Annotated in this window: 52 protein-coding genes and 1 pseudogene (2 of these 53 only partly in view); 25 read left to right on the forward strand and 28 right to left on the reverse strand. The window is 61.8% G+C overall.

All coding sequences use genetic code 11. The features are described 5' to 3' along the window. Together galK and ACQUSW_RS11435 are read left to right on the forward strand one after the other, a co-directional pair. A protein-coding gene (gene galK, locus ACQUSW_RS11430; RefSeq protein WP_428932428.1) for a galactokinase crosses the window boundary here: on the forward strand, positions 1-751 show its 3' portion. 443 nt of this gene lie to the left of the window's left edge; only the last 751 of its 1,194 coding nucleotides appear in the window; the start codon falls outside the window, past its left edge; it ends in the stop codon at positions 749-751. Between the two features lie 65 nt (positions 752-816). Further along, positions 817-1,344 carry a GNAT family N-acetyltransferase gene (locus ACQUSW_RS11435; protein ID WP_428932429.1) on the forward strand — a complete coding sequence of 176 codons (528 nt, stop codon included), beginning with the start codon at positions 817-819 and terminating at the stop codon, positions 1,342-1,344. On the opposite strand, the gene ACQUSW_RS11440 is transcribed toward ACQUSW_RS11435, so the two are convergent. Continuing rightward, positions 1,341-2,858, reverse strand: a complete 1,518-nt coding sequence (locus ACQUSW_RS11440) for a carboxylesterase/lipase family protein (protein ID WP_428932430.1) — start codon at positions 2,856-2,858, stop codon at positions 1,341-1,343. The genes ACQUSW_RS11435 and ACQUSW_RS11440 overlap by 4 nt on opposite strands. A 26-nt stretch (positions 2,859-2,884) precedes the next feature. Beyond that, positions 2,885-4,192, reverse strand: coding sequence for an MFS transporter (locus ACQUSW_RS11445; protein ID WP_428932431.1), 1,308 nt, complete (start codon positions 4,190-4,192; stop codon positions 2,885-2,887). A 167-nt stretch (positions 4,193-4,359) separates the two neighbouring features. Between ACQUSW_RS11445 and ACQUSW_RS11450 the strand changes: the two genes are divergently transcribed. Then, entirely contained in the window at positions 4,360-4,950 is a 591-nt protein-coding gene (locus tag ACQUSW_RS11450; protein WP_428932432.1) for a TetR/AcrR family transcriptional regulator, read from the forward strand. 308 nt (positions 4,951-5,258) lie between these two features. Here the strand turns inward: ACQUSW_RS11450 and ACQUSW_RS11455 are convergent, their stop codons facing one another. The 4 genes from ACQUSW_RS11455 to ACQUSW_RS11470 are packed head-to-tail and all read right to left on the reverse strand — an operon-like array spanning position 5,259 to position 8,999. Then, a complete protein-coding gene (locus tag ACQUSW_RS11455; RefSeq protein ID WP_428932433.1) occupies positions 5,259-6,236 on the reverse strand; it encodes a DNA-methyltransferase in 978 nt (325 codons plus the stop codon). Continuing rightward, positions 6,233-7,282 carry a lipoate-protein ligase LplAB gene (gene lplAB / locus ACQUSW_RS11460; RefSeq protein WP_428932434.1) on the reverse strand — a complete coding sequence of 350 codons (1,050 nt, stop codon included), beginning with the start codon at positions 7,280-7,282 and terminating at the stop codon, positions 6,233-6,235. Before lplAB ends, ACQUSW_RS11455 begins: the two co-directional genes overlap by 4 nt. A gap of 51 nt (positions 7,283-7,333) precedes the next feature. Further along, positions 7,334-8,224: an alpha/beta fold hydrolase gene (locus ACQUSW_RS11465; RefSeq protein ID WP_428932435.1), complete on the reverse strand. Its 891-nt coding sequence runs from the start codon at positions 8,222-8,224 to the stop codon at positions 7,334-7,336. Between the two features lie 37 nt (positions 8,225-8,261). Then, positions 8,262-8,999: a copper homeostasis protein CutC gene (locus tag ACQUSW_RS11470; RefSeq protein ID WP_428932436.1), complete on the reverse strand. Its 738-nt coding sequence runs from the start codon at positions 8,997-8,999 to the stop codon at positions 8,262-8,264. A 94-nt stretch (positions 9,000-9,093) separates the two neighbouring features. On the opposite strand from ACQUSW_RS11470, the gene ACQUSW_RS11475 reads away from it, so the two are divergent. The 7 genes from ACQUSW_RS11475 to ACQUSW_RS11505 all read left to right on the forward strand — a co-directional run bounded on the left by ACQUSW_RS11475 (position 9,094) and on the right by ACQUSW_RS11505 (position 17,033). Next, positions 9,094-9,537: a MarR family winged helix-turn-helix transcriptional regulator gene (locus ACQUSW_RS11475; protein ID WP_428932437.1), complete on the forward strand. Its 444-nt coding sequence runs from the start codon at positions 9,094-9,096 to the stop codon at positions 9,535-9,537. Positions 9,538-9,542: 5 nt separating this feature from the next. Further along, positions 9,543-10,898, forward strand: coding sequence for an MFS transporter (locus ACQUSW_RS11480; protein WP_428932496.1), 1,356 nt, complete (start codon positions 9,543-9,545; stop codon positions 10,896-10,898). A 14-nt stretch (positions 10,899-10,912) separates the two neighbouring features. Then, positions 10,913-12,829 carry a BCCT family transporter gene (locus tag ACQUSW_RS11485; protein WP_428932438.1) on the forward strand — a complete coding sequence of 639 codons (1,917 nt, stop codon included), beginning with the start codon at positions 10,913-10,915 and terminating at the stop codon, positions 12,827-12,829. An 11-nt stretch (positions 12,830-12,840) separates the two neighbouring features. Then, positions 12,841-13,539 carry a FadR/GntR family transcriptional regulator gene (locus ACQUSW_RS11490; protein WP_428932439.1) on the forward strand — a complete coding sequence of 233 codons (699 nt, stop codon included), beginning with the start codon at positions 12,841-12,843 and terminating at the stop codon, positions 13,537-13,539. Positions 13,540-13,628: 89 nt separating this feature from the next. Then, on the forward strand, positions 13,629-14,516 hold the full coding sequence (locus tag ACQUSW_RS11495) for an NAD(P)-dependent oxidoreductase (RefSeq protein ID WP_428932440.1): 888 nt from the start codon (positions 13,629-13,631) through the stop codon (positions 14,514-14,516). Continuing rightward, on the forward strand, positions 14,513-15,769 hold the full coding sequence (locus ACQUSW_RS11500) for a four-carbon acid sugar kinase family protein (protein ID WP_428932441.1): 1,257 nt from the start codon (positions 14,513-14,515) through the stop codon (positions 15,767-15,769). Before ACQUSW_RS11495 ends, ACQUSW_RS11500 begins: the two co-directional genes overlap by 4 nt. Before the next feature lie 73 nt (positions 15,770-15,842). Further along, positions 15,843-17,033 carry a multidrug effflux MFS transporter gene (locus tag ACQUSW_RS11505; protein WP_428932442.1) on the forward strand — a complete coding sequence of 397 codons (1,191 nt, stop codon included), beginning with the start codon at positions 15,843-15,845 and terminating at the stop codon, positions 17,031-17,033. Here ACQUSW_RS11505 and rocD read toward each other — a convergent pair. The 3 genes from rocD to ACQUSW_RS11520 all read right to left on the reverse strand — a co-directional run bounded on the left by rocD (position 17,030) and on the right by ACQUSW_RS11520 (position 23,034). Further along, positions 17,030-18,241, reverse strand: a complete 1,212-nt coding sequence (gene rocD, locus ACQUSW_RS11510; RefSeq protein WP_428932497.1) for an ornithine--oxo-acid transaminase — start codon at positions 18,239-18,241, stop codon at positions 17,030-17,032. The two genes, ACQUSW_RS11505 and rocD, sit on opposite strands and share 4 nt — an antisense overlap. Next, complete coding sequence (gene ddaH, locus ACQUSW_RS11515) at positions 18,241-19,128, reverse strand: dimethylargininase (RefSeq protein ID WP_428932443.1); 888 nt, start codon at positions 19,126-19,128, stop codon at positions 18,241-18,243. Before ddaH ends, rocD begins: the two co-directional genes overlap by 1 nt. Before the next feature lie 210 nt (positions 19,129-19,338). Further along, on the reverse strand, positions 19,339-23,034 hold the full coding sequence (locus tag ACQUSW_RS11520) for a proline dehydrogenase family protein (protein ID WP_428932444.1): 3,696 nt from the start codon (positions 23,032-23,034) through the stop codon (positions 19,339-19,341). 191 nt (positions 23,035-23,225) lie between these two features. Between ACQUSW_RS11520 and ACQUSW_RS11525 the strand changes: the two genes are divergently transcribed. Next, positions 23,226-24,155 carry a LysR substrate-binding domain-containing protein gene (locus tag ACQUSW_RS11525; RefSeq protein WP_428932445.1) on the forward strand — a complete coding sequence of 310 codons (930 nt, stop codon included), beginning with the start codon at positions 23,226-23,228 and terminating at the stop codon, positions 24,153-24,155. Here the strand turns inward: ACQUSW_RS11525 and ACQUSW_RS11530 are convergent. After that, positions 24,150-24,716 (reverse strand): hypothetical protein, encoded by a 567-nt coding sequence (locus tag ACQUSW_RS11530; protein WP_428932446.1) that lies wholly within the window; start codon positions 24,714-24,716, stop codon positions 24,150-24,152. The genes ACQUSW_RS11525 and ACQUSW_RS11530 overlap by 6 nt on opposite strands. 206 nt (positions 24,717-24,922) lie before the next feature. On the opposite strand from ACQUSW_RS11530, the gene ACQUSW_RS11535 reads away from it, so the two are divergent. Beyond that, positions 24,923-27,547 carry a LamG-like jellyroll fold domain-containing protein gene (locus tag ACQUSW_RS11535; protein ID WP_428932447.1) on the forward strand — a complete coding sequence of 875 codons (2,625 nt, stop codon included), beginning with the start codon at positions 24,923-24,925 and terminating at the stop codon, positions 27,545-27,547. A 112-nt stretch (positions 27,548-27,659) separates the two neighbouring features. Here the strand turns inward: ACQUSW_RS11535 and ACQUSW_RS11540 are convergent, their stop codons facing one another. Together ACQUSW_RS11540 and ACQUSW_RS11545 are read right to left on the reverse strand one after the other, a co-directional pair. After that, positions 27,660-27,812, reverse strand: a complete 153-nt coding sequence (locus tag ACQUSW_RS11540; protein ID WP_428932448.1) for a hypothetical protein — start codon at positions 27,810-27,812, stop codon at positions 27,660-27,662. After that, a complete protein-coding gene (locus tag ACQUSW_RS11545) occupies positions 27,799-28,494 on the reverse strand; it encodes an alpha/beta fold hydrolase (RefSeq protein WP_428932449.1) in 696 nt (231 codons plus the stop codon). Before ACQUSW_RS11545 ends, ACQUSW_RS11540 begins: the two co-directional genes overlap by 14 nt. Positions 28,495-28,567: 73 nt before the next feature. On the opposite strand from ACQUSW_RS11545, the gene ACQUSW_RS11550 reads away from it, so the two are divergent. Both ACQUSW_RS11550 and ACQUSW_RS11555 read left to right on the forward strand, forming a co-directional pair. Continuing rightward, a complete protein-coding gene (locus ACQUSW_RS11550) occupies positions 28,568-29,266 on the forward strand; it encodes a helix-turn-helix transcriptional regulator (protein ID WP_428932450.1) in 699 nt (232 codons plus the stop codon). Positions 29,267-29,426: 160 nt separating this feature from the next. Beyond that, positions 29,427-29,771, forward strand: a pseudogene (locus ACQUSW_RS11555) (transposase); the annotation flags it as partial. Here ACQUSW_RS11555 and ACQUSW_RS11560 read toward each other — a convergent pair. Both ACQUSW_RS11560 and ACQUSW_RS11565 read right to left on the reverse strand, forming a co-directional pair. Next, on the reverse strand, positions 29,719-30,336 hold the full coding sequence (locus ACQUSW_RS11560; protein WP_428932451.1) for an acetyltransferase: 618 nt from the start codon (positions 30,334-30,336) through the stop codon (positions 29,719-29,721). The pseudogene ACQUSW_RS11555 and the gene ACQUSW_RS11560 overlap by 53 nt on opposite strands. A gap of 108 nt (positions 30,337-30,444) precedes the next feature. Further along, on the reverse strand, positions 30,445-31,005 hold the full coding sequence (locus ACQUSW_RS11565) for an acyl-CoA thioesterase (RefSeq protein ID WP_428932498.1): 561 nt from the start codon (positions 31,003-31,005) through the stop codon (positions 30,445-30,447). A 132-nt stretch (positions 31,006-31,137) separates the two neighbouring features. Here ACQUSW_RS11565 and ACQUSW_RS11570 point away from each other — a divergent pair, with 132 nt between their 5' ends. Then, the gene (locus ACQUSW_RS11570) at positions 31,138-31,644 is read left to right on the forward strand and encodes a GNAT family N-acetyltransferase (protein ID WP_428932452.1); all 507 of its coding nucleotides are present in this window, start codon (positions 31,138-31,140) and stop codon (positions 31,642-31,644) included. A gap of 292 nt (positions 31,645-31,936) precedes the next feature. On the opposite strand, the gene ACQUSW_RS11575 is transcribed toward ACQUSW_RS11570, so the two are convergent. The 3 genes from ACQUSW_RS11575 to ACQUSW_RS11585 are packed head-to-tail and all read right to left on the reverse strand — an operon-like array spanning position 31,937 to position 35,411. Beyond that, the gene (locus ACQUSW_RS11575) at positions 31,937-33,646 is read right to left on the reverse strand and encodes a cytochrome b/b6 domain-containing protein (protein ID WP_428932453.1); all 1,710 of its coding nucleotides are present in this window, start codon (positions 33,644-33,646) and stop codon (positions 31,937-31,939) included. A 5-nt stretch (positions 33,647-33,651) separates the two neighbouring features. Next, positions 33,652-34,626, reverse strand: coding sequence for an electron transfer flavoprotein subunit alpha/FixB family protein (locus ACQUSW_RS11580; RefSeq protein ID WP_428932454.1), 975 nt, complete (start codon positions 34,624-34,626; stop codon positions 33,652-33,654). A gap of 8 nt (positions 34,627-34,634) precedes the next feature. Further along, on the reverse strand, positions 34,635-35,411 hold the full coding sequence (locus ACQUSW_RS11585; RefSeq protein WP_428932455.1) for an electron transfer flavoprotein subunit beta/FixA family protein: 777 nt from the start codon (positions 35,409-35,411) through the stop codon (positions 34,635-34,637). Between the two features lie 143 nt (positions 35,412-35,554). Between ACQUSW_RS11585 and ACQUSW_RS11590 the strand changes: the two genes are divergently transcribed. Further along, entirely contained in the window at positions 35,555-36,091 is a 537-nt protein-coding gene (locus ACQUSW_RS11590; protein WP_428932456.1) for a MarR family winged helix-turn-helix transcriptional regulator, read from the forward strand. A gap of 62 nt (positions 36,092-36,153) precedes the next feature. Beyond that, a complete protein-coding gene (locus ACQUSW_RS11595) occupies positions 36,154-36,459 on the forward strand; it encodes a nucleotidyltransferase family protein (RefSeq protein WP_428932457.1) in 306 nt (101 codons plus the stop codon). 45 nt (positions 36,460-36,504) lie between these two features. Here ACQUSW_RS11595 and ACQUSW_RS11600 read toward each other — a convergent pair whose 3' ends face one another. From ACQUSW_RS11600 to ACQUSW_RS11640, 9 genes are all read right to left on the reverse strand, one after another. After that, on the reverse strand, positions 36,505-36,999 hold the full coding sequence (locus ACQUSW_RS11600) for a putative immunity protein (protein WP_428932458.1): 495 nt from the start codon (positions 36,997-36,999) through the stop codon (positions 36,505-36,507). After that, positions 36,996-37,772 (reverse strand): enoyl-CoA hydratase-related protein, encoded by a 777-nt coding sequence (locus ACQUSW_RS11605; RefSeq protein WP_428932459.1) that lies wholly within the window; start codon positions 37,770-37,772, stop codon positions 36,996-36,998. The genes ACQUSW_RS11600 and ACQUSW_RS11605 overlap by 4 nt, the downstream gene beginning before the upstream one ends. An 81-nt stretch (positions 37,773-37,853) precedes the next feature. Further along, positions 37,854-38,735 (reverse strand): 3-hydroxyisobutyrate dehydrogenase, encoded by an 882-nt coding sequence (mmsB, locus tag ACQUSW_RS11610; RefSeq protein ID WP_428932460.1) that lies wholly within the window; start codon positions 38,733-38,735, stop codon positions 37,854-37,856. Continuing rightward, the gene (locus ACQUSW_RS11615; RefSeq protein ID WP_428932461.1) at positions 38,732-39,916 is read right to left on the reverse strand and encodes an acyl-CoA dehydrogenase family protein; all 1,185 of its coding nucleotides are present in this window, start codon (positions 39,914-39,916) and stop codon (positions 38,732-38,734) included. Before ACQUSW_RS11615 ends, mmsB begins: the two co-directional genes overlap by 4 nt. Before the next feature lie 31 nt (positions 39,917-39,947). Continuing rightward, positions 39,948-41,474 (reverse strand): CoA-acylating methylmalonate-semialdehyde dehydrogenase, encoded by a 1,527-nt coding sequence (locus ACQUSW_RS11620; protein WP_428932462.1) that lies wholly within the window; start codon positions 41,472-41,474, stop codon positions 39,948-39,950. A 130-nt stretch (positions 41,475-41,604) separates the two neighbouring features. Further along, complete coding sequence (locus ACQUSW_RS11625) at positions 41,605-42,777, reverse strand: ROK family transcriptional regulator (RefSeq protein WP_428932463.1); 1,173 nt, start codon at positions 42,775-42,777, stop codon at positions 41,605-41,607. Between the two features lie 44 nt (positions 42,778-42,821). Beyond that, a complete protein-coding gene (locus ACQUSW_RS11630; protein WP_428932464.1) occupies positions 42,822-43,085 on the reverse strand; it encodes a hypothetical protein in 264 nt (87 codons plus the stop codon). A gap of 5 nt (positions 43,086-43,090) precedes the next feature. Further along, positions 43,091-43,819 (reverse strand): VOC family protein, encoded by a 729-nt coding sequence (locus ACQUSW_RS11635; protein ID WP_428932465.1) that lies wholly within the window; start codon positions 43,817-43,819, stop codon positions 43,091-43,093. Continuing rightward, a complete protein-coding gene (locus ACQUSW_RS11640; RefSeq protein ID WP_428932466.1) occupies positions 43,816-43,971 on the reverse strand; it encodes a ribbon-helix-helix domain-containing protein in 156 nt (51 codons plus the stop codon). Before ACQUSW_RS11640 ends, ACQUSW_RS11635 begins: the two co-directional genes overlap by 4 nt. Positions 43,972-44,406: 435 nt before the next feature. On the opposite strand from ACQUSW_RS11640, the gene ACQUSW_RS11645 reads away from it, so the two are divergent. The 3 genes from ACQUSW_RS11645 to ACQUSW_RS11655 are packed head-to-tail and all read left to right on the forward strand — an operon-like array spanning position 44,407 to position 46,375. Continuing rightward, positions 44,407-44,766, forward strand: a complete 360-nt coding sequence (locus ACQUSW_RS11645; protein WP_428932467.1) for a GntR family transcriptional regulator — start codon at positions 44,407-44,409, stop codon at positions 44,764-44,766. Continuing rightward, positions 44,763-45,644 (forward strand): ABC transporter ATP-binding protein, encoded by an 882-nt coding sequence (locus tag ACQUSW_RS11650; RefSeq protein ID WP_428932468.1) that lies wholly within the window; start codon positions 44,763-44,765, stop codon positions 45,642-45,644. The genes ACQUSW_RS11645 and ACQUSW_RS11650 overlap by 4 nt, the downstream gene beginning before the upstream one ends. Positions 45,645-45,655: 11 nt before the next feature. Further along, positions 45,656-46,375, forward strand: coding sequence for a hypothetical protein (locus ACQUSW_RS11655; protein ID WP_428932469.1), 720 nt, complete (start codon positions 45,656-45,658; stop codon positions 46,373-46,375). 299 nt (positions 46,376-46,674) lie between these two features. Here the strand turns inward: ACQUSW_RS11655 and ACQUSW_RS11660 are convergent, their stop codons facing one another. Next, complete coding sequence (locus ACQUSW_RS11660) at positions 46,675-47,163, reverse strand: GNAT family N-acetyltransferase (RefSeq protein ID WP_428932470.1); 489 nt, start codon at positions 47,161-47,163, stop codon at positions 46,675-46,677. A gap of 84 nt (positions 47,164-47,247) precedes the next feature. Here ACQUSW_RS11660 and ACQUSW_RS11665 point away from each other — a divergent pair, with 84 nt between their 5' ends. The 3 genes from ACQUSW_RS11665 (at position 47,248) to xylB (ending at position 53,637) form a co-directional block, all read left to right on the forward strand. Then, positions 47,248-50,910, forward strand: a complete 3,663-nt coding sequence (locus ACQUSW_RS11665; protein WP_428932471.1) for a TM0106 family RecB-like putative nuclease — start codon at positions 47,248-47,250, stop codon at positions 50,908-50,910. A 67-nt stretch (positions 50,911-50,977) separates the two neighbouring features. Then, on the forward strand, positions 50,978-52,168 hold the full coding sequence (gene xylA / locus ACQUSW_RS11670) for a xylose isomerase (protein ID WP_428932472.1): 1,191 nt from the start codon (positions 50,978-50,980) through the stop codon (positions 52,166-52,168). Then, positions 52,168-53,637 (forward strand): xylulokinase, encoded by a 1,470-nt coding sequence (xylB, locus tag ACQUSW_RS11675; protein WP_428932473.1) that lies wholly within the window; start codon positions 52,168-52,170, stop codon positions 53,635-53,637. The genes xylA and xylB overlap by 1 nt, the downstream gene beginning before the upstream one ends. Here the strand turns inward: xylB and ACQUSW_RS11680 are convergent. Then, entirely contained in the window at positions 53,591-54,775 is a 1,185-nt protein-coding gene (locus ACQUSW_RS11680; protein ID WP_428932474.1) for a glycosyltransferase, read from the reverse strand. The two genes, xylB and ACQUSW_RS11680, sit on opposite strands and share 47 nt — an antisense overlap. 109 nt (positions 54,776-54,884) lie before the next feature. Between ACQUSW_RS11680 and ACQUSW_RS11685 the strand changes: the two genes are divergently transcribed. Continuing rightward, entirely contained in the window at positions 54,885-55,148 is a 264-nt protein-coding gene (locus ACQUSW_RS11685) for a glutaredoxin family protein (protein WP_428932475.1), read from the forward strand. 86 nt (positions 55,149-55,234) lie between these two features. Further along, a protein-coding gene (locus ACQUSW_RS11690) for an aldehyde dehydrogenase family protein (RefSeq protein WP_428932476.1) crosses the window boundary here: on the forward strand, positions 55,235-56,730 show its 5' portion. Its footprint extends 226 nt past the window's final position; 1,496 of the gene's 1,722 nt are visible here — the first part of the coding sequence; the start codon lies at positions 55,235-55,237; the stop codon falls past the right edge of the window.

Genomic DNA, 56,730 nt, shown 5'->3' on the forward strand with positions numbered 1-56,730 from the left:
CGCGACGGCCGTCGCCCTTAACGATCTTTGGGCGCTGGGCTACAGCGACCGCGATCTTGCCCAGGCCGGTCGCCGCGCCGAAAATCAGGCGGTAGGGGCACCCACGGGAATCATGGACCAAATGGCGTCTATGCTCGGCAAAAACGATGCCGCCCTGTTTCTGGATTGCCGCTCGCTCGACACCGAGATCGTGCCGCTAGGGTTTGCCGAGGCGGGTCTGGAACTGCTCGTGATCGATACGCGTGTGAAGCACTCTCACGCCACCGGCGGGTATGGCAAGCGGCGCGCTTCGTGCGAAGCAGGCGCAACCGCCCTGGGGGTTGCCGCACTGCGTGATGTGAGTGTGACCGATCTCGAGAGAGCCGCCGAACTGCTCGACGACGAAACCTTTCGCCGTGTGCGCCACATCGTGACCGAGAACGACCGTGTGCTCGCGACCGTTACGGCACTCCGCGCGAGCGGTCCGCGCTCTATCGGTGACCTCTTGACTGCCTCACACGCTTCTATGCGCGACGACTTCGAAATCTCGTGCCCCGAACTCGACCTCGCTGTCGACACGGCGCTGGGTGCCGGCGCCTACGGCGCACGCATGACCGGTGGAGGTTTCGGTGGCGCAGCCATCGCCCTTGTCGAACATGCGCACATCGACCACGTGTCGAAAACGGTCATCGACGCTTTTGCTCGGGCAGGGTTCACCGAGCCGCACCTGTTCACGGTCTCTCCTTCGGCGGGGGCTGGCCGCGATCACTAACCTGCCACGCAGCCGCGGCTCACTGGCCTACTGACACACGCGACCTCGACGGCTACAGTGTCGTTATGGAGGGCCTATTCATTCGCGAGGCGACAGTCGCCGACGCACACGACATCGCTGTCGCGCACGTGCGCTCCTGGCAGCAGGCGTATCGAGGGCTTGTCCCGCAGCACGTGCTTGACGATCTCGATATCGCTGCGCGCGAGGCGCAGTGGCAGAAAATGATCACCGACCAGCATCGCGAGCGCACACTGGTCGCCGAGGTTGATCGCCGAGTGCTGGCCTGGTGCACGTTTGGTCCGGCGCGCGATAACAACCCGGTGGCTTCCGGTGAGGTGTGGGGTTTGTATGCGCATCCGGATGCTTGGTCACACGGTCTCGGGCATGCGCTATTGGCCGAGGCTGAGGCCTCGTTACGGATGGGCGGTCACCGACGCGCATATCTGTGGATGCTCGATGGCAACTCGCGCGGCATCGACTTTTATGAGCGCCATGGCTGGCTTGCTGATGGCGGCACAAAGGTCGATGAACGCCCGCGTTTCACCTTGCACGAGCACCGGCGTGTGAAAAGCCTCGTCACCGAAAAGGTTTAGAGCAGCGCACGCACCGCCGCAAAAGCATCCGGCTCGGTGCGACTGGGTACATCAAATACCCGCGACACACCTGGCTCTCCACCATGCTGAGGCCAACCGGGGTCACCCGTAGCGATAAAAGATGTGGCCGCCGTGTGCACCTCGTCGGCAAGTTCTTGTGGCGGGTGAGGCCCGGCCAGCGGTTCGATTGCCGGGCCATCGAGGCAGTCGAAAAAGAACGGCACGTCAAGACAGTGTTCAGCAAAACCAAACGCGCCCGATGTCCACGAGAACCGATACGTCCATGTTGGAGCACTGCCTCGCGCTGCAGCCACCTGCACGACCGCGCGCCGGAACATGCGGTCGGTCACCACACGCCCAGCCAGTCGCGCCTTGCCCAACGCAACAATGTCGGCATTCGCGGCCACATAGGCCTTGCGCGTCTGCTTGGTTACTCCCAGCTTCTTCAGCAGCAGCTGCTGCGGCACGAGGGCAAGCTTTGCTTCTTGACCAGCAAACACCATCGTAAATTCGTCGTCTGTCGCGCCGAGCACCACCGGCTTATCAGCACCAATCCCCTGTCGCAGCGACTCATAGGTGGGGCGGCGGATGAGGTCGCCGTCAACCATGGGCCCCAGCGGGAGACCTTCATTGACGACGGTCATGAACTCGTCGCCCTTCATCTCGGTTGCTTTTTTCTGAAGTGCCAGCAGTCGTTCTTCGCTCAACGATGAAAAACCCGCCAGCGTGGGTTGCACGCCGCCCTCGGCCGCAATCGTGCGGGCAAGTCTCTCTGCACGCTCCGAAGAAACATCGCCGAGAGCACCCGAAATGGCGTAAACCCCGTGAAAAAGGTGCTGCGCTGCCTCCATACCTAAAAGGGTCAGCACGGCACCCCCGCCGGCCGATTGACCGGCAATCGTGACGCGCCCCGGATCGCCACCGAATGCCGCGATATTGTCGCGCACCCATTCCAGAGCCAACAGCCAGTCGCGCACCCCCCTGTTGCTGGGGGCGCCATCGATCCAGCCGAAACCGTCAAAACCCAGGCGATACGACACCGTCACGGTTACGACACCGTCACGGTTAAAGTTGCGGCCGTCGTACCAGGGACTCGCGGGCGAACCCGCAAAATACCCACCGCCGTGAATCCACACGAGAACCGGTAACCCCTGGTCGGTGGGCGAGTGCGGCGAGGGGGTGAACACATTGACGTTGAGCGTGCTCTGGCCGGGAACGCTCGGTTCGGGAATAAGGGTAACGCCCGGGTCACCCCGTTGCGCAGTCGCGGCAAACTCTGCCGCATCCCGAACGTCATCCCAGGGTTCGGCGGGCACCGGCGCCATAAACCGTCGATCCCCTACGGGTGCTTGCGCAAAAGGAATACCTAAGAAAGCGGCCGACTGCCCGTAGGTTCCTTCGCCTATCGTCTGTCGCCAGCGCCCCCGCACGCGTCCGGTACGGATAGTGACTTCCGGATGCTGCCGAACCTCCCCATGTCCAGCAGCATCCGAAATCGTTGTATTGTTCGACACGTTATCTACCTCTTTATGGTCCGCCATCACCGCACACCACGAATAGGAGCGATAGCGATGGCCGCGATGATGACGAGCACGATGGCAAAAACAAAAAGCATGGAGTAGCCACCCAGCGACGTAATGATGATGGCAGCCACCGGTGCGCTCAGCGCCTGCGGAATATTGGTTGCCACGTTGAGGATGCCGAGGTCTTTCCCGGCATCTGTGCCCTCGCTGGGCAATACCTCGGTCATGAGGGCCGCGTCGACCGACATGTAGAAACCGAAACCAACGCCCAAGACAACCGCCATCACGATCATGCCCATGAGTGTCGGCAAGAACAGGGGCACGGCAAGCCCTGCGGCCATGATGACGCTGGCGGCATAAATGAAAATCTTGCGCTTGCCAACGCGATCGCTCCACCATCCCGAAATGACGATCGACGCGAGCGTAGGAACAAGTGCCGCCAGGGTCATACTCACCACGGCGCCCTGGGCAGCCGAGAGCGATAGGCCGATGTAGTCGGTCAGCAAATACAGCTGGTAGGCAACCACTACGAAGTACCCGAGAATGAGCAGAAACCGTGCGGCAAAGGCCCAGGCAAAGTCGGGGTATTTGGTGGGGTTAATCCAGAACCCGCGAAAGAATCCGGCCCACGAAAATGGTGCAACGGATGCTTCTTTCGACGACCAGTCGCGGTTAACCACAACGAACAGCACGGTAGCCACCAGCACAGCAATACCGAACACGGAATAGGCCACACCCAGCCGTGCAGCCAGAGCCCCAGCCAGCATGACACCGAGAGTCATGCCCAACTGGGTTCCGAGGCCAATCATGGCGCTGGCGCCACCACGGCGTGATCGTGGAAAGCGATCGGCGGTGATGGTTGTCAAAGGCGCTTGCATGAAGTTGAGCGACACCTGGATGATGACCCAAAAAACCGTTATCCAGACGATGTCGGTGAGTGAACCGATACCGAGTAAGAAGATTGCTCCTACGGCCGACCCGATGACCATCCAGGGAGCTCGGCGCCCCCAGCGGGAACGGGTTCGGTCGCTCAGAGCCCCGGCTAATGGTTGCGCAAACAGAGTAAATACAAACGACGTCGTCGTGACGATGGCAAGGTTGGCGACCTTGTTCTCTTCGTCCAGCAGTGCCACCTGCGTGGGCAGCAAAATGGCGACGAGGCCGCCATAGGTGGCAAACAGTGTCAGCGCGGCGATGAGCAGGCTCGGCATGAGCCGTTTTGTTGCCGGAGGGCTCGCCGCGGGCTCACCCGGCCCGGGCTGGGTAGTGGCAATTGTTCCCGTAGGAACCGCGACCTGTGGTTCCGGGGTAGGAGAAACTGACATCGTGCTCCTCATTGAGCGTCGGATAAGTGTGAGTCCAGTCTGAAATACCAAACAGTGTTCGGTATATTTGTGCTCTGATCATGACAGGGAATCATCCCGGACACAAGCCCTAGAACTAAAAAAGCGAACACTCTTCGGTTTTTGGGTGTTCGCGCTAATCTAAGGGAATGGCTCAGCGGAGAACCTACGCGAAGGGTGCGGCGAAACGGCAAGAAATACTCCAGGCCGCCCTACGCCTCATCGCCGAAAACGGCTATCGTCATGCGTCTGTGCGCGACATCGCCGAAGCCGCCGGGCTCAGCCCCGCGGGTCTTATGCACCACTTCGGCACAAAAGAAGAACTCTTCGTCGCCATCCTCGAAGCTCGCGATGCACTCGACAGCGAAGTGTTTACCGCCACACCTGCATCAGACGATGACTATCTGACACGATTCTTAGCCGTCATGCAGCACAACGCCGAAGTACCCGGTCTCGTACAGCTCTACACCCAGCTACTGGGCGAAGTGGCTGATCCCCAACATCCGGCTCACCAATACTTTGCGGAACGCACCCGCACCGTGCACGCCATGGCGATACAAGCCGTCACGGCCGCACAAGAAACAGGAACCATACGCAACGACGTCAGCGCCGAATGGATCGTACGCTCAGCCCACTCACTGGCCGACGGCCTGCAGGCAGCATGGCTTCTTGACCCAACGATCGACATGGGCGCGCACCTGCGCCAGTTCTTTATGCTGCTGCTCACGCCGCAGCCTTAGCCGGTGGTGAATCCCTAACACGCCCGAGTTTCGGTCGTTCTGCACCGCCCGGCCCTCCCTGGCCTTCGCTAGCTTCCCGTGCCCTCCTGCCTTCCTGACCTTCCTGGCCATTCCTGGCCTTCCCGAGATCAGGAAAATTGCCGAAAACTACACGATTCGCGCCCAATTATGCGGCATCCGGCAATTTTCCTCTTCTCGGCCAACCCACATCCCGCCGCCCGGCAATTTTCCTGTTCTCGGCCAATACAGCAACACAGCAACACAGCAATACAGCAACCCGAAAAACCCCGCGACCACCAAGCGCCCGACTACGGCGCCACTGTGGCGTCAATGACGCGGGCGTGCGGCATCCGGCGTTGCATGATGGCGATTGCTTCGGGGTTGTTGTCGACGAGTACGGCGTTGCGTCCAAGTGCTGAGGCGACGGCGCCAGTGGTGCCGCTGCCGGCGAAGAGGTCAAGAACGGTGTCGCCCGGTCGACTGGAGGCTTGTACGATGCGGCGCAAGATTCCTTCGGGTTTCTGGGTGGGGTAGCCGGTTTTTTCGCGGCCCGAGGTGGGTACGATCGTGTGCCACCACACGTCGGTGGGGCGTTTGCCGCGTGCGGCTTTTTCGGGAGTGACCAGGCCGGGTGCCATATAGGGCTCGCGGTCGACGTCGTCGGCGTTAAATATGTGGCCGCCGGGGGTCTTGACGTATACCAGAATCGTGTCGTGTTTGGTGGGCCACCGCCTGCGCGACTTTGCTCCATAGTCATAGGCCCAGATCAGTTCGTTCAGGAAACAGTCGCGGCCAAATACGGCGTCCATCATGACTTTTGCGTAGTGTGCTTCGCGGTAGTCGAGGTGCAGGTACAGGGTTCCGTCGTCGCGTAGCAGTCGCCACGCTTCTTCGAGGCGGGGCATCAAAAACTCGCCGTAGTCGTCGAATCTGTCGTCGTAGGTGCGCAGCATTCCGCGCACGCGTTCGTAGGCGTGGCCGTGAAAACCGTAACGCACTTCGCGTTCATAGTCTCCGGATGCTACCGCCCCACCCGCCCCCGTTTGTTCGGCGTGGTCTCGTGCGAGCGTTTCCTCGGCGGGCGTGTTGTCTGCGATGCGCAGGCTGCGCATCACTTGCCGTTCTTGTGCCCGACCCGTGTTGAACGGCGGATCAAGGTAGACGAGCGCGAATGTTGATGAGGGGAGTGTGGAGGCAACCTGCTGGTTTTCACCGTGATGGATGGTGACTGTTCCGGTGGGTGCCGTCGCGGAATGGGGTGTTGTCACGGAGTCCGGTGTGGTCATGGCACTCGATGCAGCCACGCGTCGGTAGCGAACTTCGACTGCACGAGCGCTTCGGCCTCGGCATATTCATCGTCGGTAATGTGGGCGTCTTGTGCGCCCGTGAGGCCGCGGAACGTAGCCTTGAATCGCTCGATAATCTCGCTTCGAGACAAGCCGGTTTGCGTGCGAAGCGGATCAACACGCTTTGCCGCCGAGGTCGTACCCTTGTCGCTCAGCTTCTCGCGGCCAATGCGCAACACCTCGGTCATCATCTGCCCATCGATGTCGTACGACAGGGTGGCGTGATGGAGCACTCCCCCGTTCGCCAATCGTTTTTGCGCAGCGCCACCGATCTTGCCTGCCGGGCTGGCGATGTCATTCAGCGGTTGATAAGTGGCGTCCACCCCGACCGATCGCAACGCTTGGAGTACCCAGTCGTCGAGGAACGCATACGAGTCGGCAAAGGTCATGCCCTGCACGAGGGAGGCCGGTACATACAGCGAATAGGTGATGATCTGGTCGGCGGCCATCAGCATGGCACCCCCTCCTGAGATGCGCCGCACAACATCGAAGCCGTGCCGCAGCGCGCCCTCTGGGTCTACCTCATTGCGATAGGACTGGAACGAGCCAATCACCACCGCCGACTCGTGCCACTCCCAGATGCGCAGCGTCGGGCGACGCAGACCCTGGCCGACACGCGAGGTCAAAACTTCATCGAGTGCCAGGTTCATGCGCGGCGATACCGCATCATCGTGCACGATCTCCCATTCGAAGTCGTGCCACCCTGGTGCTGTAACGAGGGCGCGACGCACAGCCGTACCGACGGCTTCGGGTGTTATTCCGAGCAGTTGTGCGTCGCTCGGCAGTGCTTCGCGCACGGCGGCGGCGATGCCGGATGCATCGGTTTCTGCGGCGATGCCTTCTACTGCACTGTTGATCGCTTCGAGAGCGCTGTCGGGTTCAAGAAAGAAATCTCCGGCTAAACGAAAGTCAACTATTTTGCCTTCTTGCACATCGAAGTCAACAACGACGAGCTTGCCTCCGGGCACCTTGTATTCACCGTGCATGGCTCCCAGCCTACGACGGCAGGACGTAGCTATTGTCGCCGGAGTCGGTGACTACTTCCGCTCCTGCGCGGGAACATGCTTGTCGAGCCATGCCATAAGGTCGGCTCGCACCGCGTCTTGCTGCAGTTCGTTGAATATTTCGTGGCGCGCGTCGGGGTAGACGAGGGTGGTGACGTCGGTGTAGCCGGCCCGCTTGCGGTAGGCATCGGCGAGGCGATGCACGCTGCGTGGGCCACCGACCGGGTCGTCACGGCCCACCATCAGCAGAATCGGAACATCGCGGCCGCCGTGCATAGCAATGAGGTCACGTCGCGGGCGCCCATACAGGCGCAGGGCGTTGAGTGGCCCGAAGAGTTTCAGCAGCGGCACCTCGGTGGTCAGCGGGTCGTTACGAAACTCTTCCCACACGGTCTCGTCGCGCGACAACCATTCCAGTCCTGTGGCGTCGGGGCCTTTCCACCGCGCGTTAAGCGGCATGGCGTTGAGGGTGGTGGGTGTGCGCAGCGCTGAGCCCGACAACACCAGTGCGTCATAGGCATCCGGATGCTGGTTGATCAACATTTGCGCGAGGAATGATCCCCACGAATGGCCCACGAGCACCAGCGGCATGTCGGGATGTTCACGCTGGATGATTTCGGTCACGGCCCAGACGGCAGCCACGGTTGCCCGCATTCCTCCGCGCCCCAGTTTGCCCAGGTGTTCAGAGTTGCCGTGCTGACGTAGTCCGGTTCTTCCGTGGCCGCGATGGTCGTCGGCGTACACGTGAAATCCAGCCGCTGTGAGGTCGTTGATCACCGCGCCATATCGCCCGGCGTGCTCGCCCACTCCGTGCAGCAACTGGACGACACCGCGCTGTGGGGCATCCGGATCAGCAGACCACACGTCGTACACGATTGTTACGCCGTAGTCATCAACGAACTCGGCAGTGCGGGGTTCAAGCATGGTCTGAGTCTACGAAAGGCAGTCCGTGAACGATAGGTCAGATCCCCGCTGCTGCGAGTGCATCGACGATGGCGCGGGCTGCGGCGAGGCCTGTCACTTCGTGTCCGCCAACACCGTCGGCTGCCGAACCCATGCGTACGTTGCCGGTGCCGGTGACGGTGCGTTTTGCCGAGAAGTGTACGGCGTCGACTCCGGATGCTGCGATTTCGGCCACGTTGTCGGCGGTAATTCCGCCGCCGGCCATGATTTGGATACCGTCGGCGGCGGCGACCATGGCGCGTAGTGTGTCGAGTCCGTCGATGGCGTAGGAGGCCCCGCCGGAAGTGAGGGCGCGGACGAATCCGAGTTCACGGATGGTGGCGAGGGCTGCGATTTTGTCGCGGGTGAGGTCGATGGCGCGGTGCACGGTGACGGGCGCGTCGCCTGCTGCATCTTTCCAGCGCGTGAGGGCGTCGGTGTCGAGTGTGCCGGTGGCAGTGATGGCTCCGATGACGACTCCGTGGGCGCCTGCTGCGAGCGCGAGTTGGATGTCGCGGGTGACGGTGTCGATTTCTTCGGGGTTGTAGGTGAATCCGCCGCCGCGGGGTCGTACGAGTACGTGCACTTCGGGGCCGTTATTGTTGGCGATGGCGACGGCTTCTTCGATGGTGGCCTGTGAGGGGGTGAGTCCGCCGAGGGCGAGTGCCTGGGTGAGTTCGATGCGGGCTGCGCCGATTTCGCGGGCTACGCGTGCTCCTGCGGCGTCTTGTACGGCGAGTTCGAGCGCGAGTGCCATGGGTGTCCTTTCGTTGGCGGGCAGTGCTGTGCCCGCGCCCATTCTTGCGGATGTTCGGCCCACATACAGATTGTTTCGTTAGACTAACTAAACAATGCCGAGACCTTCTCATGACCCCCACATGGTTGCTGCCACGCATTTGCGGTTGGCAACGTTTCGTTTAGCGCGTCGGCTGCGGCGTGAGCGCGCTGTCGACTCGATGAGTGATGCGCAGTTTGCTGTGCTGGCGATTTTGCGTGAAGAGGGGCGTCTTACGCTGGGCGCTCTGGCTGAGCGTGAGATGGTGACGGCTCCGTCGATGAACCGCACGGTGAACTGTCTTGAAGAAGACGGCCTTGTTACTCGGGTTCCTGACGATGAGGATCGCCGCCGCGTCTACGTTGACATTACGACCGACGGTGAGCGGATTGTGGGCGATACGATTCGCAAGCGAGACGCGGCTCTGGCCGATGCTCTCGCCGAACTTAATTTTGACCACGATGAGCTCGAGGTGCTGCGCCGTGCGAGTGAACTGATGCGGCAGGTGGCGGTTCGATGAGCACCATGTTTCGTTCGCTGCGGCTGTTTAACTACCGCACCTGGTTTTTGGGCGCGCTGATTTCGAATATTGGTGGCTGGATGCAGGCCACCGCTCAAGACTGGGTGGTGTTGACGGAGCTCACCAGCAACGACGCGACGGCCATGGGGTTGACGATGTCGTTGCAGTTTGGGCCTCCCCTGGTTTTGGTGGGGTTGACCGGTTGGGTTGCTGACCGTTTTCCGCGACGGCGGATTCTTTTTCTGACGCAGGGCACGTTGATGGTGCTGTCGGTGATTATTGGTGTGCTGCTGCTGACCGGTGTTATGACCCTGCCGCTCATGCTGATGTTTGCCGCGATGTTTGGTATTACCAACGCTTTTGATGCTCCTGCGCGCCAGGCGTTTGTGTCTGACATGGTGTCGGTCGAAGATGCTTCTAATGCGGTGGCACTGAACTCGGCGTCGTTTAATATGGCTCGGCTGATTGGCCCGGCGGTGGGCGGTATTCTCATCGTTATTTTGGGTTCTGGCTGGGTGTTTATCGCTAATGCGGCAACCTTCTTGGCCATGCTGGTTGCTCTGCTGTTGATGCGTGAAAAAGAGCTGCTACCGCAGGTGCGTTCGTCGTCGGGCGGGGGCGGCATTATTGGTGGTTTCCGCTATGTGTGGAGCCGCAGTGACCTCAAAGTCACGTTCATCATGGTTTTTCTTATCGGCGCTTTCGGGATGAACTTTCCGATCTTTGCGTCGACGATGGCGTTGGAATTTGGCAAGAGTGCCGACGGCTATGGTCTGCTCAGTTCGGTGTTGGCGATTGGTTCGCTGGCGGGGGCACTGATGGCTGCTCGTCGTGCCCGCGCCCGGGTGCGGGTGTTGATTTTGGCGGCGGGTGGCTTTGGTGTTGCGTCGCTGGTTTCTGCGGCCATGCCGACCTATATTTCTTATGCTGCCGTGCTCGTATTTGTCGGTTTTTCTACGGTTTCGATGCTGACAACCGCCAATGGTTACGTACAGACAACGACCGACCCGGCTCTGCGTGGTCGCGTGCTGGCGCTCTACATGGCGGTCATTATGGGGTCGACTCCGATTGGTGCGCCGATCGCGGGGTGGGTAGCCGACACCTTTAGCCCGAGGTCGGCGATTGTTTTGGGGGGCGCTGCCGGGTTGACGGCCTGTTTTATTGGTGCCGCCTGGGTTATTGCATCCGGCCGTGTGAAGCGTCACGAGACGCAACGGTTTCGGCTCACGCTCGACGAAACCCGGCCTGTGTCGGTTATTGAACAGGTTGAACCGATCGAATTTAGTGACCAGGCGGCCACCACGACACCCATTCGTGTGGCGCGTTCCGACGATTCAACCCCACGGCGGCGCAAAATCTGACTAGCGTTGGGCGCATGAGCATAAACGAGAACGCCGACGGCAACGAAGCCGAGACGATCGCTCCGGATGCCGCCGGCCCTGCGTCGTCCATCAATTCTTCCCTGCGCTCCGCATCCCTGCCGCGTTCGGGCGTGCAACGCTGGGTGTTCTGGCCTGCCGCGGCTGTCATCATTGTTTTTGTTACTTTCGCGCTGGCTGCCCCCGATGTTGCTGAAGAGCTTTTTGAATCGGTGCAGAAAACGATCGTTAACTCGTTCAGCTGGTATTACGTGCTGATCGCGGCGTGCTTTGTAGCGTTCTGTCTGTTTATGGGTTTCAGTCGTTTCGGCGACATCCGGCTGGGTCGCGACGACGATGAGCCCGAATTCTCGTTACTGTCGTGGTTTTCGCTGCTGTTTGCCGCGGGTATGGGTATTGGGCTCGTGTTTTATGGGGTTTCTGAGCCGCTCTCGCACTTTGCCGAGCCGCGCCCCGGGGTGACCGGAACCCCCGAACAGTTGGCGCAGGCGGCGCTGGGGCAAACCTATTTGCACTGGGGTGTGCACGCCTGGTCGATCTATGTGGTGATTGGTTTGGCGTTGGCGTATGCGATTCACCGGCGTCAGCGGCCCATCTCGATTCGGTGGACGCTCGAACCGTTGCTGGGCCGCAGGGCTGCGGGCGGTTGGGGTCACACCATTGATGTTGTTGCGCTGGTGGGCACGCTCTTTGGTGTTGCTACGTCGCTGGGGCTCGGAGTTTTGCAGATTAGTGCGGGGCTACACAGCGCCGGTTTTGCCGACCCGAACGAGTTCACGCAGGTCGTGCTTATTCTCGTCATTTCGGTGTTCGTACTCGGCTCAGTGCTCTCGGGCGTGACCAAGGGCATGAAATGGCTATCGAACATCAACCTTGTGCTTGCGGCTCTGCTGCTGCTGTTTTTGCTCATCGTGGGGCCCACCAGTTTCTTGCTGCGCGAGTTTGTGCAGTCGCTGGGCTATTACATTCAAAACTTTGTGGGCATGTCGTTTAACGTCAGTGCTTTCCAGGGGCAAGCCGGTGAGCAGTGGCAGGGGGCATGGACCTCGTTCTACTGGGGCTGGTGGATCTCGTGGGCACCTTTTGTGGGCATTTTTATCGCCCGGGTGTCGAAGGGCCGCACAGTACGCGAGTTTGTTATTGGCGTGATTCTTGTGCCCACCCTGATCGGGGTGCTGTGGTTTTCGATCATGGGTGGTTCGGCTCTCGCACTCGAGCTCGCGAACCCGGGCACTCTCACGGCAGCCGATGGCAGCGTCGACGTGGAGGGGGCGCTGTTTAGTCTGCTGCAGCATGTTCCTGCGTCGGCGGTTGTGAGCGTTGGTGCGCTACTGCTCATCGCTATTTTCTTTGTCACCTCGGCCGACTCGGGTGCGCTGGTGATGGGTATGCTCGCCACGGGCGGTCAGCAAGAACCGAAGCGGTGGATTCGCACGTTCTTCGTGGTTGCCACGGCGCTCCTCGCTATTTCTTTGCTGCTGTCGGGCGGCCTGGTGGCGTTGCAAACCGCGGCGATTACGATCGCACTGCCGTTTAGTGTGGTGCTGCTGTTGATCTGTTGGTCGACGGTGGTGGCGTTTAGTCGTGAACGACGCGCCTATGCGCGTGCCGAACGCGCCCAGCTCATCGACCGTATTGGTGAGTATTACGGTCTCGAGGTGGAGTCGCGCGACGAACTCGGTGTCTTTGGTGCGCAACCGCGCTGGCTGCGTAATCTGCAGCGGCGTTTCCGGCTACCGGTTGCCCCGACAGAACCCATACGGATTTCGCCGAGTGCGCTCGCCGAAGAACTCAGCGCCGACCGGACTCCGTCGACACTCGATGTTGACGAACTGGTCGACAGCGACGACCTCTCGGGCCTTGATGATCCCGACGCCGAGGGTGAACCGACGCGTCCGTTTATTCACGAGTAGAGAGCGTCACGGTGAACGATTCTCTCGAGCGCATGGTCGGGCAGCTTTTAGAGTTGGCGGTGCCGGATGCAGCATCCGGAGCCCGCAGGCTTCCGCCCGAACGTGAACTCTGCGAACGGTTGGGGGTGAGCCGGGGTGCGCTGCGCGAACAGCTTGCGGTGCTCGAAACCCTCGGGTTTTTGCACCGCACGCAGGGCCGCGGCACGTTTATTGGCACACCGGATGACGCATTTGTGCGCAGCTACTTTGCCATAGCGCAACAGCTCGGCCACCTGGAACAGCAGCAGTTTGCGCAGGCCCGCGAAGTACTCGAAGAGTCGGCGGCAGCAGCGGCGGCGCTCACGGCAACCCCGGCCGCCGTTGCTGCGCTGCGTGCCGATGCGCAGCGTATGATTGACGCCGCACAACGTGATGACCACGAGGCGGCGCTCGACGCCGACGTGTCGTTTCACCGCCGCCTGCAACACATGGTGCACAACCCCGTGCTGCACCTCTTGCACGAGGGCCTCAGTCATGTGTTACACGACACTATTCGCAGCCGCCGACTCGCCGCGGTCGAGGTAGAACAACCCCGCTCCGATGGCATCCGCGCCGCCGACCAGGTGCATCACGACATTGTCGACGCCATCGCACGCCAGAACCCGGATGCCGCCCGGCAAGCCATGCGCCAGCATTTTGCCCTGTGGCTCGCCCTACCAGTTGTGCAGTAGCGCGACAGCATTGGCCTTGCGGGGAGCGGGATTTACGATCACAATGAATTGGTCTAACCAATTCATTGTTACTGCTTTTCGGAGGCCGCGTGCCCGCTGCACTACCCACCATTGCTTTTGTCGGCGCTGGCGCGATCGGGCTGCCGATGGCGCAGCGGCTTATCGCCGCCGACTTTCCAACCACGGGCGTTGACCCCTTTCCGGCCGCGCAAGAGCGTGCTCGCACCGCCGGGGTCGCCATGGTCGGTGCTCTGAGTGACGTTGAGGCACCCGACATTGTGATCGTGATGGTGGCAACGCCCGATCAACTCGAAACGCTCATTGACGACGCCGCGGCAACCCTTTCAGGCCGTCCAGCAACGTGGGTGATTATGAGCACGGTCGGCCCCGAAGCCGTTACGGCCGCAGCCACGCGCCTCGCTGAAACAGGTGCGCGTGTTGTCGACGCCCCCGTGACCGGCGGTGTTGCCCGCGCCCGCACCGGCGAACTCACCATCTTCACATCGGGCGACCCGGAAGCCGTCGCGTTGGTGACACCGGCACTCAGCGCCATGGGCGTGGTGCGCACAGTGGGCGATGCACCGGGGCGCGGCCAGGCCGTGAAGGTTGTTAATCAGCACCTGTGCTCGGTGCACATTGTTGCGGCAGCAGAGGCCCTCGCACTCACCGAAAAGCTCGGGCTTGATCCGGCGGAGATTCTGCCGCTGCTCGAGTCGGGCGCAGCAGGCTCATGGATGCTCTCGGACCGCGGGCCTCGCATGCTCGAAGGCACTGAGGTTGAGGTCGCCAGCCAGATCAGCATCTTCGTCAAAGACGCCGGGCTCGTTGCCACGGCAGCGCGCGACGCAGACGCAGCCACTCCCCTGCTCGATATTGCGCAGGAACGTTTTACGGCGGCAGCAGCGGCAGGGCTTGCCCGCCGCGACGACTCGCGCGTGATCGAAACCTACACACACCCGCAGGAGCAATCACAGTGAAGTGCCTCATTCTCGACGACGACCCCACCGGCACACAGTCCGCCTCCGACGTCACGGTGCTGCTGCGCTGGGATGCCGACATTATTGCCGAGACGCTGCGCAACCACGACGCCGCCTATGTGCTGACCAATACACGCGCGGTCGACGAAGCGGAAGCCGTGCGGCTGCTCACCAGCATCCGGAATGACCGCGATCAAGCCGCAGAAGAACTGGGCGAGCCGATTCAGATTGTGCTGCGCGGAGACTCCACGCTGCGCGGACACGTATTTGCCGAAACCGAAGTGTTTGCCACCTCCAACGATGTGGTGGTGTTTCTGCCTGCTTTTCCGCAGGGCGGACGCACCACCATCGACGGCATGCACTATGTGCACCTCGACGGCAAGAACATTCCTGCTCACGACAGCGAATACGCCGACGACCCGGTGTTTCCTTTCGACTCGGGGTATCTACCCGAATACGTGGCTGCACGCAGCTCGCGCCCCACACAGACGGTGCCTCTCGCGCAGGTGCGCAGCGGTGCACTGCGTAATGTGCTGGGCTCGGTGGCTCCCGGAACGGTTGTGCTACCCGACGCCGAGACCGACGACGACATTCGACTCGCTGCCGACGCCATCCGGCAGGCGTGGGAGGCGGGGGCAAGCGTTGTGGTGCGGTCGGCCTCACCCCTGGCGGCAGCCATCGCGGGCGTAGAAAGCAGCGGGCTGCTGCCACACCCGGTTACCGAGGCATCGGCGGCAACCCTGCTCGTATGTGGATCACACACCGAGGGTGCCACACGGCAGCTCAACCAGGCTGCCCTGCAGTGGGGTGAAGCTGTCACCGTTAACACCGAGGCAGCACTGGCCGACACCCGTGTCGAGGCGCAGCGGCTCACCGAACTGTTGACCACGCAGCTGACCGATAGCGGCTACGCCGCCGTCGCCTCGGACCGACATCGCAGAGCCGAACACAACACCCTCGAACACGGCGAGCGCGTTATGGACACCCTCACCCGCGTTGTTGCTGAGGTTCGCAATTCTGTTGCCACGGTGGTGTCGAAGGGCGGTATCACCTCGGCCGATGTTGCGCGTATCGGACTGGGCGCTGATCGCGCCCATGTGCGAGGCCAGGTACTCACGGGGGTTTCGGTGTGGGATCTTGCGACGCCTGAGGGCACTGCGATCACCTACGTTGTCGTGCCGGGCAATGTGGGCGATCCTGCCACAATCGTCGATGCCTTGACGGCCGTGCAGGCCCCGGTTCCGCAGCACTAGTGCGCCGGTGTCTCACCGATAACGCACACGTGTGGCATTGTTGGATACAGAATCCACTTCTAAGGATGCCGCTATGACATCACTCGGTCAGCGCCGAGGGCTGCTGCTAGCCCTGGGAGCGCTCTCGGCTTTCGGGCCGATTTCGATGGACCTGTATCTGCCGTCGCTGCCCGAACTACAGGCCGATTTGGCCACGAGCGATGCCCTCGCACAGTTCACCATGAGCGCGTGCATGATCGGCCTCGCATTCGGACAGCTCGTGTGGGGGCCGGTCAGCGACCGGTTTGGCCGACGCTGGCCGCTCATTATTGCCGTCAGCGCCTTTACCGTCACCGCCGTGCTGTGTGCTGCTGCACCCACCATCGAGACCCTCATCGTCATCCGGCTGATTCAAGGACTATGCGGTTCGGCGGGTCTGGTGATTGCTCGCGCTGTTGTGCACGATCTTTATTCGGGCCCGGCAGCAACCCGTGGCTACTCAACTTTGGCAGCCATTGCGGGCGCGGCTCCCATTCTTGCGCCCCTGGGCGGCGGGTTTCTGGCGCTGTTCACCGACTGGCGAGGAGTGTTTCTCGGCCTTGCTGCCGTTGGCGCAGCGCAGCTCATCATCGCGATCATCTTCGTGCCCGAAACCCATCGGCGCGAACACCGGGTGACCGGCAGCATCGGCAACGACTTTCGCGGCCTGGCCGAAGCTCTTCGTAACGGTCCATTCATGCTGGCAGCCATCACCATGATGTTCGCATTCACCGCCCTGCTCACCTATGTGCAAATGGCTTCTTTTGTGTTCCAGAGCGAATACGCCGTATCGCCACAAATGTTTGCCGTGATCTTTGCTATTAACCCCTGCGGCATCGTCGCCTGCGCACAAATCAACCGGCGCCTGGCAGGCAGCATCCGACCCCAGCGTGTCATGATGGTGGCACTCACTGTCGCAACCGTGGCAACAGCAGCCATGGTCGCCGCAGCCATGGCAGGCCTCGCGCTCGTGTGGATACTGATCCCGCTCTTTATCGCGATCGCGCTGCACGGCTTTAACGGCCCCATTCTTACGGCTCTCTCGCTCGCCCACATCACACACGGCGCGGGTTCAGCTTCGGCCATCATCGGCATGCTGCCTTTTCTTGCCGGAGCCGTGGTACCCCCTCTTGTTTCGGGCTCGGGGGTGAGCGCCCTCGTCATGGGTGCCACTATGCTCGTCGCCCTCGTACTCGCGCTGGCCCTGGCGAGCGCGAGTACTCTGCGTGAGAGGGCAGACGCCTAACCTCTCGCCGCGTCGAGTACGAGGCGGAGTTGTTCGACGGCCCAGTCGAGTTCGGTGGGGCGTACGACAAGCGGTGGTGCCATGCGAATGGTCTGGCCGTGGGTGTCTTTAACGAGCACGCCGCGCTCGAGCAGGCGCACGGCAATATCGCGGCCGGTACCGATCGCGGGGTCGATGTCGATTCCTACCCAGAGGCCCACGGCCCGCACCTCGGTAATACCGTGGCCGATGAGGGCTTGCAGTTGTTGTTCGAGGTGTTCGCCCAGCAGTTGGGCGCGTTCTTGGTAGCGGCCGGTGTGCAGCATCTGCACAACACGGTGTCCGATGGCTGCGGCTAAGGGGTTGCCGCCGAATGTTGAGCCGTGTTCACCGGGGCGAATAACGCCCAGCACGTCGCGGTTGCCAACGACGGCCGATACGGGCACGATCCCACCACCGAGTGCTTTGCCCAGCAGATACAGGTCGGGTACTACGTCTTCGCGGTCGCACGCGAAGGTGCTGCCGCAGCGGCCCAGGCCCGACTGAATTTCGTCGGCGATGAACAGCACGTTATGTTCATCGCATAGCTGCCGGATGCCGCGCAAATACCCTTCCGGCGGCACGATAACGCCCGCCTCGCCCTGCACGGGTTCGATGAGCACGGCGACGGTATCGGGGGTGATGGCAGCACGGACAGCGTCGACATCACCGTAGGCGACGGCGTCGAATCCGGGCGCGAAGGGCCCGAAGTCTTGGCGTGCTACCGGGTCGTCGCTAAATCCGACGATGGTGGTCGTGCGACCATGAAAATTACCCTTGGCCACAATAATGCGGGCGCGGTCGGCAGCCACACCTTTCACCCGATACCCCCAGGCACGCGCCGTTTTGATTCCCGTTTCTACGGCTTCGGCACCGGTGTTCATGGGCAGTACGAGTTCTTTTTTGCACAGCTGTGCCAGCGTGTTCGCAAACGGTTCGAGCTGGTCACTACGAAAAGCCCGACTGGTGAGGGTTATGCGCTGTAACTGTGCTTCGGCAGCTGCCACAAGATCCGGATGCCTGTGGCCAAAGTTCACTGCCGAATACGCGGCCAGCATGTCTAAATACCGTTTGCCGTCGCTATCGGTCACCCATGCGCCTTCGCCGTGAGCGATGGTCACGGGCAGCGGTAGATAATTCTCGGCAACGTGGGGTTCAGTAGCATCCGGTTGCTCTGTCGTGGTTGTCATCATGCACCGCGCAGTTCAAGGGTGCAGCATTTGATCCCGCCCCCGCCCAGCAAGAGTTCTGACAGGTCGACGCCGATCGGGTTATAGCCGCGTTCGCGAAGCTGCTGTGCAAAACCTGTTGCGCGCGGCGAAATGATCACGTTGTAGCCGTCGCTGGCAGCGTTCATGCCAAAGACTTCGCCGTCGGCTTCTGAAGCCAGAATGGCATCCGGAAAACGCTCGTGCAGAATGCGGCGGCTGGGTTCGTCGAAAGCGTGCGGCAGGTAAGCGATGGTTGCGTGTTCGGGTCCGCCCTGGGCAACACCTTCAACGGGGTCGAGCACGGCGATGGCCGTGTCGAGGTGATAAAAACGCGGGTCAACAAGATTGAGCGACACCACTTCACGACCAAACACTTCGCCAACCTCGCGGTGGCTGTCGCCCGTGGAACGAAATCCGGTTCCGGCAAGAATCACGTCGCCGACGAGCAGAAAGTCACCTTCGCCCTCGTTGACCTCGCGCGGCTCGACCGTGTCGAAACCGTGGCTGCGAAACCAGTCGGCAAAGGCGGGTGCTTCGCCACCGCGCTGTTCAAAACGGAACCTGGGCACATAGGCGCGCCCGCCAATAACAAAACCACCGTTGGCGGTGTACACCATGTCAGGAAAACCGGGCAGCGGTTCAATCAGCTCGACCTCATGACCCAGCTTTTGATACAGGTCGTACAGCTCTTGCCACTGCGCAACGGCCTTCGCTGTGTTGGTGGGGTTGGCAGGTTCCATCCACGGGTTAATGGTGTAGCTGACCGTAAAGTGCTCGGGCTTACACATGAGGTAGCGGCGGCGGTGGGCGGTTCGAACAGGTGCTTCAGTGGTGACGGGAACAGTGCTGGTTGCTGGCGTCGTCATTCGTGCTCCTTGTGAAAGGTGGCGGCGGACGCTGTCCAGGGGCCCGGCGGAACTTCAACTCGCGGCTCAGAACGAGGGGCGAGGAAGATGCGACACGGGCACGCCACTGCCATTGTCTCACCCGGGCGCGTTAAGAACCACAGCTTGTTATCAGAGTCGCAAAAAGAATGCGCCCCCTCCCAAGAGCACGAAGGAGGGGGCGCGCCGACGTTAGATGACGTCGGCTGACCACGGGTCGGGGTTACCGAACCGGTGGGCTGTGATGGTGATCGACTGTTCATGCACGAACGGGAGCAGTTCGATGCGCCCTGCCGATGTCACCTCGTTGTCGTAGACGGCCAGATCAGGGTCGCCTGCGACGGCCTGCGCCAGAGCTTTGTGCGCTTGCGCGACCTGCTCGGCTGGTCCGATAAGACGCACACGCGATGCACCCGCGATAGCTGCGGCACGGGCATCGAGAGCAGCGTCGGCTGCGGTGTGTGCACGCTGGGCAATGCGCTGCGTCCACTGCTGGTCGGTTTCGACATAGACAGGAATGTCGAGTTCGCCCAGCATGTGCCGGATGCCTGCCGGCAACCCTTCTGCTGCTGACAGAGCAAAAGGTGATCCTGCCCGCACCCCGGCAATGACCATCCGCAGCACCTGCGGTAGTTCGGCACCGGTGGTGGCGCGCAGCTGCACCGGTACGGGACGGTAGCGGAACAGGTTGCGCTCGACACCCAGCTGCGAAACATCACGCACGCGCCCAAACTCACGATCCCAGACGAGAGCGTCAGTGAGTGCTGAGCGGCGCAGCCACTCAAAGCCATCGAAGTCGAGCGAGGGCTGTGCTGCCTCGATCACCGAGGTGATACGGGTGTCCAGACCCCGCAGGTGCAGTGTGCTCGACTGGGCGCCACCGGCGGTTGCCCGCCACGAGCCGAGCCCGATCAGATAGTTAGGCCCACCGGCTTTTGTGCCGGGACCCACCGATGAACGCTTCCACCCACCGAAGGGCTGGCGCTGCACGATGGCACCGGTAATACCGCGGTTGACATACAGGTTGCCGGCCTGCACCGTGTCGAGCCACTGTGCCAGGTCGTCGGGGTTTTGCGTGTAAAGGCCTGCGGTGAGGCCATAGTCGACGGCGTTTTGCATCTCGATCGCTTTTGCCAGGGTGGGGGCATGCATAATGCCCAGCACCGGGCCGAAGAACTCTTCGCGGTGAAAACGCGAACCCGGCTTCACGCCCGTACGGATTCCGGGGCTCCACAGTCGCCCTTCGTCGTCGCCCAGCGGCTCGGGCTTGAGCAACCACTTCTCGCCTTCTGCAAGCTCGGTCAGCGCCCACTTGAGTTTGCCCTGCGGTGGTTCAATAACAGGCCCCACCTCAACACTCGGGTCTGTGGGCCAGCCCACCTTCAACGAGCGCGCAGCATCGACAACCTGCCGCTGGAAGCGTTCAGAGCGGGCAACGGGGCCCACAACAATCGCCAGCGACGCTGCCGAACACTTCTGCCCTGCATGGCCAAAAGCGCTGCGGACCAGATCAGCCGCGGCCAGGTCGAGGTCAGCCGAGGGCATAATAACCATCGCGTTTTTACCGCTGGTTTCGGCCAAAATCGGCAGGTCGTGACGCCAGCTGCGGAAGAGCGCCGCGGTGTCCCATGCGCCGGTAAGAATGACCCGGTCGACATCGGGATGTGCAATCAGCTGCTTGCCGAGCTCTCCCTCTTCAATATCAACAAAGGCCAGCACCTCACGGGGAACACCGGCATCCCACAGAGCCTCGGCAATAACCGCGGCACAGCGCCGCGCCTGCGGTGCGGGTTTAAACACCACGCCCGATCCGGCGGCGAGCGCTGCCAGCACGCCACCGGCGGGAATCGCGAGCGCGAAGTTCCACGGAGGTGCGATAACAGTCAGCTGGGCTGGCACAAAGGCGGCACCGGCAATGCTGTCGAGTTCGCGGGCTTTTGCTCCGTAGTAATTCGCGAAGTCGATGGCCTCGCTCACCTCAATGTCGGCTTCGGAGAGCACCTTGCCGGTTTCTGATCCGGCCACTTCGATGAGTTCTGCCCGGCGCGCTTCAAGCATGGCGGCTGCGCGCATAAGAACCTCGGCGCGCTCTGCCGCGGGTCGAGCACCCCATGCTGTTGCCGCGTGGCGGACGCTGCTCACCGTGGCATTGAGGGTGTCTTCGTCGTCGATACGTGCCTGTTCGAGCACCTCATTGCCGAGTGTGGAGTCGGCGATGCGCGCGAGAATACCGTTTGCCCATTCGCGGTTAATCGGCAGGGCCGGGTCACTGTCGGGAGTGTTGCTAAAACCGGGGGCACCAGCGGTGGCCGGGTTGACGGATGCCGGTAGGCCTGTGGCATCCGGTGTCTCTTCGCGTGCGTCGTAGACAGCGGTTTCAACATAGGGCGCGTCGCTGTCGTCGAGGTCGAGCACGGCACGCGTCATACCTTCTTCGCTGTCGTCGTGCGTGATGCTGGTGCGCGCTGTTGACTCGTGCACCGGTGCGAGACGGTTCTGTGTGCGGCGCGGGCCGATGTGGAGTGCCGGGTCGACCGAACGCTCCAGCGAATCGACGAAGCGCTGACATTCGCGGTCGAACAGGTCGGGCACCTCGCCCAGTTGGAAGGCTGCTGACAAGAAGTTTTCTTGCGAAGCGTTTTCTTCCAACCGGCGTACAAGATAGCTGATGGCCACATCGAATTCGGCAGGCTTGACCACCGGAACATACAGCAAGACAGGACCGACGTCGCGGCTAACCGCCTGTACCTGTGCCTGCGCCATACCCAGCAGCATTTCGTACTCGATGTCGGCGTCGGGGCCCGTGCGATTGATGTCGCGGTCGCCTGCAAGCTCCCACGAGTAGGCGATGTCGAACAGGTTGTGTCCGGCGATACCGATGCGCACGGCACGGGTGTTCTCGGGGTGCAGTGCTTCATCCAGGCAGCGTAAATAGTTCGCGTCGGAGTCAACCTTGCGGTCATAGGTGGCCACCGTCCACCCGTGCATGGCGGCATCAACGTGCTCCATGGCAAGGTTCGCGCCCTTCACCAGACGCACCTTGATACGGGCTCCGCCGTGGTCAACACGGTTACGCGCCCATGCGGTCAACTCTCGCAGGGCGGGAAGGGCATCGGGCAGATAGGCCTGCAGCACGATCCCTGCCTCGAGGTTCTGCAGACGCGGGTCTTCGAGAATGCGGGTAAACACGGCGATCGTCAGGTCGAGATCGCGGTATTCCTCCATGTCGAGGTTAATGAACGTGCCGTTGCTGGCGGCGGTCAAATACAGCGGCATGAGGCGCTCGACAACCGTGTCAATAACCTCATCGAGAGCCCACATAGAAATACGGCTGAGAATGGCCGAGACCTTGACCGAGACGTAGTCGACGTCGTCACGGCGAATGAGCTCGTGAATGCCTTCGAGGCGACGACGCGCTTCTTCTTCGCCCAGCACGGCCTCGCCCAGCAGGTTGAGGTTGAGGCGCGCACCACTCTCACGAATCTTGGTGATGGCAGGCCCGAGCTTGTGCGGGCGGGCATCAACGATCAGGTGCCCCACCATTTCGCGCAGTACACGGCGAGCGATCGGAACGACCGGCGATGGCAGCACCGGGGCAACAGAGCCTCCTACGCGAACAGCACCACGCAGGTACCAGGGCAAGAACTCCGGCACGAGCGGTGCGACACGGTTGAGATTGTTGGCGGCTGCCGACAGGCTCTCGGGCCGCATGACTCCGTCAACAAAGCCGAGCGTAAACGGCAAACCGTTCTTGTCTTGCAGTACACCGGCAAGGCGCTCCCCTGCCGGGTCGGCATCAAATTCTGCTTCTTCAACAACCCACTTCTGGGTCAGTTCAATGGCTTTTTGGGCGCGGGCGCGGGTTTCCTCCGACAGCATGCTGGGCATGGGCCTCGTTGTCCTTCATGTCTCTGTGCACGTCGACAACCGTGCGTCGACGTGTCGATGCCTGATGCGGCATCGTGGGTGCTCTTCCGCGGCACGTGTGCATGCCGCTGTGTCTAGCATGCCCCCAAAAACTGTTCGGCAAAAGTGAGCAGATATGATTGATACAGTTCGCTTTTATCGATGGGTGTACGGTGTTTGAACTTCGGCGTTTGCGCCTGCTCCGTGAGCTTGCACTGCGCGGCACGCTCGCCTCGGTCGCCGAGGCACTTTCTTATAGCCCCTCCACTGTTTCGCAGCAACTATCACTGCTAGAAAAAGAGGCCGGAGTCACACTGTTTGTGCCCGATGGGCGCAGAGTTCGACTCACGGCATCCGGGCAGTCTCTCGCAGCCCACGCCGAACGCATGCTCGCCCTCAACGAAGAAGCCCGCGCAGAACTTGAATCACTCCAGGCGCTTGCAGCCCCCGTGCGCGTGGCTGTTATGCAAACCGCAGCGCAGTCGCTCTTACCCACAGCCCTCACCATCGTGGCCGAACACGAACCCCAGCTGCGCGTAGAAGCCGCCGAAGTACCGCCCGAAGAAGCACTGTTTGAACTCGCCGCGCGCGGCTACGACATTGTTGTCGCCGAACAATACCCCGGCCACGCCCGCCAACTGGGCGCACAACTTGTTCGCCAATCGCTCGGCGACGACCCGATTCGCCTCGCGCTACCACCCGAATCTGCTGCCCAGACCCTCAGCGATCTGCACAACGTCCCCTGGGTGCTCGAACCTCGAGGCACCGCAGCACGACGCTGGTCGGTACAGCAGTGCCGCGCCGCCGGCTTCGAACCCGATGTCCGCTTCGAGGTCGCCGACCTCACCACTCAAGTGCGTCTTATCGCCGCCGGTCGCGCCGTCGGCCTACTCCCCGACCTCGTATGGAACGACAGCGCCCGCACCGTGCGTCTGCTCGACCTGCCGGGTAACCCCACCCGCGAAATATTTACCACGCAGCGGTCGTCATCGGTGGCGCGCAACAGCATCCGGACAGTACTGCAGGCACTGCAGCAGGCATTTACTCAGCGCCAACAGGCTGTCGACACCGGCGCAACATCCACAACCCATCCATGGTCATGACTGAAAGACAGAGATCGCGATAAGAATCGTGATCGATGCAATGAGCGGAAGCACCGAAATGATAATTCCGGCGACCGCAAGGCTTCGGCCGTGGGGCTTGACCGCGCCCGCGATGCTAAAGCCCAACGCTGTTATTGCCAGTACAAGACCGACGACCGGAAAGAACCCCAAAAAGAAAGCCACCAGAGCCAACACAAAACCGGTAACAGCGATGGCTTTACTGCCCTCAGGCTGGGGCACGTGCCCATACGGTGAGTACTGGCCAGATGAAAGCGGGTAACTCTGCGGGCCCGGAACATAGACCTGCTGCGCGGGGGCCTGTCCGGGTGCGGTGTGCCCATACTGCGCCTGCCCATACGGTGCCTGCCCGGGTGCCTGCCCGGGTGCCTGCGCCCCGCCACCCAATCCAGCGTGGCTTCCTGAAAATGGGTAATTGGCGCGCGCGTACGGCGGCAGCTGTGACTCGTATGTGGGGTCGGGATAGGCAGGCACAATCCGGTCGCTACCTGCAGCATCCGGTGTCGGCGCCGACGAAGGCGGGGGCGGGGGAACAAAAGACACAACGACCTCCGGATGCCGCAAAACCACAAACGTACGCGTAAACGATGCTATCTGCTTACCGCTTTGCTCATTTTTTGTGCACACCACCTGGCGTCTGCCACCGCGCCACTCGGCGTTTACCTATCGTTTGCCCGGCACGCCCCTGCGCTGATTACGCTCCCCTTTCGCACGGCACCTCTCGTGCACAGTGAAAGGACACACCACACATGACCCCGCCCCTGCAGACTCCTGCCCCGGATGCTGCGTTCCGCCGCCACCGTCGCTGCCTTGCTGCCACCGCACTGACCGCCGCAGCAGCGATCGCTCTTTCGGCAGGTACGGCCGCACACGCCGCCCCCGCCAGCACACTCCCCCACGAAGCGCTTGCGGCTGCTGACGGCGATGCCGTATCGAGCTTTATTTTGCCGATACTGCCCGATACGCAGTTCTATTCGCGGTACAGCGCATCGCAGTTCATGCCTAACTACGGCACGAACCCTTTTGAAGTGCAGACACAGTGGATCGTCGAGAACCAAGACCAGCTGAACATGCCGTTCACGGTGCACGTGGGCGACGTTGTTGACCAGCAGGGTGTGCAGGGCGAATGGGATGCTGCCGAGCAGGCGATGCGCATTCTTAGCGACGGCAACATGCCGTACTCGATCGTGCCTGGCAACCACGATGTGATGAACTCGGGCGGCCGCTCGAACCCCGATAACTCGCGCAACTATCTGGCGCGTTTTGGTGCTGAAACGCTGGCTGCGCAGGCCGGTGAAACCCTGATTGATACGTTCGAAGACGGCCTGTCGTCGGCATACCTCTTCGAGGCAGAGGGCCGCACGTGGATGTCGCTCGCGCTCGCCTGGAACGCCTCGGATGAAACGTTCGATTGGGCGCAGGGCATCCTCGACGCCCACCCGAATACCCCTGTTGTACTCTCGTCGCACGCCATCATCAGCATCGGCGACGACCAGCAGACAGCAGCATCCTGGTGGTGGGGTGAAGAGCTGTGGGAGAACCTGGTTCGCGGCAACGACCAGATCATCCTCACCGTCAACGGCCACTTCCACGGTGCCACCTCACAAACCCGCCTCAACGACTTCGGTAACCCGGTGCACCAGGTGCTCACCGACTACCAAATGTCGGCCGACGGCGGCAACGGCATTATGACGCTGTTCGAGTTCGATCTCAGCAACAACCGCATCGATGTCGAAACCGTTTCGCCGTGGGTGCCGCTGAAGCACGCCGAATCACTGACGTCCAGCGACACACCCGTGCTCACCGGCCCCGGCCAGTCGTTCAGCCTTGAACTCGACTTCGACGAACGCTTCGGTTGGACCCTCGACCCGGCCGAAGAAGACGGCCCCGACCTCTCGGAGCTCGCAAAACAGATCGTCTCAGAGGGCTGGGATGGCGACATGATCGGCTCGGCACTCGTGCCGGCCGGTAACGCCGCCGACTACCCCATTGTTGACGGCACGCTCGCACACTGGCGCTTCGGCGACGTTGATGCCGGAACCGTGATGGACGACACAGTGATCCCCGACGCCGCAGGCGACAACCCACTGCACCGTCCTCACATCGACGACACCGCCGCCCCCGAAGAGTGGGACGACATGGCCATCGACCACGACAACAGTGCGTTCTACTCGGCCGATGCCGGCGCCGTCTGCTTCGCCAACGTGGGCCGCGACGCGGCAGGAGGCCCCAGCCGCCTCTCGTATCTCACCACCGGTGAAGGCTCACCCGTCACCAACGCTGAATTCACAGACCAATCGGGCTACACGATCGAAACCTTCGTGCAGCTGTCAGAAGACTGGACCGAAGCACAAAACCGCTGGTCAGCAGCGCTCACACGCGGCGGAATACGCAGCGAAGCAGGCATCCACGACAATGCCGACCCGGGTGCCGGAACAGCATGGCTCGGCATCTCGAACCTGCGTGAATACCAGTTCTCGGCCGCCGACACCCGCAGCGCACGCTCATACACCCTGTGGTCGGGCGAGATCATGCCCGCCTCCTGGCACCACGTTGCGATCGTCAATGACCCCGAACGCGACGCCGCAACCATGTACGTCGACGGCGTACCCGTGCTGCGCAACGGCGCCAATGTGGGCGGCATGATGTCGGTCGCCGACGCCCCCTGGATCCTCGGCGCATCACTCTGGAACGCCGAACCCAGCCAGGGCTGGCACGGCTGCATCGGAGAAACCCGCATCGTCGACCGCCCGCTCGACACCGACGAGTTCCTCTACAACCGCGTCAACATCGACACCGACGGACCCAACTTCGGCATCACGACCGACCTCACCGCACCCCTCGTCGATATCGACGGCAGCGTCACCATTACCGGCACCGGATACCCGGGGGCCAGCATCCGGGTAGAAAATGCCGAGGACGCCGCAACCACCACTGTTGACGACGAAGGCAAGTGGACCCTGCCCCTCGACACGAACCTGGCAGCCCCCGGCGAAAACGAACTGACCATCGTACAGGCGCTCGGCTCACGCGACGGTAACAGCACAGTTATCACCGTGCTCGTGGCCGAAACCGAAGAACCGGGTGACGGTGGCGACGGCGGCTCGGGCGAGGGCGACGGTGGCGCCGGCGGCTCGGGTGAGGGCGAGGACGATGGCGAGGACGACGGGAACGGTTCGGGTGAGGGCGACGCGGGTGACTCCGGCGACTCCGACTCCGACTCCGACGAGCAAACCAACCCCGGCGACGACAACCTCGCAACGACCGGTGGCGCGGCTGGCCCCCTCGCTGTGCTCGCAGCGCTCGGTCTCGCAGCATCCGGAATCGGCTTGGTGCTTCGCCGCCGCGCACGACTCAACCGCAACGAAGCATAAATAGCTACACCGCGGTATAAGTAAAAACAGAGGGCCGGATGCTGGCGCTAGGCGACCAGCATCCGGCCCTCTGGCGTTCTTGTGCGGGTACGCGTTAGGGTACGAGTGCAGCTCAGTCGGTGTGCGACGCTGCCCGGATGGTCTCGGCGAGGTCGTGCGGTCTGCTCCACATGGGCCAGTGCCCGGTGGGAAGGTCGACGACATCAACGCTTGTGAAGTTCGCGATCTCAGCAAACACGGGGTGACCCGCGTCAACCAGCTCCATCNCTGCTCCACATGGGCCAGTGCCCGGTGGGAAGGTCGACGACATCAACGCTTGTGAAGTTCGCGATCTCAGCAAACACGGGGTGACCCGCGTCAACCAGCTCCATCACTTGCTTGCCTGAGATCGAGCAGCACACCAGGGTCGTCGGGATGCCGTGGCGCGCGTTGTTCGTGAGCTCGATAGGTTGGCGAAGCACAGGAGCAGGCTGGGGAACAGCCTTCGCACGGAAGCGTCCGAGCATTTCGGCGCTCAGTCCTTCTATGCTCGCCTGCCGCCCAAGGTCATCGAACGACGGCAGGGGCAAATCGTGAAGCTCGTCCGGAAACTCGGGGGCGAACGCGGTGCCATCGGCCGCGGGTCCAGAGTCGACCCACACCACCCAGGCGACCAACTCGGGGTACCGATCAAGAACGACACTGACGGGGAGGTTAGCGCCGCTGTGCGCGACGAGAACCACAGGCTCGTCGCCCTGCTCAGCAATCACGTCGCGAATCGCTGCTACCTGGTCATCGATGGTCTTTAGCGCGCGGTCTACGTCGTCTCTGTCGAGACCCGGCAACGTCATCGCGACTACGCGCCCTCGATCTGCATCGAGGTGCGTGGCGACCTCGTCCCAGGCCCAAGCACCCAACCAATGGCCAGGGATGAGAACGACGGTTCGCCTGTCATTTGCTGTTGTCATAAGAGAAGCCTCCCACCCCTAATGGACAAGAGTGTGTCACTATTTATGACATGAATTTGAGGAGGCGTGAGCGGTGAAGCGAGCCGAACGACTGCACGCCATATCGGAGATGCTTCGGCGCAGCGGCGCGCGGGGAGTCTCGGCCGAGCGGCTGGCGCGAGAGTTCGAAGTGTCGGTTCGCACCATCAAACGCGACATTGATGCTTTAGAAAACAGCGGAGCGTCGATCTGGTCTCGCCCCGGCCCGGGTGGCGGGTACGGGCTAGCTAAGAGCGCATTCCTACCTCCCGTCAGCCTGTCCCCGACGCAGGCCGTAGCGCTCATGGTGGCAGTCTCAGTCTCGGCCGATGCACCCTACGCCGATCTGGCTAGAGCCGGCGTCCGGAAAATCATGGACGTCCTCGACCCCAAAACTCGAAAGCGGGCCGACGAGCTTGCCCACCGACTCTGGGTCAACTCTCCACCATCTTCTTCCCGCGCCACCCGGTCAGCAATCGAAACTGCAATGACCGAGCAAAAAGTGCTCCGCATTCGCTACACGTCGCGCGACGGCACCACGACCACCCGCGATGTTGAACCGGTGCTGTTTGCTTCCACAAACTGCCAGTGGTACCTGATCGGATGGTGTCTCCTCCGCGACGCGATGCGATGGTTCGCCGTGTCCCGCATCGAACGCGCCACCGTAACCATGACAGCCTGCAGGGGTCACACCATTCAAGAAGTCGGCGAACCCCCAATGCACGCCAGGCCCGTCCATGGTCGTAATGACTGACTGCCTCAATCAACCTCGTCTCAGCCATTCCGGTAAGTAGACAGCGAGGGCGTGTCTGACAATTGTTTCGGCGTTCGGCTGGGGGTCTTGAGTGGTGTCGCGGTTTGAAGTTCTGTCGGATGCTCAGTGGTCGCTGATCAAGGATCTGCTCCCGCGTCCGGGCCGGCCACGCATTCGTCCCGACGCGTTCCGTGGCGATAAGGCGCACTCGTCCCGCGCGATCCGCGCTCACTTGCGCTCTCGTGGGATCAAGGCCGTGATCCCGGAACCCGACGACCAGAAAGGGCATCGCAAGCGTCGCGGTTCCCGAGACGGCAGGCCCGTCGGTTTGGACGCTGTCGACCACGGGAACCGAAACGTGATCGAACGCAACTACTGCACCATCAAGCAGTGGCGCGGGCGCGCCACCCGCTACGACAAACACGCGGTCGTTTACCGCGCCGCCGTCGTCCTCAACGCTGTGCTTGCGTGGTCTCGACTACTCCTGGAGGCGACAAGAGAGTGACCCAATCCTCGTCGATCTCATACCCGAGGCTGATGTTGGAAGCGAAAATGGCACTGTTCTCCGCAGCACCTCCGGTTCGGAAGACCTCGACGCCATCGCGAAGAAGGGCCAGCACCGAGGCCGCTTTCACGGCCGAGCCGACGCCAAGTCCCCGAAACTCTGCGGCCACCACAGTGAAGTCGGTCTCAGCATGATTCCCGTCGACGTCAACGAAAGTGACTGCAACGGCCCGAGCGGAATCACCAAAAGCGCCAAAGCCTCGTCTCACTGGTGTCACGCGAGCGCTCGACCTCGTCAGGGGGTTGTGCTGGGTCGCCGCTCCACCCGGATAATCAGCCAGCGTCGCCGCGTCCAGCGCGAGAACCGACGCGAGATCTGCGTCGCCGATCTCGCGAATGTCACCATGACGGCGGCCGCGCTGAACCAAGGTCGAGAGTGCATGGACGTCGACGCGCGACGCGGTCAGCTGTGCGGCCCAGGAGCGCGCAACAACTACCCACCCGGCCGCCTCGAGCTCCGAAAGCCTCGCATCGTCGGAACGCACTACCATCTGCTCACGCTGCACCCATCCAGTGTGCCCCAGAACGCCGGTCGCAACATTTCTCAGACACGCGCTAGGCGACCAGCATCCGGCCCTCTGGCGTCCTTGTGCGGGTGCGTTCTTGTGCGGGTGCTACTTCCACACACTCGGCGCCGGGCGCCGGGTCGATGGCAATGCAGAAGCCTGCGCCCAGTCATGAATCCAGTCGTCGATACCGGGAATCGTTTCTGGCGCGCCGAGCGTGGCGAAAAGTTCATCGTGCGGCACGGTGCCACCACTGCGGCGAAGCACCCGGGCGCGCACAATAATGCGCGCATAAATTTCGCCCGCAACAACAATGCGGTGCTCAAGAAACAGAGCCCGGTCATCAAAACCCATAAACCGTGACTCGACCGTAAACCGCTGCCACAGTCGCAGCGACTTACGGAACGTCACCGTCTCGCTCGACACCACCGCATACCAGCCGTGCTGGCGCATCGCATCGAACAGGCCCGTACGAATTAGCAAATCCCACCGACCTAGATCGGCCAGAGAAAGATAACGGCCATTATTCATGTGCCAAAGAATGTCGAGATCGGTCGGCAGGGTTGTCACCCGCACACGGCTCACATCGTGTGCTTCAAGGGCACCTTCGCGGCGGCGTCGACGACGCGCAGCAATAATCACCAGAATCGTTCGCCACAGCACATTCACGATCACAAATCGTAGCGAAACACGCACAGAACCCGAATTCTGTTGTGCTGTTTCTCTAAGTATTGTGCTGCGCCACGCGAGGATGCACGAGTGGATTTTACGATGCACGACAGCGCGCGTAGAGTCAGCTTCATGAGCGCCGAAGCCCAGCCTGAGATCATTGTCCGCCCGGTCCGTGATGTCGATGCCGAAGCGCTGGGACGAGTTCATGCCCAGTGCTGGCACGACACCTACGACCACCTCATCAGCGAAGCCGCCCTCGAACGCGTATCGCCCAAACGTCTCGCCGAACTCTGGGTGAACTGGGCCGCACAGGGCGACGACTTCCGCATGCATGCAGCCCTCGTCGATGGCGAAATCGTCGGCTTTGCCGGATCGGGCCCCGCCCGCGACCGCGACGCCCCCGCCATGCGCGAACTGTACTTCATCTACCTGCTGCACTCCTACCACGGCACCGGCCTCGGCCAACGCCTCTTCGATGCCGCCGTTGACGAAGGCGAACCCCTCTACCTGTGGGTCGCCGAAGACAACCCCCGCGCACACCGCTTCTACGAACGCAACGGATTCACACTCGACGGCGCCAGCCACACCGAACCATTCCTCGGCGAAACGCTCACCGAAGTACGCTTCGTGCGGTAAATCGCGCCGGCGGTAGGTCGCGCCGGGCTCGTTTTCGCGCCCCGGGGGGTTATTCGCTCGCGCGCGCTTTTTCCAGCCACCGGGCGCAACACGCCGCTACCCCTCAACACGCAACGGCATGTTGTGACCGGTCACGGTGAGAGACCGGTAAACCAACACCGGTCGCGGTGAGAGACGCGCAAAACAGCACCGGTCGCGGTGAGAGACGCGCAAAACAGTGACGGTCGGCGCGGCAAGAGAGGCGCACACGCAGCGCGAAGCGATGCCGCGCGGGGCGTAGCATCCGGGGGCTTTAGCGTCCGCTCACCTGGCCGAAGATGCGGGCGATGGGGGCGATGACGAGCGGTCGTGCCCCGGCCCAACCGAGTGCCATCGCGGCGAGGGCTGCGATGAATACCCAGAAGCCTGTCCAGGTGACGGCGTCTTGCGAGGCGAACATGTGGTTGAGGTTGCGTAGGAATCCGGTGAACATGACGAGCAGCACGTGCACGATGATGAACGCCACGAAGTAGATCATGATCGGAAAGTGCAGTGCCCGTGCCCATTCGACGGGGTAAGCGCGAGAGAGGCCTTCGGCTTTTGACGGCCACAGGCCTGACATGCGCCATCCGGTGATGGCAGCCAATGGTGCCGCAATAAATACGGTTGTGAAGTAGGCGATTTGTTGCAGGCTGTTGTAGTTGACCCAGCCGTTTTCTGTGGGCCAGTCGAGTGACACGTATTGCAGAGCTGCCGATAGTGCGTTCGGAAAGACTTCCCACGAGGTGGGTACGAGTCGCATCCAGTGTCCGCTCACAATCAGCAGCACCACAAAAATTATGCCGTTGACGAGCCACAGTATGTCGAGCGCCTGGTGAAACCAGATTGTCAAACTAATTTTTGGTCCGCCACGCTTGTTCGCCCAAAATACGGTGGGGCGCTGATTGGTGCGGATGCTGATTCCCGAACGAATAATCAGCAGCATCAAGAACATGTTAAAGAAGTGCTGCCAGCCTACCCATCCGGGAATACCAGGTTCTGCAGTAGCCGGAAGAGCATATTCGCCCGGGTAAGCGGCCAGAAAATCTGTCATAAAAGACATGCTCAGCAGGGCTCGCACAAACGCGATCGCGGCTCCTGCGAGCAACGCCAGCGCGGCAGCACCCATAAGCGCGCCGATCGCTTGCGGCCAAGTGGGTCGCCGTCCGGTTTCGCGCGCGGGCGCGGCAGCATGCCGGGGCGCAACACCCTGCCACACGGTACGGGGCGTAGTGAGTGGGGCTCGGGGTCCGCGAGGTTCCGGATGCTGCGCAACAACGCCCGCCGTGGGTGTTGCATTCGGTGTCTCATCGAGCGCGAGACCCACAGCTGGGTCTGTGCTCGCAGCGGTACCTTCTGCGGGAGCTGGTGAAGTATCGGCCGCAGCCGCCACGGTTCGTTGTGCGGTTGTTCCGGCGGGTGGCCAGGGTTCGCCGCCATCGACGCGTGGGAGTCCGCGGCGCAGCACAGCCCCGGGCTCGGTCGCTGTAGCGGCAGTATTCGAAGCAGCGTCCGCCGTGGGGGCAGCAGGAAGAGGCGATGATGGCGTCGCAGGCGCGGCTGCGGGTGCGGAAGCAGACGACGCCACCGCCGCGGCATCCGGAACACCAGCAGCGGGAGCCTCAACGGCGGTGCTTGGCACAGTCGTCGTTGCGGGCGGCCACGGTTCGCCACCTTCGCTGCGCGGAAGTCCCCGCCGCAGTGCACGAGTCGGAGCGCTGGCGGTCACGGGTGCACTCACTGCGGCTGCATGTGCTGCAACAGCTTCTGGCACCGCCGCTGGCTCGGCGGCTGCCCCGGCGACCGGGATCACAGCGGCAGCAGCGGACGCTTCGGGCGCAGCAGTGGCTGTCGCCGCGGCATCCGGATGCTGGTGCTCCGCCGCAACCGCGCGTTCACCGGTGATGGTGCTCGGGGGCGGCCATGGTTCGCCTCCTGCTGTGCGTGGCAGGCCTCGGCGGAGTGTGCTGTGCTGGGCCGTCATGGTGGTTACTTCTTTCGCGCTTCGAGCGCTTCGACAACCTGGGGAACGATCGCGAAAATGTCTCCGACAATGCCAAAGTCGGCGATTTCGAAGATGGGCGCTTCGGCGTCTTTGTTGATCGCGACGATAGTTTTGGCGGTTTGCATTCCGGCGCGGTGTTGGATGGCCCCCGATATGCCGAGTGCGACATAGAGCTGGGGTGAGACCGAAACTCCCGTTTGGCCGACCTGGTGTGAGGCGGGAATATATCCGGCGTCGACGGCGGCGCGAGATGCGCCGATGGCGGCACCGAGAGCATCGGCGAGCTGTTCGACGAGCACGAATTTTTCTTTCGAGCCCAGCCCGCGTCCGCCCGATACGACCCGTGCGGCTCCGCGCAGGTCGGGCCGTGACGATGTTTGTTCCACAGCTTCTATCTCGCCCACTGTCGCGGCGGGTGCGCCCGATGCTGTCACCTGCAGTTCGGTGACGTCTGCAGCACCAGCTTCGGCGCGGTCTTCGACGGCCCCTTCGCGCACGGTCACGATCAGCGGGTCGAAGGTGGCGGCCGAGTCGGCGAGGAATGCCCCGCCGTAGACCGAGTGGTGGGCGATGACTCCTTCGTCGTCACGCGAGACACCTACAGCGTCGACCGCGAGCGCCAGGCTGCGCCGTGCTGCGAGACGCCCGGCAGCATCACGCCCGGCAATCGAATGCGAGATCAGTACGGCATCCGGATGCACCGCATCAAAAGCAGCGCTTAACGCATCGACCACGGGCACGGTGAGCGCCGTGGTGTCGTTGGGTGCCGTGAGCACGGCTGCGGCTCCGGCGGCTTTCGCGGCGTCGATCGCGGGCTGCGGGTCGCTATCGGTGACGATAAGGGCGACGGGCGTGCCAATTTTTGCGGCAGCACCGAGCAGGCCGGGAGTGCTTGCGGCGGCTTCGCCGGTGGGCGAGACATCGACGAGAACGAGAATGGCGTCGTCTGCAAAAGTCATGATTTACCTCACACCAGTCGGTTCTGCACGAGGAATTCGACGAGTTTGTCGGCGGCGTCGCCCTCGTCGGTAATGGTGACGCCTGCGGCGCGCGGCGGTTTTTCGTTGACCACGGTCATGATCGATTGCGGCGCTTCAGCCGGGTCGACGGTGACCTCAAGGTCGGCGAGGGAGAGCACTTCGAGCGGCTTCTTTTTGGCCGCCATAATGCCTTTAAAGTTGGGGAACCGCGGGTCGGGCAGCGCCTCGGTAATGGAGACGACGGCGGGCAGTGTCGCGGTGATGCTCTGCGCGCCATAGTCGGTGGCGCGCGTGCCGCTCATGCCGTCGGCGGTCACGGTCAGTTCGGTCAGCGATGTTGCCTGGTTCCAGCCGAGTAGTTCTGCCAGCATGGCGGGCAGTACTCCTGCCGTGCCGTCGGTCGAGAGGTTTCCGGCCATCACCAGGTCGGCACCGCTGCGGGTGATTGCTGCCGCGAGCACGCGGGCTGTGACGGCCAGGTCGGCGCCGTGTAGTTGTTCATCGGCGATATGGATTGCGGATGCTGCGCCCATAGCCAGTGCTCGACGAATCGACGCGGTTGCCGTCTCGGGTGCCATCGATAGCGCGACCACCTCGCTGTCGGGCACGTTTTGTGCTGCGGTGAGTGCTGCTTCGAGCGCGCGCTCGGTGATTTCGTCGAGCACCGCTTCGCTTGCGCCACGATCCGCTAACCCTGTTTCACGGTTAAGCAGGCGATCCCCATACGTGTCGGGCACCTCTTTAACCAGGACGATGATCTTCATCGACAACCTCCCTCGGCAAGCCGAGTCTAACTGTTTCGCGATACTTCCAGCCACACACCGCCGAGACTGATCGTTGTGCATAGCCGCGAACACATCTGCCGTGCAATCAGCCCGGATGCTGGTGTGAACGGTAGCGTGGGTTCATGGCCCATCTTCGCCCCTTGCCCGTGGATCCCCTGGCCGAAGCAAAACGTCAGTGGCAGGCGCACGGCTGGCACGATGCTGCCGAGGGGATGTCGGTGGTGGTGTCGATCATGCGCGCCCAACAGTTGCTGATGGCCCGCATCGATGCGGCGTTGAAACCTTTCGGGCTTTCGTTCGCTCGCTACGAGCTGCTACGGCTGCTGGCTTTCAGCCGCGAAGGCCGCCTCCCTTTGGCCAGTGTTGTCGCCCGCCTTCAGGTGCATGCGACAAGTGTTTCGAGCACGGCAGAGCGTCTCGTGCGCGACGGCTATATTCGCCGCGAACCGCACCCGCACGATGGCCGCGCCGCCATGCTCGCCCTCACCGCCGAGGGCCGCACGCTTGTTGAGCAGGCGACAGAAGTGCTCAACGGCGAAGTATTCACGCATCCGGGAATCAACCGCGACGACGCCACCCAACTGGTGAGCATTGTTGCCCGGATGCGAAAAAATGCCGGCGACTTCGCCGACCCTCGGCCGCAACCCGAACCGCTGTAGGGGGTTCTGCTGGTTACTCACTGACACCTGTTGGTGGGTCGGGTGGTCTGCAAGAATGACGCATGGAAATCGCGGCGATCCTTGATATGGAGGCGGTCCGCCGTGCCTGTCACAAGTATGGTGTCGAACGGCTACGCATCTTTGGTTCTGCGGTCTCGGGCAATTTCGACTCAGAGTCCAGCGATATCGACTTTCTTGTGACGTTCTTACCGCAGCGCGAAAATCTTTTCAACGACTATTTTGATCTGAAATTCGAGCTGGAACACATTGCGGGGCGCAACGTTGACCTCCTCATCGAACGCTCCATCAAGAACCCGTTCATTCAAGCGTCAGCCACCGGTAACGCGCGGGATCTTTATGCGGCCTGAAGCGGGTGCACACCTCTGGGATGCTGCGGAGGCCGCACCGCAGGCTCAATCCCCTTCGTACACGTAGTGTTCGAAGCGGGCGGGTATGCGTTCGCGTTGCCAGGTGAGTTCTTCGTGGCGGCGGGCGGGGTCGTGTCGAAAGGCGCGGGCGGTGTGGCGGGGCACCTGTCTGCTGTGTCCGGCCATGTGGGCAACGCCAACAGCCTGGCCGCAGACGCGGGCGGCTGCGCTTGCTGCCGGATCGTCGACTTCGCGGGCTGCGGCATGGCAGGCGAATGCGCGTTCGCGTACGGCATCGATACTCATTTCGCCGCGAAGAAAAGCCCACGCAGCCTCCAGCGCCTGCTGGGGCCGGGTGTCATCCGGTCGTTTTTCTACAAACAGCGGCAGTAGGCGTTCGGCACACTCCACCGTCCACGCAACGAGTTCGCGGCGGTCGGTCTCCGAAAGTTTCAGGTCGTTATCGTCAGGCAGTTCGCCGTCGCTGCCTGCGGCTTCGGCTGAAGAACCGGCGGCTGCGGCGGCAGAAGAATTAGTCATTGGTGTGTGAACTCCGGGGCGCGTTTCTCTCGGAATGCTGCCATACCTTCTTTTTGATCTGCTGTGTCAAACAGTGCCGTAAATTCTGCCTGCTCCACCTCGAGCCCTTCGCTCAGCGGCGTTTCGCGGGCCGCTGCGAGCGCCTTCTTTGCTGCCCGCACCGACGGCAGTGAGCGCGAAGCGATTGTTTCAGCCATCTTTTCTGTCTCGGCTTTCAGGTCGTCTGCCGCCACGACTCGTGACACAAGCCCGATGTGTTCGGCTTCTTCGGCGTCGATCATGCGCCCGGTCAGCACGAGCTCTGCCGCCTTGTAGTATCCGATTGCGCGGGCGAGGCGCTGGGTGCCACCCATTCCGGGGATCACTCCGAGGTTAATTTCGGGTTGGCCGAACTTGGCGGTGTCGGCGGCGATAATAATGTCGCACATCATGGCCAGTTCGCAGCCGCCACCGAGCGCATAGCCTGATACGGCCGCGATCACCGGTTTTGTGATGCGAGCAAAACGGTCCCAGCCACCAAAAATTTGGGTGTCGCGCATTTCTTGCGCCGATTTGCTTTCCATCTGTTTAATGTCGGCACCGGCCGCAAACGCGCGTTCCGAACCGGTGACCACGATCACGCCAACGCTGTCGTCAGTATCAAAGGCCTCGGCGGCGTCGGCAACGTCTGTTGCGACCTGCGAGTTGAGTGCGTTGAGTGCTTCGGGCCTGTTGAGGGTGATCCACCCTACGCGGCCGCGCTGTTCTACCAGAATTGTTTCGTACTGCACCATGATCGCTCCCTCTGCTGCGTCGTTGCAGCAGATTCATTATCCCCCGGATGCCGCGGGCTGGGGCGTGTGTTCGCTGCGCGCTCAGCCGCTGTCTCGAATGCTGGTAATGATTCCCGAGAAGTCGCGGCCGGCCCCCTCACCTGCCGCATAGGCGGCATAGATTTCTTGCGCGAGACGGCCGAGGCGCGCATCGGTGCCGGTCTGTTCTATGCCCTGCAGCGCAAGCCCCAAGTCTTTTGCCATGAGCGTCCCGGCAAACCCGGGTTCGTAATCGCGGTTGGCGGGGCTCGAGGGCACGGGCCCCGGTACGGGGCAGTTGGTGGTGAGTGCCCAGCATTGGCCTGAGGCCCCGGATGCTACGTCAAAAAGCACCTGGTGGTCGAGGCCCAGTCGCTCGCCCAGCACAAACGCCTCGGCTACCGCGATCTGTGAGACAGCGAGGATCATGTTGTTGCACACTTTCGCGGCCTGCCCGAGGCCCGGCCCGCCGCAGTGCACGATGCGTTTGCCCATGGCTTCCAGTAGCGGCAGTGCGGCGGCAAAGTCGTCGTCGCTGCCGCCGACCATGAAAGCGAGCGTGCCATTTTCGGCCCCCACCACACCACCCGAGACGGGTGCGTCAATGTTGCGGTGGCCCGCAGCGATAGCTCGTTCGTGGGCGGTCTGGGCTTCGTCGACCGCGATTGTCGACGAGTCAATAAACAGTGTTCCTGGTCGTGCAGCGGCCAAGAGCTCGCCCTCGTAGGCGTCGATCACATGGCGGCCGCTGGGGAACATGGTGATCACGACATCGGCGCTGGCTGCAGCATCCGGAGCATTTTTTGCCGTCGTGATTCCAGCAGCCTGCGCTGCTTCGAGCGCGGCGTCAACCACGTCGTAACCGATCACACTGTGCCCTGCCGCCAGCAGGTTTTTCGCCATCGGTAGCCCCATGTGGCCGAGGCCAAGAAATGCGATATTCATGCTGCCTCCTTGAGTACTTCGCGACCGATGATCAGGCGCATAATCTCGTTCGTGCCCTCCAAAATCTGGTGCACCCGCAGATCACGCACCACTTTTTCTATGCCGTAGTCATGCAAATATCCGTAGCCGCCATGCAATTGCAGCGCCTGATTAGCCACGTCGAACCCGGCGTCGGTGGCAAACCTCTTAGCCATAGCGCAACGCTCTGCCACATCGGTGCTGCCGTCATCCATCGCCTGCGCACCATCGCGCACCAGCAGCCGTGCCGCATGCAACTGCGACCGCATATCGGCGAGCGTAAAAACAATGGACTGTTTTTCGGCCAGCGGTTCACCAAACGTAAACCGCTCATGCACGTAGCGCACCGCCTGGTCCATCGCCCACTGAGCACCGCCCAGCGAGCATGCGGCGATGTTCAACCGTCCGCCGTTCAAGCCCGACATCGCGATAGAAAATCCGCGACCTTCGTCGCCGAGCATCGCGCTGGCCGGCACCCGCACTTCGTCAAGAATCACCTGGCGGGTCGGCTGCGCATTCCAGCCCATTTTGCGTTCCGTCGCACCAAAACTTAACCCCTCGGCGTCGCCCGCAACCAAAAAAGCGCTAATGCCGTGCGAGCGCGCCCGACTCTTCTCGTCTTCTGAGCCCAGGTTTCCGGATGCCGCGGTGCGAGCCATCACAATATAAACACCGGCTTCTCCCCCACCCGAAATGAACTGCTTCACCCCCGTGAGCACATAGTCGTCGCCGTCGCGAATAGCGCTCGTGGCAAGGCCCGCGGCATCCGACCCCGCCCCCGGCTCGGTGAGACAGTAGCCGCCGAAAATCTGCATCGAGGTGAGCCCCGGTAACCACTGCTCACGCTGCTGGTCGGTGCCGTAGGTGCTGATCATGCCGGCGACCATATTGTGGATAGAAATATATGCGGCCAGCGCTGGGTCACCATAGGCGAGGGTCTCAAAAATAGCGACTGTGTCAGCGCGACTCAGGCCCGTGCCGCCGTGCTCTTCATCGACATAGATGCCGCCGAGCCCCAGTTCGCCGGCCCTGTGCAGGCTCTCGCGAGGAAACACGTGGTCACGGTCGCGCTCAAGCGCAAAGGGTGTGAGTTCGGCCTCGGTAAATTCGCGGACGGCATCAAGAATCGCCTGGCGTTCTTCGGCCGTAGTCATGATGGTCATCGTGTCTCCTCCGTTCACCATGTTTGTGGGGTCACTGCGATGTGGGCATCACAAAACTTGCCCCCTCGGGTGTGCGTTCGGCGATCGTGTCGCGTTGCGCACTGTGTGGCCAGCGGCTCGTAACGGTCTTCGTTTTTGTGTAGAACCGGAAACCGTCGGCACCGTGTTGGTTGAGATCACCAAAGCCCGACCTTTTCCATCCACCGAAAGTGAACGACGCGATCGGTACCGGAATCGGCACGTTCACGCCCACCATCCCCACGTTGACGCGGGCCGTAAAGTCGCGTGCCACATCGCCGTCGCGCGTAAAAATACTCACACCGTTGCCATAGGGGTTGTCACTGGCAAGCGCCAGAGCCTGCTCATAGTTGTCGGCGCGCACCATGCACAGCACCGGCCCAAAAATCTCTTCGCGATAGATCGACATATCTGTCGTCACATGGTCAAACATGGTGGGCCCCAGATAGAACCCGTTCTCGTAGCCCTGCACCGTGAGCCCTCGGCCATCGGCCACGACCGTCGCGCCGGCCGCCTCGCCCTCGGCAATCAGCCCCTCCACGCGTTCACGAGCCGCAGCCGACACCAAAGGTCCGTATTCGCTGCCTTCGTCGCTCGGGTGCCCCACAACAAGATTCCGGATGCGTTCCGCCAGACGATCCCGCAGGGCATCCGCCGTCTGCTCACCCACCGGCACCGCCACAGAAATCGCCATGCAGCGCTCACCGGCCGACCCAAAGCCTGAACCGATGAGGGCATCGACAGCCTGGTCAAGATCAGCATCCGGCATGACAATCAGATGATTCTTTGCCCCGCCAAAGCACTGCACCCGCTTGCCGTTTGCTGCCGCTGTCGTATAGATGTATTCGGCAATCGGTGTTGACCCCACAAAGCCGACGGCCTCAATAAGCGGGTCATGCAGAATCGTGTCGACGGCCTCACGATCACCGTGCACAACATTAAAAACCCCGGCCGGCAAGCCCGCCTCAACAAACAACTCAGCCAACCGCACCGGCACCGAAGGGTCGCGCTCACTGGGTTTCAGAACAAAAGCATTACCGCTTGCCAGGGCCGGGCCCGCCTTCCACAGCGGAATCATCGCCGGAAAGTTGAACGGTGTAATACCCGCCACAAGACCCAGCGGTTGACGCATGGAATACACATCAATACCCGTACCCGCACTGGTCGAATACTCACCCTTGAGCAGGTGCGGCGCCCCGATGCAGAACTCGATCACATCGAGCCCCCGCAAAATATCGCCGCGGGCGTCGTCGAGTGTCTTACCGTGCTCACTCGAGAGTAGCTGTGCCAGAGGAGTCATCTCCTGGTGCACAAGCTCAAGAAAACGCATAAAAACACGGGCACGCTTTTGGGGACTCGTCGCCGCCCACTCGGGCTGGGCCTGGGCAGCGTTCAGAATGGCCGCGGTGACCTCGGCTCTCGACGCCAAGGGAACCTGGGCCTGCACAGCTCCGGTACTCGGATCATAAACATCGGCCACACGCCCACCCGCCGGGTGCACACGAGAACCGCCTAGGAAATGGGGGATGTCACGGGTCATTGTGCTCTCTCTTCTCACGCCGTCATTGGCATGATGACCAGACTACTCGGCCGACCGGGGAATTACTAGGGCGCCCTAGTAATTGGGTGTGGTGCCGTATGCTCACAAAGCACTTCTCGTCAGGGGTGTTTTACCAGGCCCTGTCGGGTGCCGCAACAAAAGGCTCCAAAGCGAGCTCCGCGGCGCCAATCATGAGCCGGTTACTACCCAGTGCCGCAACCTCTAAACAGACGTCGTCGACAGCGGCCGGCATGGCGTGGGCCGCGATCGCCTGGCGCAAAGCATCCGGGTCGTGCTCGGCGAGCGTCGCCAAAAAACCCGCCAGCACAATCATCGACGGATTCAATACGTTCACAGCATTCGCCAGCGTGGTCGCAACAATGCGACGCTGCCGCGCAATCTCATCGGCCACCCGCGGCTCATGCTGTTTATCCCGCAGCGCTTCACTCAGAGCGACATCATCAGCCGCATGCAGGCCAACGATGTCTAACAGCCGGGCACGATTGACCTCGTCTTCAACAACCCCGCCCTCGGTGCGCCGGTCATCGTCGCGCATAAAACCGGGCCTGTTCTGGCCAAATTCTCCGGCATACCCACCGGCACCCATAACAACAGTGCCGCCAATAATCAGCCCGCCACCGATACCGCTCGCGCCACCATTCACATAAACAACATCGCCAACACCCCGCGCAACACCAAAAATGTGTTCCGCATGCGCGCCGAGTGTCGCATCATTACCCACAAAGGTGGGCAGGCGCACGGCCTCTGCCACACGCTCCGCGAAAGGCGACTCTCGCCACATCAAGTGCGGGGCAAGCCGCACCAAACCGTCCGCAGCCCGCACCAACCCCGGCACCGCAACACCCACGCCCAACAGCCGGACCGACGCCAACTCGTGCGCCTGCCACCGTCGGATCACCGAAGAAATCACGTCAACCGCGGCATCCGGAGTAGGCACACTATCAACCAGCACACGCTCGCGCAGAAGAACCGTCGCCGTCCACGTCACCGCCGCGATCTCAATCGCATCAATCTCGGGATTCACCGCAATAACAGCAATATCGTGCCGCAACGCCACCATCGGTGAAGGCCGCCCCGCCCGCCGTGCAGGCCCCGGAGCCTGCTCTTCAACAAGCCCACCCTCCACCAACTCGGCCACCAGACTGCCCACCGTCGAACGGTTAAGCCCCGTCGCCGCCGTCAACGCCGCACGCGACTGCGGACCCTCCCGATGCACCAAACGCACAATACGAGACAGGTTGCGACGATGCACGCCATCAAAAGTTCCACCACGGTCAGCCACGCGAACAACTCTAGAGGAGGGCCGGCGGTGGCATCCGGATCCCCTCACTCCCCTTGCCCGAGAACAGGAGAATTGCCGGGCAGCGCAAGATATCCGCGAAAGTAGCCTCTATTCGGCAATTTTCCTGTTTTCGGCAACGCTCGTGCACCGAAAGCAGGGCACAGCGGGCCCAAGCAGGGCACGGCATATCCAGGCGGGCCCCGACCAAACCCCAGCATCCGGAACATGGCAAAAGCCCAGCATCCGGATGCCACACGAACACCACACCCGGATGCCACACGAACACCCCAGCATCCGGGGGGCGTCATGCCGTCTACGGTTGGGTGTATCCGTAAAAGTCGGTCATTGCGCCGTTCACCCATAGTTCCCACCCGTCGGGCGTGGCGATTCGCAGGGTGCGGTTGTATGCCTCGTCAACGACGACCGCTTCGACGCCGCGGCTCTGCATCTGTTCAGCGACCGCATCGAGATTGCCACGATGCTCCAGCGACAAACCGATGGGATGTTGGTCAGGGTTCGTGGCCGCCGCCATATCGTGCAGCGCAATGGCTCCGCCGCCGTCGACGCGCAATTGCACCCAGGTTCCGGTTTCGGATGCCACCTGAATGGTGAGTCCGAGAGCCTCCAGTGCGTTGCGGGCGGCCGCCACATTCGGGGTAAAGATCAATGGCGCTACCGATACGTCACCGCTGGGGGCGCGCGCCTCACCCACCGCCAGGTTCACTGCGCAAGCGCCGTCGATGGTGATGGTCAATACGTCTCCGATATCGGCCATGCTGCTTGAGCGAACGGGCAGGTTGTGCGCCTCGACCCGCGATTGCACCGACTCCAACTCGGCCTCGTCGCCAACCAGCAACCATATTTCTGCCGTCGTCGCACGCGGATCGCCAGCCGACGCTTCATGCACTGCCAGAGTGCCATCGCCATCGAACTCCGCCCACCCCTGCAAAACATCGCCGCGCGAACGCAAACCACAATCGCGGGCAAGCTGATGCCAAGCATCCGGATGCTGCGTGAAATACACCACCTGCAGTCTCATCATTGGTCTCCTTCAACATAGGCGCGCATGATTTTTTCGACGAGGGCCGACAGTGATGTTCCCTCGTCGATCGCCGCGTGCTTGATCTGCTTGACCAGCGCGGACGGCAGGTAGACGTTGAACTGCACCTTGGCCGCGTCGTCCTTTTCTATCATGCTAGCAATTTAGCACAACGGAGCTCGCCCGGGAGTCGAGGCCCACTTCACTTGATCCACCCATCCCTCGGGCCCACGTTCGCCCGCCCCATTTGGCTCTCCGCCATCTCCCCTTGACCGAGAACAGGAAAATTGCCGAGCGGCGCTCGATATGCGAGAAATCAGCCTCCATTCGGCAATTTTCCTGTTTTCGGCAACCTGCGAGGGCCAAATCCAACCAGCCCCGAACCCAGCCAGCCGAGCCCAAACCAAGCCGAGCCCGAACCAAGCCGAACCAAAATGAGGAGCGGCAGACCCAAGCAGAACGCGGCGAGGGCTCAGCATCCCGAGCATGGCAAGACCCAGCATCCGGATGCCGCACCCTAAACAGGCACTTGACACACACGTCGCCTCCGTGGTTCATTAGTTGAGTAATGAACCACGGAGGCACTGTTTATGTTCGAAGAAGGTCGACCACTCTTCGTTCAGATCGCGCAGCAGATCGAGAACGACATCCTCGACGGAACGTATCCCGAAGAGACTGCGGTGCCTTCCACCAATGAACTGGCCGCTTTTTTGCGGATTAATCCCGCGACCGCTGGCAAAGGGCTCAACCTGCTGGTCGACTCCGGGGTTCTCTACAAGCGGAGGGGTATCGGAATGTTTGTCGCGGCAGGCGCCAAACAGAAACTGCTCGATGACCGTCGAAAAAGCTTCCGTGATGATTTTCTCGCGCCACTCATTCTCGAAGCCCACAAACTCAATATTTCCATCCCGGAGCTCATAGCAATGCTCACGAAGGAGGCCCAATCATGATCGCGATCGAAACGCGTGACCTCGTAAAGACATATAAAGACACCCGTGCCGTTGATGGCGTAACTCTCAGCCTCGAAGAGGGCCGCATTTACGGGCTCCTCGGCCGCAATGGCGCAGGAAAAACGACCCTCATGAAGCTCCTGACTGGGCAGATATTCGCATCTCGCGGCGAGATGAAACTGTTGGGGCAGCATCCGGTAGAAAATGCCGAGGTTCTCGCGCAGACATGCTTTATTCAAGAAAGCCAGCGGTACCCTGACACCTTTCGTGCGCGCGACGTATTCAAAGTGGCAGCTGCCATATATCCGGCTTGGGATTCCGACTTTGCCGAGCAGCTTGTCGAAGATTTTCGACTGCCGGTAAAACGCGGCATGAAAAAACTGTCGCGAGGCCAACTCAGCGCCGTCGGCATCATTGTGGGTCTCGCCTCGCGCGCTCCATTGACATTCTTCGACGAACCCTATTTGGGGCTCGACGCCGTTGCACGACAAAAGTTTTACGACCGGCTCCTCGCCGACTATGCCGAACATCCTCGAACTATCGTGCTCTCAACGCACCATATCGACGAGGCCGCGAACCTGCTCGAACACGTCGTTGTCATTGATGACGGTCATATATTGCTCAACTGCGACACCGATGAGCTACGCGGGTCTGCGCTGCACATCGCGGGCCAATCTGCCGCTGTTGACGCGTTGAGTGCCGACCGTACTGTCTATGCACGCGAGCAGATTGGCGGGCTGGCCTCAGCCACGATCGCGGCACAAGAAGGCGATGCCGAACGGGCGGAAGCATCCGGCCTTACCGTCACTCCCGTGTCGCTCCAAAACCTCATTGTTCATTTGACCACGCAGGCTGAGCGATCTTCCGTCGCTGCATGAAAGGTGTAATTATGCGAACCTCGTCTGTCATAACACTGCACACCTCTAACCGATTCACTGTTATTGGGCAGCCGCTCATGATTGCCGGTTTCTCTTTCAGCGCTGTCGTGATCATCGGAATTATTGGAAATATTGTCGGCAGCAGTAGTGACGTCATCGACATTTATAACGGCATGAAATGGAACGGAGCGATCTTTGCGCTCATCGGACCGCTCATGGGTCTTGGAATCGGCGCCATGACCCAATATTTTCCGCTCGCCACAGGCTTCGGCCTAACCCGCAAAGAATTCGCAGGCGGAACCACGATCGTATTTCTGGCAACAGCACTCGCGTTTGCTGCTTTCGTCACGGTCGGAAAAGTCGTGGAGTCAGTGACCAATGGCTGGTGGCTACATATTCGCTTCTTTAACGTGGTGTACACGGGCCTTGGTCCGGCATGGCAAACTCTCGTGCAGACTTTCCTTATTATCTGCCTCGCGATGTTTATCGGCGCCACGTTAACGACAATGGTGAATCGTTGGGGAACAATCACGCTGTGGGTGTTCTTCGCTGCACTCGCAGTGCTCAGCCTGGTTGTTATCGCACTCGCGACCATAAACCTCGAATTCCACAACTGGATACTCGGGTTACTCAACGCAACATGGTGGCAGGGCATGCTCACGATCGCCGCGCTCACAATTATCGCCGCTGCCAGTTGGCTGGCACTTATGCGAAAAGCGCAGGTTCGGTAGCGGGTTCGGACGACACAGGGGCCTTCGGAGTGGTCCAGGCCGCAGTCTTGGTCTGTTCCATTGACCGAGAACAGGAAAATTGCCGAGCGGCGCAAGATATCCGAGAAATCAGCCTCCATTCGGCAATTTTCCTGTTTTCGGCAACGCGCGAGGGCCGAATCCCAGCAACGCGCGAGGGCCAAAGCCCAGCATCCGGGACGAGGCCGAACCCCAGCATCCGGCACGAGACCAAAGGCCAGAATCCGGCACAGGGCCAAACCCCAGCATCCGGATGCTGCACCCAGGCCGGCCGCTCGAAGCTAGAGTTTCTGTTTGAATCCGGTGTGCGAGGCTTCGAACCCGAGGCGCTCATAAAAGGCGTGTGCTTCGGGTCGGGCTTTGTCGCTGGTGAGTTGCACGAGTGTGGCGCCGTTGTGGCGGCCGTGTTCGATGGCCCAGGCGATCATCGCAGAACCGAGGCCTTGCCCTCGTAGGGCTTCATCAACCCGCACTGCCTCTATGTTGAGTCGGGTGGCTGCGGCCCGGGCCAGGCCCGGTAACAAGGTGAGTTGCATGGTGGCGACGATGTTCTCTTTTTCGTCGGTGACCACGGCGAGGTAGTGCGCTGGGTCGGCGTTGATCGTTCGAAACGCGGTGCGGTATCGTTCGACGTCGCTGTTGCCGGCGGCCATTTCGGCGCGGCGTAGTGGGTCGTTGCTGAGTAGGGCAACGATGGCGTCGAGGTCGGTTTCGGTTGCACGGCGCAGCGTAAATGGGGTGCTATGAACGGTGAGTGTTGTGGGGGCCATACCTCTATGTTCACAGGCTCCGGGTCATAATGCCCGAGTGTCAGTGGTGCCCTCTAGTGTGAGAATGCACTGACGAGGAGAGCCATGTTCTTTCTGCTTGACGACACTGACGCCGACACTGACGCCGGCGCTGACGCCGGCGCCGCAATCGGCAGCGATGCCACTGCTGCCGCTAGGCCACGCTCGCGCCATGTTGTCACGAGCGCTAGTGATCTTACGTCGGCATCGCAGTGCGAGTGGGCGTTTTTGCGTCGCCTCGACGCGAAGCTGGGCCGTATTCCTCCGATTGTCGAAGAGCGTGACGCTATGAACGTGCGCACCTCGGCGTTGGGTGATCAGCATGAAGAGCGCATTTTGCAGCAGTACCGCGAGTTATTTGGCGATGGAGTGGTTGAAATCGCTCGCCCACCCGCGATGACGCGTGGGCATCTTGAGGCCGCGGCCCAGCAAACGCTGGAGGCGTTTCGTCGCGGTGCTGCCGTTGTTTTTCAGGCAACTTTTTGGGACGGCTCTTTTGTTGGTTTCGCCGATTTTATTGTGCGGCGCGACGACGGCAGTTACGAGGTGCAAGACACAAAGCTTGCCCGCTCGGCAAAAATAACGGCGCTGCTGCAGTTGGCAGCCTACGCCGAAAAAATGGCCGAAAACGGTATCCCTGTTAGTCCCACGGCACGACTCATCCTCGGTGACGGCAGTCACAGTGAGCATCGCCTCAGCGACATCCGCCCGGTCTACCGTCGGCGCGTGGCGCGACTACAGAGCATTATTAACACCCGGATGCAGCAGCCCGAGCCGCTTGTCTGGGGCGATGACCTGTACGCAGCATGCGGTCGCTGCGACATATGCGAAGCCGCCGTGCACGAACACCGCGACCTTCTTCTGGTGGCCGGGCTGAGTTTGCGCCAGCGGGAGCGGTTACGAGCCGCCGGTATTACGACGATTGACGGGCTGGCAGCGGCATCCGGCCCTATTCCTGACATCGCCGAGAGCACGTTTCTTTCGCTGCGTGAGCAGGCTCGGCTGCAACTCGAGACCGAGCTCAGCAGCAGCGCCACCGACGCCGAGTCCGCCGCTGCTACGCCCCCTCCTCGTGTGCGGGTGTTTGCTCCAGAGGCGCTCGCCGCTATTCCACCGCCGGATGACGGCGATATCTTTTTCGACTTCGAGGGCGATCCGCTCTATAGCGAGCAGCGCGCCGACGGCACGGTGGAGTGGGGCCTCGATTACCTCTTTGGTCTCATTGAGCCCGACGGCACTTTTCGGGCGTTCTGGGCGCACAGTTTTGCTGAAGAACGCCAAGCGCTGCTCGATTTTCTCGACTATGTGCAGCAGCGTCGGGCCCAGTACCCGGCCATGCACATTTACCACTATGCGTCGTATGAGCGCAGTCATCTGCTGTCGATCGCCGCACGGCACGGTGTGGGGGAAGACGCAGTCGATGAACTCTTGCGCGCCGAGACGCTGGTTGATTTGTACCCGATTGTTCGTCACAGCATCCGGGTGGGTTCGCGTTCGTATTCGATCAAAAAACTCGAACCGCTCTATATGGGCGACGATCACCGCGACGGCGATGTCACGACCGCGGGCGACTCAATTGTTGAATACGCGCGTTTTCGTGAACTGTATGAGGCGGGCAAGAACGGTGATGCCCCTGCGGCGGAAGCTGCACAGAGCATGCTTGCGTCGATCGCCGACTACAACGAATATGACTGCGTTTCTACGCTACGGCTGCGCGACTGGCTTCTCGAACGAGCCGAGCAGGCAGGCGTCACACCGTTTGCCGCGTCAGAGCGCGACGAACTGGTCGTCGAGCCCTCGCCGTTGCATAACGCGCTCCTCGCGTATGCCGGAGACCCTCTCGACACCGGCCGCACGGCCGAGCAGGCAGCCCTCGGTGTGGCGGCCGCCGCGATCGACTACCACCGGCGTGAACAAAAAAGTTTTTGGTGGGGCCATTTCTCTCGCCTCAGCGACCCGATTGAAGACTGGGCCGACACCCGAGACTGCTTCGTGATCGACAACGCTATTGTCGACACCGACTGGTATCGCGAAGGTCGCCAGCGCACTGATCGCCGACTTCTGCTGGTGCACGGCACCTGGGCACCCGGCAGCACGGCCGGCAAGCCCGGCGCAACACCGTATGCCCTCTACGAGCAGCCGTCGCCGTTATCGGGCCCCAACGACAACCCGATCAGCCGTGCAACACGTGTCGTCACCATCCGTGAAATTTTTGACGACGGCCGGATGCTGCTCGAAGAAACCCTCGCCCGCGGTATCGAGCCTTACAGTGCTCTGCCCGTCGCACTCACCCCCGCAAGCCCGCCTAAGCCGGGTACCCAGGTCGACGCCATCGAATGGTGGGGCACCGAGATTGTCGATGCACTCGGCGATGCCGGTATCACCCCGGCATCCGGTCACGAAGAAGTTTGTGCGGCGCTGCCGGCGGAACCCATGCTCGACCTGCTGCGACGCCGGCCCCCACGAACCCACGGCGGGCATCTGCCGCACACGGGCGACAATCTGCGTGATGTGACGGCGGCTGTGCTCGACCTCGACGACTCATATCTTGCCGTGCAGGGCCCGCCCGGCACCGGAAAAACCTATCTTGCCTCGCACCTTATCGCCGAGTTGGTGCGCCGGCACAAATGGAAAATCGGGGTTGTGTCGCAGTCGCACGCGGTCGTAGAAAACGTGCTCAACAGGGTTGTTAGCAGTGCTGACCTCAACCCCGAACTCGTGGTCAAAGCGCCCCGCAATGGCGAAGACGGTGAGGACTGGCCCTTCACGCCCATCGACAAAAACAGTTATCTTACGTTCCACCTCGACCACGAAGCATCCGGCTATGTCATCGGCGGCACCGCGTGGGATTTCAGCAACCCGGCACGGTTCACCAAACGATCCCTTGACCTTCTCGTGGTCGACGAAGCAGGCCAATACTCGCTCGGGTCAACAATTGCGGCGAGCGTGGCAGCACGCAACCTGCTTTTGCTGGGTGACCCGCAACAGTTACCGCAGGTGAGCCAGGGCACGCACCCCGAACCTGTCAATGAGTCTGCACTCGGTTGGGTCAGCAACGGCCACGATGTATTGCCCACCAACTTCGGCTATTTTCTTGCCGAGAGTCGGCGCATGCACGACGCCGTCACGGCCGTTGTGTCTGAGCTGTCGTATGAGGGCGCACTGCACGCACACACCTGTTCGGGCAGTCGCCATCTCGACGGCATAACGCCCGGCCTGTTCATCGACGAGGTCGAGCACAGCGGCAACGCCACTTCGTCGCCCGAAGAAGCCGCGCGGGTCGTTGAACTGGTTGAGCAGTATTTGGGTGCCGCGTGGACGGATCCGGATGCTGGCCGTACCGCCGACCCTCTCACCGAAAACGACATCATTGTCGTCTCGCCGTACAACGCTCAGGTCGCCGAAATTCGTGAGGCACTCGACCGGGCGGGTCACCGCTCCGTGCGTGTCGGCACCGTCGATAAATTTCAAGGTCAAGAAGCAGTTGTTTCGCTCACCAGCCTGGCTGCCTCGGCGCCCGCCGAAGTGCCGCGCGGAATGGGGTTTCTGCTCTTAAAAAACCGGCTCAATGTGTCGATCTCGCGGGCCCAATGGGCAGCGCACCTCATCTTTTCACCCGCGCTCATCGAGTATTTACCGGGTACACCGACAGAACTTGCCCAGTTGAGCGCCTTCATCACCCTGACAGAATCGGCACAGTCCGGCAACGCACGCACCAACCCTGCCTGACCACTAGACAGATTCTCCCCACCGATATATGTTGTAGCTCACAACTTATACCCCATGGAGGGACCCAATGACGCTTACACCCACCCCCACCGACCGGTTCTCGTTCGGCCTCTGGACCATCGGGTACAACGGCACCGACCCCTTCGGTGGCCCCACACGACCCGCACTCGACGTCGTGCACGCCGTCGAAAAGCTTGCCGAACTCGGCGCCTACGGCCTGACCTTTCACGATGACGACCTCTTTGCTTTCGGCTCGACCGACGCCGAGCGCCAGAAGCAGATCGACCGCCTCAAGCAGGCGATGGACGACACCGGCATCGTTGTGCCCATGGTCACGACCAACCTCTTTAGCGCACCGGTATTTAAAGACGGCGGTTTCACCTCGAACGACCGCCAGGTGCGACGCTTTGCACTGCGCAAAGTGCTGCGCAACATCGATCTGGCCGCAGAACTCGGTGCCACCACCTTCGTGATGTGGGGTGGCCGCGAAGGCGCCGAATACGACACTGCAAAAGACGTACAGGCTGCTCTCGAGCGCTATCGCGAAGCCGTCAACCTGCTCGGCCAGTACGTGACCGATAAGGGCTACGACATGCGCTTCGCCATCGAGCCGAAACCTAACGAGCCGCGCGGCGACATCTTGCTTCCCACGCTCGGCCACGCACTCGCCTTTATCGAATCGCTCGAGCGTCCCGAACTGGTGGGCATCAACCCCGAGGTCGGGCATGAGCAGATGGCCGGGCTCAACTTCACTGCCGGAATCGCACAGGCGCTGTACCACGGCAAGCTCTACCACATTGATCTCAACGGGCAGCGCGGTATCAAATACGACCAAGACCTGGTGTTTGGCCACGGCGACCTGCACAATGCTTTCTCGCTCGTCGACCTGCTCGAGCACGGTGGTCCCGGCGGTGTGCCCGCCTATGACGGTCCGCGCCACTTCGACTACAAGCCCAGCCGCACCGAAGACGAATCGGGTGTGTGGGATTCGGCCGCAGCCAATATGCGCATGTACCTGCTGCTGAAAGAGCGGGCGCAGGCTTTCCGTGCCGACCCCGAGGTGCAAGAGGCGTTGGCTGCCGCCAAGGTTTCGGAGCTCGCCGAGCCGACCCTCAACGAGGGTGAAAGCTACGACGATCTGCTGTCCGACCGCGCATCGTACGAAGACTTCGATGCCGACTCCTACTTTGGCAACCGCGGCTTTGGTTTCGTTCGTCTGCACCAGTTGGCAGCCGAACACCTGATGGGCGCACGCTAATGGCTCTGGTCGCCGGCGTCGACTCTTCGACGCAGTCCTGCAAGGTTGTTATTCGCGACGCCGCAACCGGCGCTCTTGTGCGCTCGGGCCGGGCCGCCCATCCGCACGGAACCGAGGTGCATCCGGATGCCTGGTGGCAAGCCCTGCAGTCTGCGATCGACGACGCCGGCGGCCTCGCCGATGTTTCAGCCATCAGCATTGGTGGCCAACAGCACGGCATGGTCGTGCTCGACGAAACAGGCGCCGTTATTCGCCCGGCCCTGCTGTGGAACGATACGCGTTCGGCCGATGCCGCAACCCAACTGACCGCACAGTTTGGGGCCGAAACGTTGGCCGAGCGCACGGGTGTTGTGCCCGTGGCCTCATTCACCGCCACGAAACTGCTGTGGCTGCAACAGAATGAACCCGACACCGCCGCTCGCGTCGCAGCCGTGGCATTACCGCATGACTGGCTCAGTTGGCGGCTGCGCGGCTATGGCCCGCAGGGTGCGCCGGATGCACCGGCAGGGCCACAACTCGATGCCCTCACCACCGACCGTTCCGATGCCTCGGGCACCGCCTACTGGGGCCCGAACGGTTACGACCGCGAGGTGCTCATCGCATCGCTCGGCCACGACGCAATACTGCCCCGAGTGCTCGCCCCACACGAACGGGCCGGAACCACCCGCGACAATACCCTGCGGGGTGTGCCCGCGGGGATTATCGTCGGTGCGGGCGCAGGAGACAACGCTGCCGCAGCTCTTGGCCTTGACGCGCGCCCGGGCGACGTCGTCGTATCGATTGGCACGAGCGGCACCGTTTTTGCTGTCTCTACCACTCGCACAATTGACCCCACGGGCACGGTCGCCGGTTTTGCCGACGCCGCGGGCGACTGGCTGCCGCTGGTGGCAACGCTCAACGCTGCCCGCATTCTTGACACCACCGCGGCCTTGCTCGGAGTCGACCACGACGAACTAGGTGCACTCGCCCTACAGGCCGAACCCGGTGCTGCCGGTCTCGTGCTCGTGCCGTATTTTGAGGGTGAAAGAACCCCCAATCTTCCGGATGCTACCGCCACACTCACCGGCATGACGCTGGCATCGACCACACGGGAGAACCTGGCACGCGCCGCCATCGAAGGCCTGTTCTGTGGCCTTGCGGATGGACTCGATGCTGTGCAGGCCGTGGGTGCCGAAGCGCACCGCCTCCTGCTTATCGGCGGTGCCGCAGCCAACCCCGCGGTGCGCCACATCGCCGCGCAAGTCTTTGATTTGCCACTGGTTGTGCCCTCCCCCGGCGAATACGTGGCCGATGGTGCCGCCCGTCAGGCCGCATGGGCGCTTCAAGGCACGCGCCCCGAGTGGCCACTCGATATCGCCGAAGAGCGGGCTGCCGACACACATCCGGCTATTCGCGCTGCCTACCGACGCGAAACGCTCGCGTTCAACTCTCGGCCGAGCGTGGCGTCTGAACCATCTGCGCCTGCGTAACAATCTTGACCGGTTCGGTGCGCGGTGCCTGCTTTTTGCGCGGCGCATAGACAAACAGTGAGTGGTATACGAACCGGGCGATAAACGCCACGGCCAGTGTGAGCGCGGCCGCAAAAACACTGTGCAGACCCCACACCTCAACCAGCAGTGCTAACACGGGTATACGAATAGCGGCTTCGGCGTTGTTAAACGTAAACGAACGCAAAAAGCGTATCCATCCGCCGGCTGCCTGGGCCCGCAGGTCGTGAAAAACAAAACGCTCCTGCAACAAGAAGTTGCCAATAATGGTGACCTCAGCGCCCACAATGGCCGCCCAAATATAGGGCACACCCCACTGGATCAACAGCCACATAATGCCGAGGTTGGCGACGGCTCCGAGCGCACCAATAAACGCAAACACCGACATTTTTCCGAAGCGCAACCGTGCCAGGTGGGCGAGGAACGTAGCCCCCTGCCGCATGCTCGCCTTCGACGAGCCGCGCTGCCGCTCCGCAAAATCCATCGGCACCTCGGCCATTCGAATCTCGGAGCGCACAAGAATTTCTAGCAGAATCTTAAAACCGCTCGGGCGCAACGCATCGACATCAAACCGGTCGCGGTCGACCAAAAAGAACCCCGTCATCGGGTCGGTGCTGCGCGATAGTCGCAGCGGAAACATCGCCTTGGTAATCGCGGTCGACACACGCGAAACAGCAAACCGCAGCGACGTACCCAAACCGTGCGCGTCACCTTCACCCACATAGCGCGACGCCGCAACCACGTCGACATCACCGCGGGCATAGCGGTCGAGCATCCGGGGAATCAATTCGGGCGGATGCTGCAGATCACCATCGATCACAATGCACAGCCGCCCCCGTGCTCGCCGGAACCCTTCGACCACGGCACCCGACAGCCCGCCAGTACCCCGCTCACGATGATGCATCCGCACGGGCAACGGCGCCGACTCGGCGATACGCCGAACAACATCGGGGGTGTCGTCGGTGCTGTCGTCGACAAAAAGAATCTCGGCCTGCTGCCCCTGCAAGGCAGTCGCCAGCCGACCGACAAGCTCTGCAGCATTGTCTCGCTCGTTATAGGTAGGCACGATGACCGTAATAACAGGGGAGTCGGTCGTGGTGCCGGTGGGGCTCTGGTCCATCACCTCTATCGTTTCACGCTCGACCGGTCTATGCGAAGCCCGGCATCCGGATGCTGTGGTTAACCCCTATTCTGCTGCCTATCCGTCGTGACGGTCGTACCCTAGACATATGACTGCTCCTGCTTCTGACACCATCACCATGTTTGGCGCCGAATGGTGCCACGACTGCCGCCGCACCAAGAAACAGCTCGACGAACTCGGCATCGAGTACACGTACATCGATCTGGTGGCCGAGCCCGCCGCAGCCGATGTTGCAAAAGAGATCTCGGGCCGCACCAATATTCCCGTTGTTGTGTACCCGGATGCCACTCACCACGTTGAACCCTCGAACGCTGACGTCGAGGCAAAACTGCGCGAACTGTCGCTCATTTAACGTTTATGTCGGCGGTCATGCATACAGCGTGGCCGCCGACATAGGCTAGAGGCATCTCGAAGCTACCTGCGCCGAAGGAGGAGCCGATGCCTGCCACGCTCGACGACGATGTGCGTGAGCACCTGGATGGTGCTCTCAACGAACTTGCTGAGGGAGCCCAGTCGTGGGCCCATCTGTCTCTGCGGCAGCGCACCGTGTTGCTGCAGGCGCTGCGCCGCACCATCGCACAGCAGTCGCGCACCTGGGCACGCACCGCCGCACGGTCAAAGGGCCTCGACGACCAGCATCCGCTACGTGGTGAAGAGTGGCTCAGCGGCCCCTATACGGTTCTCGATATGGTCGACGCGCTCATCCGCTCTCTCGAGAAACTGGCCGAGGATAGGAGCCCGCTCGACGGCGTTCGCCTGGATCAGACAGCCAGTGGCCAGATGCGTGCGCATGCTTTTCCGCTCACCGGCATGGATCGCTTTTTGTTGGCCGGGTTTAGCGGCGAAGTGTGGCTGCGCCCGGGCGTGACCGAGACCGAGGCACGTGCGGCAGCAGGTTTAGCGCAGCGCACCCCGCAAGAATCGGGTGGTATCGGCCTGGTTTTGGGCGCAGGAAACATCACATCGATTCCTGTGCTCGACGTTTTTTATGAGCTTTTTGCCCACAACCGGGTGGTGATCCTCAAAGTCAACCCCACGCAAGACGCACTCGTGCCTGTCTATGAGAAGGCTCTGGCACCACTCATCGCCCCCGGCTTCGTGCGCATTGTGCAGGGTGGCGGCGATGTCGGCGAATATTTGACCACGCATAAAGCAGTCGACCATGTGCATATCACCGGTGCCGAAGCCACCTTTAATGCCATCGTGTGGGGTACGGGTGGTGCTGCAACGCGGCGGCGCCGCGAAAACCGGCCCAAACTCAAAAAAAGCATCACGGCAGAGCTCGGCGGCGTATCGCCCATCATTGTTGTTCCGGGCCCGTGGAGCGAGGCCGACCTGCGCTTTCACGCCGAACACATTGCCACCATGCGACTGCAAAACTGTGGCCACAACTGTATTGCTGGCCAGGTGGTCATTGTTTCTGCCGACTGGCCCCAGCGCGAACAATTCGAAATCGAGTTGCGCCGCGCCTACGCTTCGGCACCCGAACGGCTGCTGTGGTACCCGAAAGCTGATGAACGCATGCAGCAGGCTGCCGAGTCGTATCCGGATGCCTGGAAACTGGCCGATCGCCTGCTGGTCGAGGTCGGCCCTGACGACGACGCCACCGACCTGCAGACGACTGAATATTTTGCGCCCGTCCTCGGTGTTGTTTCTCTGCCCGGCACGGGTCAAGAGTTTGTCGACGCCGCCGTCGCACACGCCAACACCCAGCTTCACGGAACACTGGGTGCCAACCTGCTGATCGACCCGGCGACCGAAAAAGCACTCGGCGACGGCTTTGATAACGCCATTGCACGACTGCACTACGGTTCGATAGCGATCAACGCCTGGACCGCGTTCGGGTTCATAATTCCTACCCTCACGTGGGGTGCCTACCCGGGCGGAACACTCGACAACGTCACCAGCGGCATCGGCGTTGTGCACAATGCGCT

Source organism: Microbacterium luticellae (assembly GCF_050408645.1).
Classification (GTDB): domain Bacteria; phylum Actinomycetota; class Actinomycetes; order Actinomycetales; family Microbacteriaceae; genus Microbacterium.

What these genes read in the sequence shown, in the direction of transcription:
- ACQUSW_RS11435 (WP_428932429.1), top strand. Translation starts at nt 817, where the DNA reads ATGGAGGGCCTATTCATTCGCGAGGCGACAGTCGCCGACGCACACGAC.
- ACQUSW_RS11445 (WP_428932431.1), bottom strand. Translation starts at nt 4,192, where the DNA reads ATGTCAGTTTCTCCTACCCCGGAACCACAGGTCGCGGTTCCTACGGGA.
- ACQUSW_RS11450 (WP_428932432.1), top strand. Translation starts at nt 4,360, where the DNA reads ATGGCTCAGCGGAGAACCTACGCGAAGGGTGCGGCGAAACGGCAAGAA.
- ACQUSW_RS11455 (WP_428932433.1), bottom strand. Translation starts at nt 6,236, where the DNA reads ATGACCACACCGGACTCCGTGACAACACCCCATTCCGCGACGGCACCC.
- lplAB (WP_428932434.1), bottom strand. Translation starts at nt 7,282, where the DNA reads ATGCACGGTGAATACAAGGTGCCCGGAGGCAAGCTCGTCGTTGTTGAC.
- ACQUSW_RS11465 (WP_428932435.1), bottom strand. Translation starts at nt 8,224, where the DNA reads ATGCTTGAACCCCGCACTGCCGAGTTCGTTGATGACTACGGCGTAACA.
- ACQUSW_RS11470 (WP_428932436.1), bottom strand. Translation starts at nt 8,999, where the DNA reads ATGGCACTCGCGCTCGAACTCGCCGTACAAGACGCCGCAGGAGCACGC.
- ACQUSW_RS11475 (WP_428932437.1), top strand. Translation starts at nt 9,094, where the DNA reads ATGCCGAGACCTTCTCATGACCCCCACATGGTTGCTGCCACGCATTTG.
- ACQUSW_RS11480 (WP_428932496.1), top strand. Translation starts at nt 9,543, where the DNA reads ATGTTTCGTTCGCTGCGGCTGTTTAACTACCGCACCTGGTTTTTGGGC.
- ACQUSW_RS11485 (WP_428932438.1), top strand. Translation starts at nt 10,913, where the DNA reads ATGAGCATAAACGAGAACGCCGACGGCAACGAAGCCGAGACGATCGCT.
- ACQUSW_RS11505 (WP_428932442.1), top strand. Translation starts at nt 15,843, where the DNA reads ATGACATCACTCGGTCAGCGCCGAGGGCTGCTGCTAGCCCTGGGAGCG.
- rocD (WP_428932497.1), bottom strand. Translation starts at nt 18,241, where the DNA reads ATGACAACCACGACAGAGCAACCGGATGCTACTGAACCCCACGTTGCC.
- ddaH (WP_428932443.1), bottom strand. Translation starts at nt 19,128, where the DNA reads ATGACGACGCCAGCAACCAGCACTGTTCCCGTCACCACTGAAGCACCT.
- ACQUSW_RS11520 (WP_428932444.1), bottom strand. Translation starts at nt 23,034, where the DNA reads ATGCCCAGCATGCTGTCGGAGGAAACCCGCGCCCGCGCCCAAAAAGCC.
- ACQUSW_RS11535 (WP_428932447.1), top strand. Translation starts at nt 24,923, where the DNA reads ATGACCCCGCCCCTGCAGACTCCTGCCCCGGATGCTGCGTTCCGCCGC.
- ACQUSW_RS11540 (WP_428932448.1), bottom strand. Translation starts at nt 27,812, where the DNA reads ATGGAGCTGGTTGACGCGGGTCACCCCGTGTTTGCTGAGATCGCGAAC.
- ACQUSW_RS11570 (WP_428932452.1), top strand. Translation starts at nt 31,138, where the DNA reads ATGAGCGCCGAAGCCCAGCCTGAGATCATTGTCCGCCCGGTCCGTGAT.
- ACQUSW_RS11575 (WP_428932453.1), bottom strand. Translation starts at nt 33,646, where the DNA reads ATGACGGCCCAGCACAGCACACTCCGCCGAGGCCTGCCACGCACAGCA.
- ACQUSW_RS11580 (WP_428932454.1), bottom strand. Translation starts at nt 34,626, where the DNA reads ATGACTTTTGCAGACGACGCCATTCTCGTTCTCGTCGATGTCTCGCCC.
- ACQUSW_RS11585 (WP_428932455.1), bottom strand. Translation starts at nt 35,411, where the DNA reads ATGAAGATCATCGTCCTGGTTAAAGAGGTGCCCGACACGTATGGGGAT.
- ACQUSW_RS11590 (WP_428932456.1), top strand. Translation starts at nt 35,555, where the DNA reads ATGGCCCATCTTCGCCCCTTGCCCGTGGATCCCCTGGCCGAAGCAAAA.
- ACQUSW_RS11595 (WP_428932457.1), top strand. Translation starts at nt 36,154, where the DNA reads ATGGAAATCGCGGCGATCCTTGATATGGAGGCGGTCCGCCGTGCCTGT.
- ACQUSW_RS11600 (WP_428932458.1), bottom strand. Translation starts at nt 36,999, where the DNA reads ATGACTAATTCTTCTGCCGCCGCAGCCGCCGGTTCTTCAGCCGAAGCC.
- ACQUSW_RS11605 (WP_428932459.1), bottom strand. Translation starts at nt 37,772, where the DNA reads ATGGTGCAGTACGAAACAATTCTGGTAGAACAGCGCGGCCGCGTAGGG.
- mmsB (WP_428932460.1), bottom strand. Translation starts at nt 38,735, where the DNA reads ATGAATATCGCATTTCTTGGCCTCGGCCACATGGGGCTACCGATGGCG.
- ACQUSW_RS11615 (WP_428932461.1), bottom strand. Translation starts at nt 39,916, where the DNA reads ATGACCATCATGACTACGGCCGAAGAACGCCAGGCGATTCTTGATGCC.
- ACQUSW_RS11620 (WP_428932462.1), bottom strand. Translation starts at nt 41,474, where the DNA reads ATGACCCGTGACATCCCCCATTTCCTAGGCGGTTCTCGTGTGCACCCG.
- ACQUSW_RS11630 (WP_428932464.1), bottom strand. Translation starts at nt 43,085, where the DNA reads ATGACGCCCCCCGGATGCTGGGGTGTTCGTGTGGCATCCGGGTGTGGT.
- ACQUSW_RS11635 (WP_428932465.1), bottom strand. Translation starts at nt 43,819, where the DNA reads ATGATGAGACTGCAGGTGGTGTATTTCACGCAGCATCCGGATGCTTGG.
- ACQUSW_RS11640 (WP_428932466.1), bottom strand. Translation starts at nt 43,971, where the DNA reads ATGATAGAAAAGGACGACGCGGCCAAGGTGCAGTTCAACGTCTACCTG.
- ACQUSW_RS11645 (WP_428932467.1), top strand. Translation starts at nt 44,407, where the DNA reads ATGTTCGAAGAAGGTCGACCACTCTTCGTTCAGATCGCGCAGCAGATC.
- ACQUSW_RS11650 (WP_428932468.1), top strand. Translation starts at nt 44,763, where the DNA reads ATGATCGCGATCGAAACGCGTGACCTCGTAAAGACATATAAAGACACC.
- ACQUSW_RS11655 (WP_428932469.1), top strand. Translation starts at nt 45,656, where the DNA reads ATGCGAACCTCGTCTGTCATAACACTGCACACCTCTAACCGATTCACT.
- ACQUSW_RS11660 (WP_428932470.1), bottom strand. Translation starts at nt 47,163, where the DNA reads ATGGCCCCCACAACACTCACCGTTCATAGCACCCCATTTACGCTGCGC.
- ACQUSW_RS11665 (WP_428932471.1), top strand. Translation starts at nt 47,248, where the DNA reads ATGTTCTTTCTGCTTGACGACACTGACGCCGACACTGACGCCGGCGCT.
- xylA (WP_428932472.1), top strand. Translation starts at nt 50,978, where the DNA reads ATGACGCTTACACCCACCCCCACCGACCGGTTCTCGTTCGGCCTCTGG.
- xylB (WP_428932473.1), top strand. Translation starts at nt 52,168, where the DNA reads ATGGCTCTGGTCGCCGGCGTCGACTCTTCGACGCAGTCCTGCAAGGTT.
- ACQUSW_RS11680 (WP_428932474.1), bottom strand. Translation starts at nt 54,775, where the DNA reads ATGGACCAGAGCCCCACCGGCACCACGACCGACTCCCCTGTTATTACG.
- ACQUSW_RS11685 (WP_428932475.1), top strand. Translation starts at nt 54,885, where the DNA reads ATGACTGCTCCTGCTTCTGACACCATCACCATGTTTGGCGCCGAATGG.